We start from the raw sequence: 56,513 nt of genomic DNA on the forward strand, positions 1-56,513 counted from the left end.
CCCCCCCCTCCCCCCCCCCCCTTCACAGCCAACATCGACGGCCAACCGCCGGTGCACGATTCCGCTTACCCACCGAGGCAAGCGCGTCCCTGGTTCGGTGGTCCGGTGGTGCCACTGACCTTTCAGTTCATCACGCTGATGATCGCTGCGTGGTACGGCGCCAAACTGCTCAGCCGGCCGATCCAGCGCCTGAGCGACGCCGCCGAGCGCCTGAGCGAAGACCTCGACAGCGACCCCCTCGACGAGTCCGGCCCGCGCGAAGCCCGGCAAGCCGCGCACACTTTCAACCTCATGCAGCGGCGTATCCGCGAACAGGTCCAGCAACGCGCCCGCATGCTCGGCGCCGTCTCCCACGACCTGCGCACGCCACTGTCACGGCTGAAACTGCGCCTGGAAAACATCAGCGACGACAAACTGCAAAACCAGATGCGCCAGGATCTGGACGACATGATCGGCATGCTCGACGCCACCCTCACCTATCTGCACGAACAACGCACCAGCGAAGCCTTGCAACTGCTGGACGTGCAGGCGCTGGTCGAATCGCTGTGCGAGAACGCCCAGGACCAGGGCGCCGATGTTCAGGTCAGCGGCCACTGCGCGCCCATGCCGGTGCAACCGATGGCGCTGCGCTCATGCATCAACAACCTGCTGGATAACGCCCTGCGTTACGCCGGACAGGCACGGATTGAACTGCTGGAACAGCGTGAAGCATTGCTGATTCGGGTAATCGATCACGGACCGGGCATTGCTGAAGACCAGCGGGAAGCGGTGTTTGAACCATTCTACCGACTGGAAGGCTCGCGCAACCGCAACTCCGGCGGCGTAGGGCTGGGCATGACCATCGCCCGCGAAGCCGCGCAGCGGTTGGGTGGGCAATTGACGCTGGAAGACACACCGGGCGGCGGGTTGACCGCAATTGTTCGGTTGCCGCGTTGCTGACTCCCTGTGGGAGCGAGCCTGCTCGCGAAGGCGTCTGTTCATTCAATGTCTGTGTTGAATGTACGCCCCCTTCGCGAGCAGGCTCGCTCCCACATTGGAGTGGTGTTCATCCGGGATAATGGGTTGGCTGTGAGGGCGCTGTTGCTGGCAAGCCAGCTTCCACAGGGGATCGAGTGATCTCAGAGGACGATGGGTTGGCAGTGAGGACGTCATCGCGAGCAGGCTCACTCCTACAATTGGATCGAGTACAACCTCAAGAAACAGGTCGGCTGTCAGGCCGCCTTCGCGAGCAGGCTCGCTCCCACAGAAAAGCAAAGCAGCGCAGCTGCCCGCGGCGAAGCTGCCCCACTCAACAATGAGCGTTAGCTCGAGTGCTTTTGATCTTGCTTTTGATCCACTGGCGACGTCGGAAGGCTGAGCGGAGGGATTGATCCGGGCGTGGGAGCGCAGCGACCGTACGACGCAGTCGTACACAGCGAGTGTAGGTGCAGCGAAGCAAACCGGAGCCGCTGCGCCAGGATCGATCCCGCAGCGAAGGAACCCGAGCCTGCGAGGGCCGAACGCAGGAGCAAAGCGTTTTGGTTACTTTTGGGCGTCTGCAAAAGTGACCCGCTGTAAGAGCGGAACCGCCAGCCGCAGCACCGCAAAAACGGATATTCACCCAAAACCCCAAGCAGCATGGTCGGCCCAAAGGCCGCCAAGCCCCCCTAGACCCGAGCCTGACTCTTACTCCAATCCGTCAACAGACTATAAGCCACCGCCAACAACGTAGGCCCAATAAACAACCCGATAAACCCAAACGCAATCAACCCGCCAAACACCCCGAGCAACACAATCACCAACGGCAGATTGCCGCCACGGCTGATCAGATACGGCTTGAGCACATTGTCCACGCCACTGATGATGAACGTCCCCCAGATCCCGAGAAACACCGCCATCCCGTAATCGCCCTTCCACGCCAGCCACGCCGTGGCCGGCACCCACACCAGCGGCGGCCCCATCGGAATCAGGCTGAGCAGGAACGTGACGATCCCCAGCACCAGCGCCCCCGGAACGCCAGCAATCAAAAAGCCGATCAACGCCAGCACCGCCTGCGCAGCCGCCGTACCGATCACGCCGTTGACCACCCGCTGAACAGTTCCGGCCACGAGCTCGATGTAATACCCGGCACGATCGCCGATCAAGCGCTGCAGCAGACTGTGCACGAACGCCGCCAGTCGCGGCCCGTCACGGTAGAAAAAGAATACGAACACCAGACTCAGCGTCAGCTCAAGAATCCCGCCGCCGATCTGCGCGCTGCGTGCCAGCAGCCAGTTGCCGACCTGCCCCAGATACGGTTTGATCGAGACCATCAACGCCGCGCCCTGCTGGTCGATGCTGTCCCACATCGCCACCAGCCGCTCACCGACCAGAGGCACGCTGCCCAGCCAGGTCGGTGCTTCGGGCAGACCGTCGACCTGCACATCCTTGATGAATGCTGTGGCATCGCGCACATGATCGGCGAGATTGAACCCCAGCCAAACCAACGGTGCGGCCACCAGCAACATCCAGCCCAATGTCAGGATCAACGCGGCCAGCGATTCGCGGCCATTGAGCGCCCGGGTCAGCAGACGCATCAGCGGCCAACTGGCGAACGCCAGCACCGCGCCCCAGAACAGCGCCGACCAGAACGGCGCCATCACCCACAGGCTGGCGCCAAACAAAACCAGCAGCAGAATCTGCACCAGCAGGCGATCGTTATTGAGCATGGAAAGTCCCGGCAAAGTCAGTCAGCGAAAGAGTAGGCGAACACGCATCGCATGCTCGCCGGGCACAGCTTATCGCAACAGGTCGATGCGCAGGCCAGAGCCTTCGAGATTGCCGGTTTCCAACCTCGCCGCCCGCACGCCCTGAGTGATCAACGCCTGGCGCCAGGCTTCGGCCCTGGGCCCGGAAACCGTGACCCGCAAGGTCGTATCGAGATTCAGCCCCCGGGAAATCAGGCGCAGCCAGGTGGCATCCGGCTCATCGGCAAGTTTCGGGAAATCCAGCTCGCCAGTGCTTTTCAACTGCCGCAACAGGGTCGCTGAGGTTGGCAGCAACTCGCCCAACGGTGCAGTCGCCTCGAACTGCTCGACATGCAGATAGGCTTTGCGATTGCCCCGCGTGATGCTGTAGAGCGCCACCAACGTGTTGTCCTTTGGCGCCGCCAGCCTGAGCAACAGATAGGCCTGCTGCTCATCGGAACCGTACAACTTGGCGTTGCCGAACACCTCGTTGGCCCACAGGCTGCTTTCGCCGCAATCACGGGCCTGACACCAGAACAGCAGCTCGGCGTCCTGCTTTTGCAGGGCTTCGCGGGCGGCGGTGAAGGCTTCGGTAGCGGAATGTTCCGGCGGCAATTCATAGGTCACCGAGGTGGTCTGGCCGCGGGCGGTGATCTGCCCGTCGAAACGCAACTGGCCGCTGATCTTGCGGATCGAGCCCAGCGGATAGATGCGCTCCAGCTCGGCGGCCGGGCGATAGTCGACGATCTGCGCGTCGGCCAGACGCGGCACGATTTGCAGATCATGGCTGCCCGGCACATCGGCGGCGAACGATAAGGAGCTGAAGCAGCCCAGCGCGAAAAGACTGAGTGACCGCATAGTCAGGCTCACCGGACGGTCAAGGCTGGGCGGGTCGGGGTCGCAGCGGTATAGAAATCCATCGAGTTTGTCTCCCATTTCAACCCGCCCAGCCTCGGCAGTTGCCCGCAGCAAGTCAAGGCATGGCGAAGAAGCGATTGAAACAGTCTGCTACAAGACCTGCGCCAGCCTGGTCATTCAGGTGCAGATGATGCCCGCCCGGCAACTGTTCGTGACTGAACGGTAGCCGCTGCAGCAGCTCGGAATGCCTGGCCAGCATGCCATCCGCCGCGACCACCAGATGGGCCGGACAGCTGACGCGCAGAGCGAATGCCATCGCCTGTTCCTCGGTCAGGCGCAGCGGCGATGGCAGCGTCAGGCGATTGTCGGTGCGCCAGGTGTAACCGCCGGGCACCGGCATCAAGCCGCGTTGGGCCAACAGTTCAGCGGCTTCGCGACTGACCGCCACCAGGCCTTTCATCCGCGCCTCGATGGCACGCTCGAGGGTGGTGTAGACCGGTTTGCGCTTTTCCCGCAGATCGAGTTGCGCCTGCAGGGCCATGCCCATGCGCTCGGCGGCGTTTTCTCCTTTGTCTGTAGGAGGAATCACCCCATCGATGAGCGCCAGATGACTGATGCGCTCCGGCAGCGAACCGGCGAGGACCATCGAGACGATAGCGCCCATCGAATGCCCGAGCAGGCCGAAACGCTTCCAGCCCAGTTGTTCGGCGACTTGCAGCACATCGTGGGCGTAGTCCCACAGGGCATAACCGGCGCCGTTCGGCCGATGCCCGGAATGGCCATGCCCGGCCATGTCCAGCGCGACGATGCGCAGGCCTTTGAGCATCGGCGCCAGCCGGGCAAAGCTGTTGGCGTTGTCGAGCCAGCCGTGCAGCGCGATCACCGGCAAGCCGTCGTCAGGGCCGAACAGGTGCGCGGCCAGCTCGATGTGCGGCAGGTTCAGGCGTACTTCTTCGCAGGTCGGGCTCATGCGCAATCCTTGTTCTGTCGCTGTTCCCAGCGCATGAACAGGCTCTTGAGCAACCGTGCCGTGTCCTGCGGGCGCTCCAGCGGAAACATGTGCCCGCCGGGCATGCTCAGCGCCTCGCCTTGCGGCAGACGCGAAACGAAGCGTGTGTGATGACGCATGACCACGCGGCTCTTGTGCCCGCGCACCATGGCCAGTGGCACCTGCAATTGCCGGGTACGCCCGGGGCTGGTGTGCGGCACGCCGCGATAAATGCTGATCTCCGTGGCGGGATCAAAACGCAGGCGCAGTTTATCGTCGACCTGATGCAAACCGTGTTGCAGGTAGGCGTCGAAGCATTCCGGGTCGAAGCCACGAAACAGGGTTTTGCCGGCAAAGTAACTGCGCGCGCTGTCCAGATCGGCGAATTCTTCACGGCGCCCGAGCGTGCGCCCGGCCGGGGTCAGCTTATCGATGAAACCAAAGCGCTTGGCCGCGCGAATCACCCACTGATCGGTGCGGGTCAGCACCGGCGAATCGAGCATCACCACGCCCCGGTACAGCTCGGGACAGCGCAACGCTGCGTGCAGGTGCAGCAGACCGCCAAAGGAATGCCCGACGCCCCACACCGGCTGCTCCTGCTGCTCCAGGTGATGGATCAGCTCATCGACGAGGTTGTACCAATTGTCGTCCGCCGGAAAACGCGGGTCATGGGCATGCTGCTCCAGATGCGCGACCCGGTACTCCGGCGCCAGCGCCGCGAACAACTTGCCATAGGTCCCCGAAGGGAAACCGTTGGCGTGGGCGAAAAAGATCGGTTGCGACATGCGGGCAAATCCACTGGGCGAGAAACGTGGCGTTGATTGTCCGCAAGACCCGGCGCCGCAGCAATGACTGTAAGTGCCAGGAATGATGACAGTCTGGTCAGGGTGATGTGTGTGAGCGAGACTGCTTCCCCCTCTCCCCCAAAGGGGGCGAGGGGGGAAAGGGAGCGATCGGGGATAATTAAATTCTGAAGGTCGGCGCGAAACCGCCGATCAGAACTCACCTGGAACACGCAGGTCTCTCAGGTCTACGACGATCGCCGAAACCACACGGTCGGCCCCCTCTCCCCCTGGAAGAGGGCTGGCCCTGACGGAACTCGATAATTGTCAGCGCAATGGTGGCTGTTCCCCCAGCGGCACCACCGCCATGGTCAGGCGCGACACGCAACTGGCCTTGCCTTCATCGCTGGTCAGGCGGATGTCCCAGACGTGTGTGGTGCGGCCAATGTGGATCGGCGTGGCCACCGCGGTCACTCGCCCGCTCCGCAAGCCACGCAAGTGGTTGGCGTTGATCTCCAGGCCGACGCAATAGAACTTGCTGGCATCGATGCACAGATAACTGGCCATCGAGCCGACGGTTTCCGCCAGCACCACCGATGCGCCGCCATGCAGCAGACCGTAGGGCTGATGGGTGCGATGGTCGATGACCATGCTCGCGGTCAGCGATTGTTCGTCGAAGGTTTCGAAGCGAATGTCCAGCACTTCGCCAATCGTGTTCTTCTGGATTGCGTTCAACTGTTCGATGTCGGGTGCAGTACGCCACAAGCTCATCGCAGACTTCCTTTGTTGTTGTAGTCGACGCTCAATCCTGCCACAGCACCGCCTCACTGCGCGCGCTCCATTCTTCGAAGCGCGCGCCGTAGCGGTCTTCAATGACATTGCGTTTGATTTTCAGGGTCGGCGTGAGGAAGCCGTTGTCCACCGCCCAGTTGTCCTTGACCACCACCAGCCGGCGCAGGCGTTCGTGTTTGTCGAGGGCGGCGTTGACCTCTTCCAGGAGCTTTTCCAGGCTCGCGTGCAGGTTCGCTCGGGGCTCTTGCTGATTGACCGTCGACAGCACGCACAACCCCAGTGGCGCACTCAGGCCATCGCCGACCACGCACACTTGTTCAATGCGCGAATGCACGGCCAGACGGTTTTCGATCGGCGCCGGCGCGACGTATTTGCCTTTGCTGGTCTTGAAGATTTCCTTGAGACGCCCGGTCAGGCGCAGGCGCCCTTCACTGTCCTGCTCGCCCTTGTCGCCGGTGCGCAGAAAACCGTCGGCGGTCAGCGTCTCGGCGGTCTTCTGCGGCTCCTTGAAATAGCCGAGCATGTTGGCCTGGCTGCGCACCTGCACTTCGCCCGATTCATCGATGCGCACTTCCACTTCCGGGCACGGCTGACCAATCCAGCCCTGCTTGTATTGCCCGGGGAGGCAGATATGCGAATAACCGCAGCCCTCGGTCATGCCGTAGACCTCCAGCACATCGAGGCCGAGTTTCTGATACCAGGCAAGCAAGGTCTGCGGCACTGGCGCGGCACCGGACAACGCCACGCGCAAGGCATCCAGGCCAAGCCCGGCCAGCACTTTATGCCCGACCCGCTTGCCGATAAAGGGCAGCCCGAGGAGAAAGTCCAGACGCTGCGCCGGGATCTTGCTGTACACCCCCATCTGGAATTTGGTCCAGATACGCGGCACGCCAAACATGGCCGTCGGCCGCGCGCGCTGCAGATCGGTAATGAAGGTGTCGAGGCTTTCGGCGAAAAAAACCGTCTGCCCGGTGTAGATCGACGCCAGTTCGACAAACATGCGCTCGGCGACGTGACACAGCGGCAAGTACGACAGCAGCCGATCGTTCTCGTTGAGTCCGAACAGCTGCGTGCCCCGACTGGTGGCGAAACCGAGATTGGCGAAACTGTGCATCACGCCTTTGGGCAGGCCAGTGGTGCCGGAGGTGTAGATGATCGTCGCCAGTTGCTCGGCGGCCGGACGCGGATCGTCCTGGATCGGCGAACAGCTTTGCAGGTCCGCCCAACTGAAATCGAATTCGCCCGGCGGATGCAGCGGCAGGCTGATGGTCGGCAAACCCGCCGGCACGCCTTGGGACATGCCTGCCCAGTCATCGAGCTTGCCGATGAACGCCAGCGCACTTTCCGAGTGGATCAGCACCTGCGTCACGGATTCCGCGGTGAGGTTGGGATACAGCGGCACCGAGACATGCCCGGCCATCCAGATCGCCAGGTCGGCGATGATCCAGTGCGCGCAGTTTTTCGAGATCAGGGCGATGTGGCTGCCGGGCGGCAATTCCCGCGCTCGTAGCCAGTGGGCAGCGCAGCGTGCCTGATGGCCGACGTCCGCCCAGCTCAGCGTCTCGACCTGGCCTCCACCAATGGGCTGCACCAGAAAGCGCTGGCGCGGGTGCCGGGCTTCCCGTTCGTAGAACACGTCCAGCGGCAAACGGAAGGCGGCAGACATGCGACTCGCTCCTGTTTTTGGGTCTGGAGCAAGCGTAGTCAACCAAGCAAGTGCTTGGTTGAATTTTTTACCAAAAGAGACAAGATCAAGAGATCGCAGCCTTCGGCAGCTCCTACAGGGGTATGCATTCCAATGTAGGAGCTGCCGAAGGCTGCGATCTTTGCTTTTAAGGGTGCTTAAGGCTATTGAGCTTCATCGAGCCAATCAGCAGTTCACTGTGCTCGAGCTCCGCCAGTCCCGCTGTACTGACCCGCTCCGGTGGATGCCCGGCGCCATGTTGCAGATAGCTGAGCAGATTGCCCACCAACGGGTTGTGGCTGACCAGCAGTACATTGCTCACCGCAACCAATTGCTCGGCCACCTTGTCGGGATCAGTATCCGGCGTCAGCCAGTCGACCGTGCGGATCTCCGGCTCGAAGCCGAGTACCTCACGAACGATCTGCGCAGTCTGCTGCGCGCGCAAATAAGGGCTGGCGTAAATCGCGGTCAGCGGCTGGCCCATCAGATGCGCCGCGCTCGTCAGGGCTTCGTTGCGGCCGTGCTCGGTCAGCTCACGTTCGGAATCGATTTTCGAACCGTGAGGCACCGCCTCACCGTGACGTAATACCCAGAGTTTCATAGTTTGGGCTCCTCATCGCGCACCGGATGCGCGGCCGGGGCGACGGTGTGCGCCGTTTCCCCTTCCGGGGTGCGCGGCGCTGGCCAGTCGGCGAACGGCCAGGGCTTCTGGTCACTGTGGAACGTGCCGAAGCGGCCGATCTGCGCGAGGAACTGGCTGAGGCTGTCGCCAAAATTCATCAGGCTGGCGCTCGGTGCGCCGTAGATCAAACGGTAGATCAGTTGCACCAGTACCACCGCGCCGAGGATGAATTGCGCGACTTGCCAGACCAGCAGATAAACGATCATCCACAACACCCGCAGGAGAATGGATTCGTACTGGGTTTCGGTTTTCGGATCGTTCATGGCTTGCTTCCTGTCCGTGTAACAGCTGAATCAGTTGAAACCGCTGGTGGAAATAAAGTCGACGTCAGTTTTCGGCTCGGCACGCATCAGTAGACCGATCACCTGCTCCAGCGTGCGTCCTTCGAACAGGATTGCGTGCAGCCCGGCGACCAGCGGCATGTACACACCGACTTCCTGGGACTTGGCCTTGAGCACTTTGAGGGTATTGACCCCTTCGGCGACTTCGCCGAGACGCGACACCGCTTCGTCGAGGCTCAAGCCCTGACCAAGGGCGAAACCGACCTGATAGTTGCGGCTCTTGGGCGACGAACACGTCACGATCAGATCGCCGACCCCGGCCAGGCCGAGAAAGGTCATCGGGTTGGCGCCTTGATTCACAGCGAAGCGGGTCATCTCGGCCAAGGCGCGAGTGATCAGCATGCTCTTGGTGTTCTCGCCCATCTCCAGCGCCACCGCCATGCCGGCGATGATCGCGTAAACGTTTTTCAACGCCCCGCCCAGCTCGACACCGAACCGGTCGGCGCTGGCGTAAACGCGGAAGGTGCGCCCGTGCAGCGCGGCTTGCACTTGTTTGCACAGCTCTTCGTCTTCGCTGGCGACCACGGTGGCGGTCAATGCATGTTCGGCGATTTCCCGCGCCAGGTTCGGCCCCGACAACACGCCGATCCGCGCCTGCGGGGCGATCTCTTCGAGGATCTGGCTCATCAGTTTGAAGGTCTGCGCTTCGATGCCTTTGGTCAGGCTGACCAGCATCTTGCCGCTCAAGCGCTGGGCGTGGGCCGCAAGCACCGTGCGCAAGGCGCTGGAGGGCAGCGCGACAAAGCACAGATCGCAGGCGTCGAGGGTGGCCTGCAGGTCGGTGACGGCGCTCACCCCCGGCAGAATCTTGATGCCTTTGAGGTAGCGGGGGTTTTCGCGATTGACCCGGATGGCCTCGGCCTGCTCGGGGTCACGCATCCACTGAAGGACTTGATGGCCGTTCTCGGCCAGCAGATTGGCCACGGCGGTACCAAAACTTCCGCCTCCCAGGACCGCAATCGGGCGCTGTTCAGTCATATGCAATCCGTTAATCCATACCAGTGGCGATGCCGGGCATTATACGGGGCGCCCCGGTGGCGGCCAGCCCCAGCAACAATTACCGACATTTGTAGGAAGAAGACCAATAAAGCCTAGGAAAATGCCTGTAACGTCACTGGAAAAGTCGCCGCCCTCGGTTAACATGCGCGCCAATTCTTCTCTCTACAGGCTGTGTCGTGTTTTCTGGCCCTCCTCCCCCGCGCTCGCCCCTGCTACTGGCACTGCTGTTCAGCCCGCTGGTGGTGGCGGACGACCTGTTCGTCGACAGCCAGACGCTGCCGCCGGTGCTCACGGCCACGCGGCTGAAGCAGACGCCGGCAGAAGTGCCCGGGAGCATGACCGTCCTCGACAACGAATTGATCACTGCCAGCGGTGCCCGCGATATCAGCGAACTGCTGCGGCTGGTGCCGGGAATGATGGTCGGCAACATCAACGGCAATCAGCCGGCGGTGAATTACCACGGCACCAACGCCAGCGAAGCACGACGCATGCAGGTGCTGATCGATGGCCGTTCGGTGTATCGCGCCGGTCTGGCGACGGTGGACTGGAGCGATATTCCAGTGGCCATGGAAGACATCGAGCGGATCGAGGTGTTTCGCGGCCCGAACACCGTCAGCTACGGCGCCAACGCATTGATGGCGGTGATCAACATCATCACTCGCCACCCGGCGGACAGTCACGGCACGCGCCTGAAAATCACTCGCGGCCAGCGCGGCATCAACGACTTTTATGCCAGCCAGGGCACCGGTTGGGATGGCGGCGATTTGCGCCTGTCGCTGTCCGGCCAGGAAGATGACGGTTTCGACAGCGACCGCAACGGCGCCGATTACCGTGACAGTCGGCGCTTGAATCGTCTGAGTCTGGCGGTCAGCCACGACCTCAATGAAGGACAAAGTCTCGACTGGCAGCTCAACGCCAAGGACGGCAGCAATCAGCGGCCTTATACCTACCGACCGGTGTTCTCCGGGATTACCGACGCCGGGAACAATTCCGACGTGGTCGCCAAGGATTACGCCGGCTCGGTGCGCTGGAACCTCGATATCAACCCGGAACACAGCCTGTACGTGCAAGGCTCGGCGCAGCATTGGGACCGCCAGCAAGTCTGGCGCGCCTGCGATGCCGAGGTGTCGTTCAGTCCTGAACTGACGCAATTGTGGCAGCTCAACCCGAATTACACCGAACGCCTGGCGCGTAATATCAGCCAGTTCACCGGCCCCGGCGCGGCACCCGGCACGCCAGAGGAAATGGCCCTGGCCAATCAGGTGCTCGAACAATGGCGTAACGGCGCGAGCAGAACCCTGTGCGGCGACATCGATCAGAGCGCCCGCGAGTCGCGTTACGACCTCGAACTGCAGGACACCCTCAGCCTGTCCGACAGCCTGCGTCTGGTCAGCGGGCTCAACTACCGCTACGACCGCGCCGATTCCGAGACGTACTTCAACGGTACCCTCGACGACACCACCTGGCGCGCCTTCGGCCAACTGGAATGGCGCGCTACCGAGCACTGGCTGGTGCAGGGCGGTGCGATGTTCGAGGACACGCAACTGATCGGCAGTTCGCTGACCCCGCGCTTCGCGGTCAACTACCTGATCAACCCGCGTCACGGCCTGCGCGCGGTGTACTCGGAGGCGATCCGTTCGCCGGACATGTTCGAGAACAACGTCAACTGGAGCTATCAGGTCAGCAACCTGCGACCTTCGGCGTATGGCCAGTCGTCGGCGCGCTATTTCGTCAAGACCCGCGGCCCCGGCGATCTCGATCAGGAGCACATGCGCTCGCGGGAATTGGGCTACAACGGCTATTTCGCCGAACTCGGACTGGCCGTAGACGTGAAGCTGTTCTACGACGAAATCACCGGGATGATCAGCGAGCCGCTGCGCAACAATCAGTACATCGCCAGCAACGCCAACAGTTCGCGCTTTCGCGGCACGGAAACGCAACTCGACTGGCGCCTCAGCAGCGCCGACCGTTTGCGCTTCACCTACGCCTTCGTCGACGCCGAGGCGAGCAATCCGCTGGATCAGCAGTTCACCTCGCGCAACAGCGGTTCCGCCGGTTGGCTGCGTAACTGGGGGCATGGCTGGAACAGCGCCCTCTTCTATTACGGAGACAACGCGCTCAACGGCTATCGCTTCGAACGCGTCGACACGCGCATCGCCAAACGCATCGCCATTGGCAAAGCGCAGCTGCAACTGGCGGGCGTGCTGCAACAGCGTCTCGACCATCAGCCGAACACCTTCGTCGATAACAATTATGACGAACGCCGGGTGATGTATTTCAGCGCCGAGCTGGAGTTCTAGGATGCGCAACGGCTCGTCACGGAAGACGCCAACCCTTGGCCACTGGCTGGCGGGGCTCTGCCTGTTCTTGACCGCGTGGCTGCACGGGGTCGCGGTGCAAGCCGCCGACATTCTCCTGACCGGCGCCGAGGAAAGCCCCGGCGTGCAGGCGTTCGTCCAAGCATTGAGTGAACTGCGCCCGACCGACAACGTGCGGTTTCAGCCGCTGGCGAGCCTGCCGGCGCCCGGCAAACTGCCGGCCAGCCTGCGCCTGATCCTGCTCGATCTGCCGAGCCTCGACTGGCGCCTGCAGGACGCGCAAGGCCCGTCGACCCTGGTGCTGCGCATCCGCCGCTTGCCGGCGCGCCAGCGTTTCGCCGATGCCCATCCGGCGCGCCTGAGTCTGCTGTGGGCCGCCCCGCCGCTGAGCCGACAACTGCAACTGATCCGGCGGATTCTGCCCCAGGCCCGGCGCGTCGGCGTGCTGTTCGATGAGCACGGCGAATTCCTTCTCGACGAACTGCGCGTGGCTGCCCGATCCTTGAATCTGGACATCGTCAGCCAGCGCTGGGACAACACCCACGACAGCCGTCCGTTGCAAGCCGTGCTGAAAAACAGCGACGTATTGCTCGGTCTCGACGACCCCGATCTGTACAACTCGCAAACTGCAAAGAATCTGTTGCTCAGCAGCTACTCGCGGCAGGTTGCGCTGATCGGCCCCAACATTGCATTCGTTCGCGCTGGCAGTCTCGCCAGTACCTACAGCGATCAAAGCGACTGGCTGGCGATCCTCGACCATTTGCTCGATCAGCCGACCAGCGCATGGCCGCGGGCGCTCTATCCCGATCATTTCAAAGTCTCAAGTAATGCGCAGGTGGCTCGTTCCCTAGGCATCGAACCGTTGAATGAAGCATCTGTCGCCAGTGCCTTGGCCGAAGGAGAGCGTCGCCCATGAATTTCCGTCGCCGTTGGGACATCAACACCCGCACGCAGCTGATCAGCCTCGGCCCGGCGCTGTTGCTGACGTTGCTGCTGATCAGCTTCTTTACCTTCGTGCGCATCCAGGATTTGCGTCAGGAGCTGAACCACACCGGCCAGTTGATCGCCAACCAACTGGCCCCGGCCACGGAATACGGGGTGATCTCGGGCAACAACGAAGTGCTGGAAAGCCTGCTCAAAGCGACGCTGGCCACGCCCAATGTGCGTTTTCTCGAAGTGCAGGACAGCGCCAACCGGATTCTGGTGTATGTCGAACAACCGGCCGACAGCCACAGCCGCCCCCATCAGGTCGAAGTGTTCCAGGCCCCGGTGCGCCTGCAGCGGATCGCTTTGCACAATGATTTTTTCCAGGACGGCAAAGTCAGCAACAGCGCCGCGGGCGAGGATTATCTGGGACGGGTGATCGTCGGCCTGTCCAACGACGCTTTCAGTCAGCGCCAGCAGGAGATCCTGTTCAAGGCCGGGATTCTCGCGCTGTTTGCCCTGCTCTTCACATTTGTCGTCGCCCGGCGTCTGGCCGGCAGTCTGTCGCAACCGATCCGCGACATCGGCGATGCAGTCAAGGCGATTCAGGAAGGCGACTACAAAACCCCGCTGCCGATTGTCGACGACACCGAACTGGGCGCGCTGTCGCAGCACATCAACAACCTCGCCCAGGCGCTGGAACAGGCCAGTCGCGAACAGCAGCAGGCGATGGCGCAACTGATCCAGACCCGCGAAGAAGCGGAAAAGGCCAACAACGCCAAATCGGATTTCCTGGCGATGATGAGCCACGAACTGCGCACCCCCATGAACGGCGTGCTGGGCATGCTGCAGTTGCTCGAAACTACCGAGATGACCGACGAGCAGGTGGAATACGCCGCTCTCGCTTCGGAGTCGACCGAGCATTTGCTCAAGGTCATCAACGACATTCTCGACTTCTCGCGAATCGAACGTTCGGAGCTGGAGCTTGAGCACATTCCGTTCAACCTCGCCGAGCTGATCGGCGCCTGCGCGCAATCGTTCCAGCACAGTGCGGTGCAGCGAGGCCTGGCGCTGAATCTGCGCATTCCCGACGACATGCGCGGTTTGCAGGTGCAGGGCGATCCGACGCGGATCCGGCAGATTCTGGTCAATCTGGTCGGCAATGCCTTGAAGTTCACCGAGCAGGGCCGGGTCAGCATCGAGGCGCAATGGCAATCGCTGGATCATGAACTGCTGTGGTTCACCTGCTCGGTGCGCGACAGCGGCATCGGCATTTCATCGCAGAGTCTGGAGCTGATGTTCAATGCCTTCCAGCAGGCCGACAGCTCGATCTCTCGCCGTTACGGCGGCACCGGCCTGGGTCTGCCGATCGCGCGCACGCTCGCCGAACGCATGGGCGGCACCTTGCGCGCGCAGAGTGAGGAAGGACGCGGTTCGGTGTTCACGCTGGAAATTCCATTGGCGCTCTATAAGCAGGCAATGCCGGCGCTGGCCGCGCCGCGTGCGCTGAACGGCAGCGGTCAGGGCGACGGGCGTCATGTGTTGCTGGTCGAAGACAACCCGGTCAACCAGACCGTGATCGAAGCGATGCTGCGCAGTCTGGGTTTTGCCGTCAGCGTGGCGACCGATGGCGCGCAAGCGGTGCGCAGCGCCGGGGACGGCGAATTCGAAGTGATTCTGATGGACTGCCGCCTGCCGGTCATCGACGGCTACGAGGCCACGCGGCAGATTCGCGACCTGCCCGGACGCCGCGATGTGCCGATCATCGCGCTGACTGCCAATGCCTTGCAGGGCGACCGCGAAACCTGTCTGGCGGCGGGTATGAACGATTACCTGGCCAAGCCGTTCAAACGCAATGACCTGCAGCAGATTTTGCAGCGCTGGGTGTCGTAGTGTGGGCCTTTCGACCATCTGCGACTGGCGTGAAAAGCGAAAGTGCGGCAGTCTTAGGCACCCGAACGAGCCCCAAAAGGGGCTTGATTAAAAATTTCAGTGCACAAGTGTACATTCATGTCCTTGGTGCTGTGACTTTCACCACAACGCAATAGTCTATGAGTAGGCTGCCGGTTCGAGGCATGAACGCTTCGAACGGTCGGGAAGATCTGCCCCACCTGCCGCATGGGATTATTGAGGAGCTCGCATGACCAAACAAAACGCCTTTACTCGGGAAGACCTGCTGCGCTGCAGTCGCGGTGAGCTGTTCGGCCCAGGTAACGCGCAACTGCCCGCCCCGAACATGCTGATGGTGGATCGCATCACCCATATCAGCGAAGAAGGCGGCAAGTACGGCAAAGGTGAATTGGTCGCCGAACTGGATATCAACCCTGACCTGTGGTTCTTCGCCTGCCATTTCGAAGGCGATCCGGTGATGCCGGGCTGCCTGGGTCTGGATGCCATGTGGCAACTGGTCGGCTTCTTCCTGGGCTGGCAAGGCCTGCCGGGCCGCGGCCGTGCGCTGGGTTCGGGCGAGGTGAAATTCTTCGGTCAGGTGCTGCCGACCGCCAAGAAAGTCACTTATAACATTCATATCAAACGCGTCCTCAAGGGCAAGCTGAACATGGCCATCGCCGATGGTTCGGTGAGTGTCGACGGACGCGAAATCTACACCGCCGAAGGCCTGCGCGTCGGCGTGTTCACCTCCACTGACAACTTCTAAGGGTTATTCGCATGCGCCGCGTCGTTATCACTGGTCTGGGCATCGTTTCGTGCCTGGGCAATGACAAAGAGACCGTCTCCGCTAACCTGCGTGCAAGCCGCCCTGGCATCCGGTTCAACCCGGAATATGCTGAAATGGGTCTGCGTAGCCAGGTTTCCGGCTCCATCGACCTCAACCTTGAAGAGCTGATCGATCGCAAGATCTATCGCTTCGTCGGCCATGCAGCGGCTTATGCCTACCTGGCCATGAAAGACGCCATCACTGACTCCGGCCTGACCGAAGAGCAGGTGTCCAACCCGCGCACCGGCCTGATCGCCGGCTCCGGCGGTGCCTCCACGCTGAACCAGATGGAAGCGCTGGACATCCTCCGTGAGAAAGGCGTGAAACGCGTCGGCCCGTATCGCGTCACGCGGACCATGAGCAGCACCGTTTCCGCCTGCCTGGCCACGCCATTCAAGATCAAGGGCCTGAACTACTCCATCGCGTCTGCCTGCGCCACCAGTGCTCACTGCATCGGTACCGCCATGGAACAGATCCAGATGGGCAAGCAGGACATCGTCTTCGCCGGTGGTGGTGAAGAAGAGCACTGGAGCCAGTCTTTCCTGTTCGACGCCATGGGCGCCCTGTCCAGCAAGCGCAATGACACCCCGGAACAAGCTTCCCGCGCCTACGACAAGGACCGTGACGGTTTCGTCATCGCTGGCGGCGGCGGCATGGTTGTCGTCGAAGAGCTGGAACACGCTCTGGCCCGCGGCGCGAAAATCTACGCAGAGATCGTTGGCTACGGCGCAACGTCCGACGGCTACGACATGGTTGCCCCGAGCGGTGAAGGCGCAATCCGCTGCATGCAGCAGGCGCTGTCCACCGTCGACACCCCGATCGACTACCTGAACACCCACGGCACTTCGACTCCGGTCGGCGACGTCGCGGAAATGAAAGGTGTGCGTGAAGTGTTCGGCGACAAGGCTCCAGCGATCAGCTCGACCAAGAGCCTGTCCGGTCACTCCCTGGGCGCTGCCGGCGTGCACGAAGCGATCTACTGCATGCTGATGATGGAAGGCAACTTCATTGCCGGCTCCGCCAACATCGACGAGCTGGACCCGGAAGTGGCCGATCTGCCGGTGCTGACCAAGACCCGCGAGAACGCCACCATCAACACTGTGATGAGCAACAGCTTCGGCTTCGGCGGCACCAACGCCACGCTGGTGCTGAAGCGCTGGGAAGGCAAGTAAGTCCCCGCTGCCGAGCCACACATGAAAACGCCCCGACTGGTTCGGGGCGTTTTTTTTGGTCTATGGAATCTCCGAGCCGACAAAAATCCTTTGTAGGAGTGAGCCTGCTCGCGATAGCGCTGGATCAGCCAACATCTTCTGTGACTGACACTCCGCTATCGCGAGCAGGTTCACTCCTACAGGGTTTCGCGGTGCGCTGGAGATGAAAGATTCGTCATGAAACCAATCACCCTGCGACCGAATGTCGCGGTTTACGCGGGCTGCAGCACTGTTGCGAAATCCGCAACAACACCTTGCGCCAATCGGCGGTTTACTTAGCTGGCTAACAAATCCTATAACAGAGTCCTGCACATGCCTTGGTGCAGCAACTTGAGATCTGGAGCTAGCAGATGACTGTAAAAGTAACTGAACGCGACGATTCACACATGTCCCACGAAGGCCTGGCCGCCGGTATCCGTATCTGGGACGTGCATCAACAGGACTTGCTGGTCGGCATGTTCCACAACGAGATCGATGCCCACAACTACAAGGCCGAACTGGAAATGCAGGAACAGCAAAGAGAACTGAAGTCCGCCTGATCAGGCAAACATTGCACATTGTGGCGAGGGAGCTTGCTCCCGCTGGACTGCGCAGCAGGCCCTGCTCTCAGGATAAAGAGCGGGGCCGCTTCGCGCCCCAGCGGGAGCACGCTCCCTCGCCACAATCGCTTACCACATCAGATCGTCAGGGATCTGATAAGCCGCGTACGGATCGTCCTCGGCGTTGACCTCTTCGGTCTGCACGTTGAGCTGGACGATGCGCTGCGGGTCGCGCTCCTGAATCTTGAGTGCCGCTTCACGGGGAATCACTTCATAGCCGCCGTTGTGGTGCACGATCGCCAGCGAGCCGCTGCTGAGCTTGTTGCGCATCAGCGTGTTGACCGAGATGCGCTTGACCTTCTTGTCGTCGACGAAGTTGTAGTAGTCCTCGGTGGTCAGCTTGGGCAGACGCGAGACCTCGATCAACTGCTTGACCTGTGCGGCGCGGGCCTTGGCCTCGGCCTTCTCCTGCTGCTGACGGTTCAGCTCCTGGTCGCGCTTGACCTTCTCGGCCATGGCTTCCTGGGCGGCGCGCTGCTGCGAATCATCCAGCTCGGCCTGGCCTTTGTGGGCCAGACGCTGTTGCTTCTGCTTGTCTTTGCTGACCTGCTTGGCCTGCTTTTGATTGACCAGGCCTGCTTTGAGCAACTGGTCGCGAAGGGAAAGGCTCATCAATGCTTACTCACTTGGGCAACGGCTCAGCCGCAGCTGGGCTCATTCTTTTCCTGGCGTTTGGCTTCGCCCCACAGGGCGTCCAACTCTTCGAGGGTGCAATCTTCCATGGGACGGTGGGTGTCGCGCAATGCCTGTTCGATAAAACGGAAACGTCTTTCAAACTTGCCGTTGGCGCCGCGCAAGGCGGTTTCCGGATCGACCTTCAGATGCCGGGCCAGATTGACCACGGAAAACAGCAGGTCGCCGATCTCGTCGGCCACCGCCACCGGATCGTTTTCGGACATGGCTTCGAGCACTTCATCGAGCTCTTCGCGGACCTTGTCGAGCACCGGCAAGGCGTCCGGCCAGTCGAAACCGACCTGCCCGGCGCGCTTCTGCAACTTGGCTGAGCGCGACAGTGCCGGCAACGTGGCCGGCACATCGTCGAGCAGCGACAACTGCTCGGGCGCCGCGGATTTTTCCGCGCGCTCTTCGGCCTTGATCTCTTCCCAGCGCTGCTTGACCTGCGCTTCGCTCAAGCGCGGCACGTCAAGCGGCGCGTACAGGTCGCCGATGGGGAATACGTGGGGATGACGACGAATCAGTTTGCGCGTGATGCTGTCGATCACTCCGGCGAATTCGAACCGCCCTTCTTCCTTGGCCAACTGGCTGTAATACACCACCTGAAACAACAGATCACCCAACTCGCCCTGCAAATGATCGAGATCGCCGCGTTCGATGGCATCGGCCACTTCATAGGCTTCTTCGAGGGTGTGCGGGACGATGGTCGCGTAGGTTTGCTTGATGTCCCACGGACAACCGAACTGCGGATCGCGCAGACGGGACATCAGATGGAGCAGGTCTTCGAGGGTGTACTTCATTTATCTGGCTCACCACAAATCCCATGTGGGAGCGAGCCTGCTCGCGAAAGCGGCGTGTCTGCAACAAAGATGTCGACTGACACGCCCTCTTCGCGAGCAGGCTCGCTCCCACAGGGAACAATCAATTGCATCACGGGGTGCGGTTACGTCGCGTCTCGATGATGTTCGGCAATTGCGAAATCCGCCCCAGCAGCCGCCCGAGTGCATCCAGACCGGGGATCTCGATGGTCAGCGACATCAGCGCGGTGTTGTCTTCCTTGTTCGAGCGGGTGTTGACCGCCAGCACGTTGATGCGCTCGTTGAGCAGCACCTGCGAGACGTCACGCAGCAGCCCGGAACGGTCGTAGGCGCGAATGATGATGTCCACCGGATAGGTGAGCACCGGCACCGGGCCCCAGCTGACCTGAATGATCCGCTCCGGCTCGCGCCCGCCCAGTTGCAACACCGAGGCGCAGTCCTGACGGTGAATGCTCACGCCACGGCCCTGGGTGATGTAACCGACGATCGCGTCGCCCGGCAGCGGCTGGCAGCAGCCGGCCATCTGCGTCATCAGGTTGCCGACGCCCTGGATCTGGATATCGCCGCGCTTGCCAGGCTTGTAACCGGTAGCCTTGCGCGGGATCAGCTCCAACTGTTCGTTGCCGCGCTCCGGCTCGACCAGTTGCTGCGCGAGGTTGACCAGATGCGCCTGACGCAGGTCGCCGGCCCCAAGGGCGGCGAACATGTCTTCGGCGGTTTTCATGTTGGCCTTTTCGGCCAGCTTGTCGAAATCCACCGCCGGCAGGCCGAGGCGATTGAGTTCGCGCTCGATCAGGGTTTTACCAGCGGCAACGTTCTGATCGCGAGCCTGCAACTTGAACCAGTGAACGATCTTCGCCCGCGCACGCGAGGTGGTCACGTAACCGAGGTTCGGGTTCAGCCAGTCGCGGCTCGGCGTGCCGTGCTTGCTGGTGATGATCTCGACCTGCTCGCCGGTCTGCAGGCTGTAGTTCAGCGGCACGATACGGCCGTTGATCTTCGCACCGCGACAGTTGTGGCCGATTTCGGTGTGCACCCGGTAGGCGAAATCCAGCGGCGTCGCGCCTTTCGGCAAGTCGATGGCGTGACCGTCGGGCGTGAAGATGTAGACCCGATCAGGCTCGATGTCGACGCGCAGCTGTTCAGCCAGACCGCCGATGTCACCGAGTTCTTCGTGCCATTCAAGGACCTGGCGCAGCCAGGAGATTTTCTCTTCGTAATGGTTCGAGCCGGATTTGACGTCGGTGCCCTTGTAGCGCCAGTGCGCGCAGACGCCAAGTTCGGCTTCTTCGTGCATCGAATGAGTGCGGATCTGCACCTCGAGGACCTTGCCCTCCGGGCCGATCACCGCCGTGTGCAGCGAGCGGTAGCCATTCTCTTTCGGGTTGGCGATGTAGTCGTCGAATTCTTTCGGGATATGCCGCCACAGAGTGTGGACGATGCCGAGCGCGGTGTAGCAGTCGCGCATTTCCGGCACCAGCACGCGCACGGCGCGAACGTCGTAGATCTGGCTGAATTCCAGGCCCTTGCGCTGCATTTTGCGCCATATCGAGTAGATGTGTTTGGCCCGGCCGCTGATGTCGGCGTCGACGCCGGTGGCCTGCAGTTCGTCCTTGAGCTGGGTCATCACGTCGCTGATGAAGCGCTCGCGATCCAGCCGCCGCTCGTGGAGCAACTTGGCGATCTGCTTGTATTGATCAGGTTCGAGATAGCGGAAGGACAAGTCCTCCAGCTCCCATTTGATGTGACCGATGCCGAGACGATGCGCGAGCGGCGCATAGATGTCGAAGACTTCCCGGGCAACGCGGTTGCGCTTTTCATCGTCGGCGGTTTTCACCGCACGAATGGCGCAGGTGCGTTCGGCCAGTTTGATCAGCGCAACGCGCACGTCATCGACCATCGCCACGAGCATCTTGCGCAGGTTTTCGACCTGCCCCTGAGTGCCCATGACCATCGACTGCCGTGGGCTGAGACTGGCGCTGATGGCCGCCATGCGCTGCACGCCGTCGATCAGTTTGGCCACCACCGGGCCGAAGCGCTGGCCGACTGCCGCCAGTTCGATCTGCCCTTCGCGCACGCCGCGATACAACACGGCGGCGACCAGTGAATCCTGATCGAGCTTGAGGTCGGCAAGGATTTCGGCGATCTCAAGGCCAGTGCTGAAACTGCCGGAGCCTTCGGCCCACAGGTTCTTCCTGGCGTTGGACTGTTGTTCGGCCTCGCGAGCGAACTCGCAGGCTTCTTTCAAGGCCTCGCGATCCAGTGCCAGATCGACACTGACCGCGTGATCGAGCCAGGCCTCGAGATTGATACTGCCGTCGGTGTTGATCGGCTGGTGTGCTCTCACCTGTACCATGCTGCTTTACCTTCCCTACGACGCAGATTCAATGCGTCAAATCGCTGATCCTCAGTGTCCGTTCGCGCTCGCGGGGCTCAGGCGAGCGCTGCGCGGACAGATCAGACGGATTCAGACGAGCCATCCTGGCTCGCTTCAAATAACGCCATGGCCTCGACATGTGCCGTCTGAGGAAACATATCGAGAATCCCGGCACGTTTTAACCGGTAGCCCTGCTTGATCAATTCCTGCGTATCGCGCGCCAGCGTGGCCGGGTTGCACGACACGTATACCAACCGTCTGGCGCCCAGGGTCGCGAGCTTGCGCACCACCTCGAAAGCACCGTCACGCGGTGGGTCCAAGAGTACCGCAGAAAAGCCGTTTCCGATCCACTGAGCATCGGTCAAAGGCTGGGATAAATCGGCTTGAAAAAACTTTGTGTTATGCAAATTGTTACTGACGGCATTCGCAGCGGCACGCTCGACCATGGTCTGCACGCCCTCTACCGCCACCACTTCACGTACGCGCTTGGCCAGCGGCAGGGCAAAATTGCCCAGCCCGCAGAACAGATCGAGCACGCGCTCGTCAGCCGTCGGCTGCAGCCACTCCAGCGCCTGAGCGATCATCGCTTCGTTGACCCCGGCGTTGACCTGAACAAAATCTCCCGGCCGGTACGCCAGTTCGAGATCCCACTGCTCCAGGCGATAACCGAGGCTCTGACCGGCCTCGACCGGGTGCGGTTCACCTTCGCCATGCAACCACAACTGCGCCTGATGGAACTGGCAGAAATCCTTGAGAATCGTCAGATCCGCTTCGGACAACGGCGCCATGTGCCGCAGCAACACCGCCAGAGATGAGCCGCTGAACAACTCGACATGGCCCAGCGCCTGGGGCTTGCTCAGACGCCGCAGCATCTCCGGCAAACGGGTCATGATCGGTTGCAAGGGCTGTACCAGCACCGGGCATTCGCTGATCGCAACGATGTCCTGACTGCCGGCGGCGCGGAAACCCACTTCGAGGTTCTTCGCTTTCATGTCCCAGCGCACGGCGATGCGTGCGCGCCGACGGTAGCCGAATTCCGGGCCGGTCAGCGGCGCTGCCCATTCTTCGGGTTCGACTCCGGCAACTCGCGACAATTGCTCGGCGAGCATGCGCTGTTTCAGGGCGAGCTGTTCGGCGTGGGGCAAGTGCTGGACGCTGCAACCGCCACAGCGGCCGAAGTGCGCGCACGCTGCCGGACGACGCAAGTCGCTTGCGGTAAACACACGCTCGGTGCGCGCTTCGACCACTTTGCCGTGGGCGCCAAGCACCCGCGCTTCGACCTCCTCACCGGCAAGGGCGCCGAGGACGAACCAGGTTTTGCCTTCGAAAAACGCGATACCGCGACCGTCATTGGCCAGGCGCTCGATGCTCAAGCGCTGCTTTTTACCGGTCGGAATTTGCGGCGCCTTGCTGCCACCCGTGGGCTGGAAGCGCAGGCCTCTTTCGTGTTTGGCCATCAGTTGGGCGCGTCGAAAATGCCGGTCGACAGGTAACGGTCGCCACGGTCGCAGATGATCGCAACGATCACCGCGTTTTCAACTTCTTTGGACAGGCGCAGCATCGCTGCCACCGCACCGCCCGAGGACACGCCGCAGAAAATGCCTTCTTCGCGGGCCAGACGACGAGTGACGTCTTCGGCTTCGCTTTGCGCCATGTCGACGATGCGATCGACGCGGTCAGCCTGATAGATCTTCGGCAGGTATTCCTGCGGCCAGCGGCGGATGCCGGGAATGGCCGAGCCTTCCATCGGTTGCAGGCCGACGATCTGCACGCTGTCGCTCTGCTCTTTGAGGTAGCGCGACACGCCCATGATGGTCCCGGTGGTGCCCATCGAACTGACGAAATGGGTGATGCTGCCCTGGGTCTGACGCCAGATTTCCGGACCGGTGGTGGTGTAGTGCGCTTCGGGGTTGTCGCCGTTGGCGAACTGGTCGAGCACCTTGCCACGGCCTTCGGCTTCCATACGCTGGGCCAGATCGCGGGCGCCTTCCATGCCCTCTTCCTGAGTGACCAGAATCAACTCGGCGCCGTAAGCGGTCATCGCCGCTTTGCGCTCGGCGCTGGAGTTGTCCGGCATGATCAGGATCATCTTGTAACCCTTGATCGCAGCGGCCATCGCCAGAGCGATACCGGTGTTGCCGGAGGTCGCCTCGATCAACGTATCGCCGGGATTGATCTGCCCGCGCAGCTCGGCACGGGTGATCATCGACAGCGCCGGCCGGTCCTTGACCGAACCCGCCGGGTTGTTCCCTTCGAGCTTGAGCAAAAGGGTGTTGCTGGTGGCGCCGGGCAGGCGCTGCAAACGCACCAGCGGCGTGTTGCCGACGCAATCGGCGATGGTTGGGTACTGCAGGGTCATGGCGTATTCGCAATCCAGACGTGCGGGGGCGCCTATCATACCGGCAAACCCGCGCAGGCCATATCACGCAAAGTGCGGTGCTTATGATTTATGGGAATAAGGGATCACTGGTCGGGTTTTCCATATGGGCTGTATCCAAGGCGTAAAACTCATGGAGCTTGGCTTGCAGCAACTGTTTATCCGGCAAGCATGTTTGATATTGCGCAATCAATGCGGGCGAAAGACTGCGGTTGAGGGCGTACTCGACAACCTCGTCCTCTTTGCTGGCACAGAGCAACACACCGATCGCCGGATTTTCGTGGGGCTTGCGGACATTGCGATCCAGCGCCTCCAGATAGAAATCCAGCTTGCCCAAATACTCTGGCTCGAAACGCCCGACCTTGAGTTCAATCGCGACCAGGCAATTGAGCCCCCGGTGGAAGAACAGAAGATCCAGAGCGAAATCCCGGCCGCCGACTTGCAGCGGATATTCGGAGCCGACAAAGCAGAAGTCCCGACCCAACTCGATTAGGAAGTCTTTCAGCCTCGTCAGGAGCCCTTGGTGCAGATCGCTTTCAGAATGAGCAGAAGGCAGGTCGAGAAATTCGACCATGTAGGAATCGCGGAATATCTCAAGCGCTGCCGGGTGCGTTTGTTTGAGCGCGGCGGAGGCTTTCGCTGGATCGGCGAGGGTTCGCTCGAACAGAGCGGCTTTAAGTTGCCGCTCCAGTTCGCGCTTTGACCATTTTTCCTGGACGGCCATTCGCAGGTAGAAAGCCCGCTCCTCAGGGCATTTGCTCTGACTCAAAATGATCATGTTATGAGTCCACGGCAATTGTCTCACCAGTGGTGAGACAATTGCTTCGTTTCGATAAGTCTCATAAAACTGGCGCATGCGGAACAGATTGGGTCGAGTGAATCCACGCAGGCCTGGCTGGGTCTGAGCGAGATGCGCAGCCAGTTGAGCGATGACCGAATCCCCCCATTCCGCCCGCTCAATCTTGCGACTGATATGCGCGCCCACCTGCCAGTAAAGCTCGATCAGGTGAGTATTGACCGCTTGCATGGCCTTGTGTCTGGAACTGTGAATCAGCGCGAGCACTTCATTGAAACGATCGCCATCTGAGCTGCCGGTAAGGCTGGATGCATTCATGCGCAATTCCTTGAAGGTTTGGTGAAGCACGAGCCTAAACCGTTCAGGAAGCTTGAAATGACCGCTGGTGCAGCTTGGGAAATGTCATACAGAAAAAGACGAGCGCTCCGGCAAGTCAGTGGGATTGGGAGCGCGAATGGACTACATCGCGAGCAGGCTCACTCCTACAAGGGGATTTATGTTGTTCAAATAATCTGCGGCGTACGCAATTCCACTGTAGGAGTGAGCCTGCTCGCGATAGCGTCATTCGGCGCAACACCATCATCCGCCAACAAGCGCAAATTCAACCGCAACCCAGCCCCTGCATTTTCCGCCCAGAGCAACCCGCCCTGGCGCTGCACCGCGTTACGCGCAATGCTCAACCCCAGCCCAAACCCACCATCCCCGGGCCGCGATCCGTCCAGTCGAATGAACGGCGAAAAGATCCGCTGCAGATCCTCTTCAGCCACGCCGCCGCCCTGATCCTCCAGCCACAAGTGCCAATACTCACCATCGCGCCGGCCATCCAGCCGCACAATCCCGCCCTCAGGCGAGTGACGAATGGCATTGCGCAAAATGTTTTCCAGCGCTTGTGCCAGGGTATTGAGGTTGCCGCGCACCCAGCACGATGCTTCGACCGAGCATTGCAGTTGCAGACTCGGCCAGCCGCTTTCATAACAGGCGTTGTCGGTGAGCATTTCCCACAGTGCCTGAATCTGGATCGCCTCATCCGGCAATGGCGAGCGGTCGGTGTCGAGCCAGGCCAGTTGCAGGGTGTCTTCGACCAGGCGTTGCATGCCGTCCACCTCGCGGCCGATGCGTTCGCGCAGTTGCGGCAGGCCCTGTTCGCTTTCGCTGGCCACGCGCAAGCGGCTCAGTGGCGTGCGCAACTCATGCGACAGGTCGCGCAACAATTGCTGCTGCAGGGCGACGGTGGTTTGCAGGCGTTCGGACATGGAATCGAAGGCCCGCGCCAGCTCACCGAGTTCATCCGGGCGCTGGGTGATGCCGCTCGACAGGCGCACATTCAGTTGGTCGGCGCGCCAGGCGTTGGCCTGTTCGCGCAGGTTGTTCAGCGGCACCACCAGCAGGCGATACAGGCCGACACAGAGCAACAGGGTGAACAGTCCGGGAATCACGCCGTTGGTGATCACGCGCCAGAACACCCGGTACTTGCCCGGGACAAAGCGCTCGGGCAATTCGATGACCAGAATGCCGGCCGCCGGATCCTGGGCAAACGGTACCCGCAGCCACGGCCGGCCCTTCTTGTGGATCGGCCAGTCGAGGCCACGCAGAAAGGTCAGGTGCTGCACTTCTGCCGCGTTCAGCGGGCGGCTGCTCAGCGATTGCAGGTCCGCGCCGATCACCCCGACCCAACTGGCCTCGCGCAATTCCATGCTTCGCAACCAGTCATCGACACCATCGCGCCCGCCGCGCTGCCACGCCTGTTCGGCTTGTGCGGCATACCGGCTGAGAGTGTTGCGCGCTTCACTGGAAAGGAACTGATTGCGTTCCTCCATGTAGCGCCCCCACGACCAGCTCAGCCAGATCATCAACAGACAGAACGCCACCAACAGGCACGCCAGTTTCCAGAACAGCGAATGCCGCCCTGGCAGCTCAGACAGTTTCATCGGCACCGCTCAATACATAGCCCTTGCCCCACACCGTGCGCACTTCGCGTTCGGTGTAACCGATGGCTTTGAGTTTGCGGCGGATCTGGCTGATGTGCATATCAAGGCTGCGGTCGTGGGCAGCAAAACCGCGTTGCAGGACGTGCTGATAAAGGAAGGCTTTGCTCAGCACTTCCTCGTGGTTGCGGTGCAGGGTTTCCAGCAAACGGAATTCGCTGCGGGTCAGCCCGGCCGCTTGCTCGCCGAAGAACACGTCGCACTGTTGGTCATCGAAACGCAGGGTGCCACCGACCTGAGCAGCGGCCACCGCAGGTGGGCGCCGATCCAGTGCGACTCGCCGCAGGATCGCTTCGATGCGTACATGCAACTCGGCCATGCTGAATGGCTTGGGCAGGTAATCATCGGCACCGAGACGGAAGCCGCTGATGCGATCGGCCTCGGCGCCCAGCGCGGACATCAGCAACACCGGCGTCGAGTGGCTCTGGCGCAGTTGCGTCAACAGTTTCAGGCCATCGAGCCCGGGCAGCAGAATGTCCATCAGCACCACGTCGAAAGGCTGGCGCTGCGCAATATTGAGACCTTCCTGGCCGTTCTGGCACCAGGTCACCTGAAAACCGCTGCGGCCCAGATGCTCGTGCACATAGGCGCCGAGAACCGGATCGTCTTCAATGGAAAGGATGCGTGGCTGGCCAGCGGAAACAGGAGTCATGAGTATCTGCAAGTAATTCTCAGTTGGCGGATTATTCAAGATTGTCCGACAGCGGGCAACACAAGCTTGGCCTGTCGGACGAACGCGTGCTTGAGCGCGCTGCATTTTCCGCAAGATTGCCCGCCAGCAAATCGCTACACTGCGCCCATGTCGCGTGCTGGATGCACGCATGTGTCAACAGATCAGCGGGATGCGGGAGATAGGCGTGCTCAAGAAACTGGGAATCAAAGGTCGCGTGCTGTTGCTGACCTTGTTGCCGACCAGCCTGATGGCGCTGGTGCTGGGTGGCTATTTCACCTGGACGCAGCAGACCGACCTGCAGAGCCAATTGATGCAGCGCGGCGAAATGATCGCCGAGCAACTGGCGCCGCTGGTCGCGCCGGCGATGGGCCACGGCGATGCCGATCTGCTCGAGCGCATCGCCACCCAGTCCCTTGAACAACCCGACGTGCGCGCGGTGACCTTCCTCGCGGCGGACCGCTCGCCACTGGCCCACGCCGGCCCGACCATGCTCAATCAGGCGCCCAGCGGCGACAGCGCATTGTTGCAACGGCGCAGCGGCAATGACGCGACGCGCTACCTGATGCCGGTGTTCGGCAAGCACCGCAACCTCGCCGGTGAAATCATTCCCGAGGAGTCCGAGCGGTTGCTCGGTTGGGTCGAACTTGAGCTGTCGCACAACGGCATGCTGTTGCGCGGTTATCGCAGCCTGTTCGCCAGCCTGCTATTGATCGCCGCCGGACTCGCCGGCGCCGCCCTCCTCGCGCTGCGCATGGGCCGCACCATCAACCGTCCGCTGAGCCAGATCAAACAGGCTGTCGCGCAGCTCAAGGACGGGCATCTGGAAACCCGTTTGCCGCCCCTCGGCAGTCAGGAACTGGACGAACTGGCCTCCGGCATCAACCGCATGGCCGGCACCCTGCAGAACGCTCGCGAAGAGTTGCAGCACAGCGTCGATCAGGCCACCGAAGACGTCCGGCAGAACCTGGAAACCATCGAAATCCAGAACATCGAACTGGACCTGGCACGCAAAGAAGCGCTGGAGGCCAGCCGGATCAAATCCGAATTCCTTGCCAACATGAGCCACGAAATCCGCACCCCGCTCAACGGCATTCTCGGCTTCACTCACCTGTTGCAGAAAAGCGAACTGACCCCGCGCCAGCTCGACTATCTCGGCACCATCGAAAAGTCTGCCGACAGTCTGCTGGGGATCATCAACGAGATTCTCGATTTCTCGAAGATCGAGGCCGGCAAACTGGTGCTCGATCACATTCCGTTCAATCTGCGTGATCTGTTGCAGGACACCCTGACCATTCTCGCCCCGGCAGCGCATGCCAAGCAGCTCGAGCTGGTGAGTCTGGTCTATCGCGACACGCCGCTGTCGCTGGTCGGCGATCCGCTGCGCCTCAAGCAGATCCTCACCAACCTGGTGAGCAATGCGATCAAGTTCACCCGCGAAGGCACCATCGTCGCCCGGGCGATGCTCGAAGACGAGCACGAAGACAGCGTGCAATTGCGCATCAGCATTCAGGACACCGGCATCGGTTTGTCGAGCCAGGATGTGCGCGCGCTGTTTCAGGCCTTCAGCCAGGCCGACAACTCGCTGTCCCGCCAGCCCGGCGGCACCGGTCTGGGGCTGGTGATTTCCAAGCGCCTGATCGAGCAGATGGGCGGCGAGATCGGCGTCGACAGCACCCCGGGCGAAGGTTCGGAATTCTGGATCAGCCTGAGCCTGCCGAAGACTCGCGACGACGCCGAAGACCTGCCCGCCGCGCCATTGCTCGGGCGCCGCGTGGCGGTACTGGAAAATCACGAACTGGCGCGTCAGGCCTTGCAGCATCAACTGGAAGACTGCGGCCTCGACGTCACGCCGTTCAATACTCTGGAAAGCCTGAGCAATGGCGTCACCGGCGCACATCAGACCGATCAGGCGATCGATCTGGCGGTCATCGGCATCACCAGCAACGACATGCTCCCGGAGCGTTTGAACCAGCACATCTGGGACCTCGAACACTTGGGCTGCAAGGTGCTGGTGCTGTGCCCGACCACCGAGCAGACGCTGTTCCATCTGTCGGTGCCCAACCCGCACAGCCAGCTTCAAGCCAAACCGGCGTGCACGCGCAAGTTGCGCCGGGCGCTGGCCGATCTGGTCAATCCGCGCCAGATCCGCAGCGAACCGGGCGAGCCGCTGTCGAGTCGTGCGCCGCGCGTGCTGTGCGTAGACGACAATCCGGCCAATCTGTTGCTGGTGCAAACCCTGCTCGAAGACATGGGCGCCCGCGTGCTCGCCGTGGAAAGCGGCTACGCGGCTGTCAAAGCCGTACAGAGCGAATCCTTCGATCTGGTGCTGATGGACGTGCAGATGCCGGGCATGGACGGTCGCCAGACCACCGAAACCATTCGCCAGTGGGAAAGCGAACGGCATTGCACACCGCTGCCGATCGTCGCCCTCACCGCCCACGCCATGGCCAACGAAAAACGCGCGCTGCTGCAAAGCGGCATGGACGACTACCTGACCAAACCGATCAGTGAGCGGCAACTGGCGCAGGTGGTGTTGAAGTGGACCGGACTGGCCCTGCGCAATCAGGCGCCGGATCGTAGCGGCGACAGCGCGGCGAGTCAGCAGGAACTGCCGGTACTCGATCACGAAGAAGGCTTGCGTCTGGCGGCCGGCAAGGCGGATCTGGCGGCGGACATGCTCGCCATGCTGCTGGCCTCGCTGGAAGCCGACCGCGAAGCGATTCGCGCGGCGCGGGACAGCCACGACCAGAATGCCTTGCTCGAACGCGTGCACCGCCTGCACGGCGCCACCCGTTATTGCGGGGTGCCGCAACTGCGCGCCGCCTGCCAGCGCAGCGAAACCCTGCTCAAGCAGGACGATCCGAAAGCCGCTGCCGCGCTGGACGAACTGGAACGCTCGATCAACCGACTCGCGGCGCAGGCGCGCATCAGCGCCTGATCCACGGCAAGGCACGGTGCGCGCAAAGCGCTACAGTTGTCGCGGGCGATTGCCGCCCGCGTCGATGTTCCAGGAGGATTCATGCGCACGATCTTTTTCAGCAGCCAGACCTACGACCGCGACAGCTTCCTCGGCGCCGACTGCCCGGCCGGGCTCGAACTGCACTTTCAAGCGGCGCGACTGAGCGTAGATACGGCGGCGCTGGCCGAGCAGCACGAAGTGGTCTGCGCGTTCATCAATGACGACCTCAGCGCCCCGGTGCTGGAACGCCTTGCGGCTGGCGGCACGCGGCTGATTGCCCTGCGTTCGGCCGGTTACAACCATGTCGACCTGCCCGCAGCGAAGCGCCTCGGCCTGGCCGTCGTGCGTGTGCCGGCCTACTCGCCGCACGCCGTGGCCGAACATGCGGTGGCGCTGATCCTCGCCCTCAATCGTCGCCTGCACCGTGCCTACAACCGCACCCGCGAAGGTGATTTCAGCCTGCATGGCCTGAGCGGTTTCGATCTGGTCGGCAAAACTGTCGGCATCGTCGGCACCGGGCAGATTGGCGCAACCTTCGCGAAAATCATGCACGGCTTCGGCTGTGAATTGCTGGCCTGCGACCCGTATCCCAATCCCGAGGTACTGGCCTTGGGCGCGCGCTATCTGAGCCTGCCGGAGTTGCTCGCGCAGTCGCGGATCATCAGCCTGCATTGCCCGCTCAACGAGCAGAGCAAACACCTGATCAATCGCCAGTCACTGGCACATATGCAGGCGGGGGCGATGTTGATCAACACCGGGCGCGGTGGTCTGGTGGACACCCCGGCGCTGATCGACGCGCTGAAGGACGGTCAACTCGGGTATCTGGGGCTGGATGTTTACGAGGAAGAGGCGCAGCTGTTTTTCGAGGATCGCTCCGACCTGCCGTTGCAGGACGATGTGCTGGCACGCCTGCTGACGTTTCCCAACGTGATCATCACGGCGCATCAGGCATTTCTGACCCGCGAGGCGCTGGGCGCGATTGCCGCCACCACCCTGGATAACATCGCGACCTGGGCGGCAGGTGCGCCGCAGAACCAGGTCGAGGGTTGAACCGTTTTACTTGGGCAGCGAAGACGCCAGGATCAGCAAGCCCAGCCAACCGAAACCGAGCAGGCGCTGCTTGCTCGAATGGCCGCTGCGCAGCAGGAACCAGACGAAAAACGCCGGCAACAGGAACACCATGATTTTCAGCCAGCCTTCCACCGGGCGGCTGCCATCGGCGTTGAGCGGTTGTTGTGCCTGGCGAGCCTGTTCTGCCGCCTGCTGACGACGACGCCGCCCTGCTGCTGCGGGCATCACTTTCGGTAACGGCTCGGCCACTGGCGGTACAACCGCTTCGGGCACAGCCTTGTTGCGTGGCAGGCTGCCGAAGGAAATCGTCGAGGTCTGCGCCGATGCCGCAATGGACTGCGCCTGCATGGCGGCGTGCTCGGCCATCGGGGCGCCGCAGTGAATGCACACCAGCGCTTCGGAACTGATGCTCCGCTTGCATTCATAACATTCGATCAGCGCCATGTTCCGTTCCTTCAGATTCGGGGGCCGGCAGTTTGCCATGACTGTCGGCCTATTTGAACCGGATCGAAGGTCGCACGCGTGCATCATTCTGCAATCGAGCCCGTGCTAGCATGTCGCGCATATTTGGAGGACCCATGGTCGAACACGATTTCCGCTACACCCTGATGAACCCGCAACACACCCTCACCGAATGCCGTGCCCTCGTTCCGGGCCGCTATCAAGTGACTGGCAACGGTGGCTCGATCCGCATCGGCGATGCCCTGTTGGTCACCCTCAAAGGCAGCAAGGACTTGTCCATGCGCCTGACCGTCGACACGGTCCGCCACCTGATCAACCCGCCGGGCCAGTGGACCGCAATGACCACAGGCCCGGTGTTCGGCGAACTGGCCATTCACACCTGGCAGGTCAATTGCGACAGCTGCGCGAAAGAGCTGAGCTTTGAATTCGCCGTGGACGCCAAACTCGGCAAAACCGCAGAAAAACCGGCTGCCACTGCGCGCATCGCCGAGCTGGGCTGGAAAGCCGTTGGCGACAAGCACCTGTGCCCGAAATGCCAGGAGCCTGCGTGATGAAACGCCTCGTCCTGACCGCGCTGATCGGTGTCGGCCTGGCCGGTTGCGCCGCAGAGCCGGTGCAACTGCAACACAACCGCAGCTACATTCTGGAATGGATCGGCGAGCGGCCGCTGATGGATTACAGCCATCTGACGGTAACCCTCGGCGATGACGGCCGCGCCTATGGCAATGGCGGCTGCAACCATTGGTTCGCGCCCTATACGCAGGACGGCGACAAGCTGACCTTCGGCAAGATCGGCAAGACCCGCAAGCTCTGCGCCCCGGCGCTGATGGAGCAGGAACAGCGATTCCTGCAGGCGCTGGAAAAGGTCGAGCGCTGGGACATTTCGCCGATCGAGCAGATACGCTTCTGGCCGGCTGAAGGCAAGCCATTGCGCTGGTGGCTGGAAGAGGGTTGATCGCTTGGACCGCCAAGCCCCTCACCCTAGCCCTCTCCCAGAGGTAGAGGGGACTGATTGGGGGATATTCGAGAGATACGCCGACTTGAAAGCTCTTCGCTGAACCCCTGATTTACTGGCCCCTCTCTAGCGGATGCATAATCGACTCGGTGTCTCAGACACCTCGGTTGGCCCCCTCTCCCTCGGGGAGAGGGCTGGGGTGAGGGGCTTCTGGCGGTTTACTTCGTAGCCTGCAACGCCTCCAGCTTCGCCATCACCCCCGCCGCTGTCTGCTCACCGAGCAACTGTTCACGCACCTTGCCCTTGTCATCGATGATGAAGGTCACCGGCAGCGCCTCACTGCGCGGCAGGTCGAACAGCTCTGCCGGATCCTGCGCCAGCACGGTGAACTTGATTCCCAGTTTCTCGCTGGCTTCTTTCAGCTCCGCGCCCTGCACATTGTCGAAATTGACTCCGAACACACCGACGTTCCTGCCTTTGAGTTCGTCAGCCAAATGATTCAGTTCAGGAATCTCCGTACGGCACGGGCCACACCATTCGGCCCAGTAGTTAAGCACCACCCATTGTTTGTCCAGACGTTCGGACGCAACCTTCTGGCCGTTCTGGTCGATCCCGTAATCATTGCCGCAGCCCCCCAGCATCAACGCCCCGAGAATCGTCAATGCCGCTGCCAATCGCCGTGTCATGTCGTGTTCCTTGTGAAAATTCGAAAGCGCCTGCGACCCATCGCCTCTGACGGTTCTGGATTGCGCGCCGCACAGTTAGAATAGCCGCCACTTTACGCCAGAAGCGACCCGCCATGACCGATCTGACGCTTTATCACAATCCGCGCTGCTCGAAATCCCGCGCCGCGCTGGAACTGCTCGAAGCCCGCGGCTTGCAGCCGACTATCGTGCGCTACCTGGAAACGCCGCTGAACGCCGCGCAAGTCAAGGCCCTGCTCGGCAAGCTCGGGATCAGCGCGCGGCAACTGCTGCGCAGCGGCGAAGAGGAATACAAAACCCTGAACCTGGCGGACGCCAGTCTCAGCGAGCAGCATTTGATCGACGCCATCGCTGCGCACCCGAAACTGATGGAGCGGCCGATTCTCGAAGCCGGCAACAAAGCCATCATCGGTCGCCCACCGGAGAACGTGTTGGAGTTGTTGCCATGAGCGCGCCGTACATTCTGGTGCTCTATTACAGCCGCAGCGGTTCGACCAACGAGATGGCCCGGCAGATCGCCCGGGGTGTCGAGCAGGCCGGAATGGAAGCGCGTCTGCGCACGGTCCCGGCGATCTCCACCGAATGCGAAGCGGTGGCCGCGGACATTCCCGATGAAGGCGCGCTCTACGCCAGCCTCGACGATCTGAAGAACTGCGCCGGTCTCGCACTGGGCAGTCCGACACGTTTCGGCAATATGGCCGCGCCGCTCAAATATTTTCTGGACGGCACCAGCAACCTCTGGCTGACCGGCGCGCTGGTCGGCAAACCGGCCGGCGTGTTCACCTCCACCGCCAGCCTGCACGGCGGGCAGGAAACCACGCTGCTGTCGATGATGCTGCCGCTGTTGCACCACGGCATGTTGATCACCGGCCTGCCCTACAGCGAATCGGCCCTGCTCGAAACCGAAGGTGGCGGCACGCCCTACGGGGCCAGCCATCACGCCGGTGCCGACGGCAAGAACGGTCTCGATCAGCACGAAGTGGCGCTGTGCCGCGCACTCGGTCTGCGTCTGGCGAAAACCGCGCAGAAACTGGTGGGCTGATGGCGAAGAAGCCGAAAGTCCTGCCCTCGGTGGCGTGGCTTGAGCCACGGGTCAAGGCAATGCGCGTGCTCAGCCTGCTGAGCTTTTTCGCCCTCGCCGGATTGCTCGCCGCTTATTACCTGCTGTTCGCCGACCTGCACGGCGCACGGCCGTGGGTGATTCTGCTGGTCGAGCTGATCCCGTGGCTGGTGCTCGCCCCGGCGATGATCATGGGCAGCGCCCGTGGACATTCGTGGATGTGTTTTGTAGTGAACCTGTATTTCATCAAAGGCGCACTGGCCGCATACGATCCCAACCGGCACGTGTTCGGTCTGCTGGAAATGGCCGCGAGCCTGGCAGTGTTCTGTTCGGCGCTGCTGTATGTGCGCTGGCGCTATCAGTTGAACCGCAAATTGGCTGGCGAAGGCGAAGTCTCCGTCGCCTGACAAATAGCTATCGCGAGCAGGCTCACTCCTACAGGGGATTTGTGTACGCCACAGATCCCCTGTAGGAGCGAGCCTGCTCGCGAATGCAGCGACGCGGTCTTAATGGTTCACGGTGTAGGCCAGCATCATCGATATCTGGCTCATCGGCCGTCCGCCACTCTGTTCGTGCCACTGGTTGAACGCGTTCTGCACCGTTGCCAGATCACGCTGGCTGGTCGGCACTTTGTCGACGATCTTCTGCGCATTCAGCGCCGCGACCACGTCGTAGCTCGGCACGAATGTGTCCTTGCCGACCATGCGCAAAAACCGCGGCGCCGACAGCCCGCCGAGTTGGTGGCCGTGCTTTTTCAGGTACGTCCACAGACCAACGATGTCGGTCACCGGCCAGTCGGCGATCAGCGCGCCGAAGCTGCCCTTGTCCTTTTCCACATCGAGGATGAACTGCGCATTGCGCGGCACGCTTTTCAGCTTGCCCAGATGGCGGATGATCCGCGCGTCCTGCATCAGGCGCTCGAGGTGTTCGGCGCTCATCAGCACGACTTTTTCCGGATCGAACTTGAAGAACACTTCTTCGAAGGCCGGCCACTTGGCGTCGACCAGGCTGTGCTTGAGCCCGGCGCGAAACACCCGCAGGGCCATGGTCGAGAGGTAGCGGTCGTCGCGGATCTTGCGCAATTGTGCGGGGGTCTTGGGAACGGGCAGATGGGCTTCCAGTTCAGCCGCCGAACCAAAACGGTTCAGACAGTATTCGTGCAGCCACTTGTAATCGCGCATGCCCTCTCCTATTGAATGAAACGAACAGATCCCTGTGGGAGCGAGCCTGCTCGCGAAGGGGTTGGATCAGTCAACACTTGGGCTGAATGACACACCGCTTTCGCGAGCAGGCTCGCTCCCACACCTGGATCGGGTTTACAGATTGACGACATTGACGAAACGCGAAGCCGCGGTCTCGTCGATCTTCAGGCTGGTGAAGTCGAACAGGTTACGGTCGGCCAGTTGCGACGGCACCACGTTCTGCAGGCTGCGGAAAATCGATTCGGTGCGGCCCGGGGTCTTGCGGTCCCAGTCCTGAAGCATTTCCTTGACCACCTGGCGCTGCAGGTTCTCCTGCGAGCCGCAAAGGTTGCACGGAATGATCGGGAATTGCTTGAAGTCCGAGTAGGCCTGGATGTCTTTCTCGTTGCAGTACGCCAGCGGCCGAATCACCACGTTGCGGCCATCGTCGGCGCGCAGTTTCGGCGGCATCGCTTTCAGGGTGCCGTTGAAGAACATGTTGAGGAAAAACGTCTCGACGATGTCGTCGCGGTGATGACCGAGGGCCATCTTCGTCGCGCCGATTTCGTCAGCAAAGGTGTACAGCGTGCCGCGACGCAGGCGCGAGCACAGCGAGCAGGTGGTCTTGCCTTCCGGCACCAGTTCCTTGACCACCGAGTAGGTGTCTTTCTCGACGATGTGATACTCGATGCCCAGCTCTTTCAGGTAGGCCGGCAGCACGTGCTCGGGAAAGCCCGGCTGTTTCTGGTCCATGTTCACCGCGACGATGTCGAATTTGATCGGTGCAACCTTCTGCAGGTGCATCAGCACGTCGAGCATGGTGTAGCTGTCCTTGCCCCCGGACAGGCAGACCATGACCTTGTCGCCGTCTTCGATCATGTTGAAATCGGCGACCGCCTCGCCGGCCAGGCGGCGCAGGCGCTTTTGCAGTTTGTTCTGGTTGACCGTAAGAGTGCCCATGACGCGAAATCCGTGAGGTGTGACGAAAGGCCGGCATTTTACGCAAAAAACCCGGCGCGGGCGAAGGGCCGCAGTCGAATTGACTCACCTCTACTGTGGCGAGGGAGCTTGCTCCCGCTGGGGTGCGAAGCGGCGCCAAACCTGCAACGGAATTTTTCCTGACACGGCGAGCCGGGAGGGTTTGCGACTGCTGCGCAGCCGGGCGGGAGCAAGCTCCCTCACCACCGAACCATTCGGTTCCTGAGCACCAAGATTCTGGCGCGATTAAGCCCTAGGTTTACAGCGCGATTTGCTCTAAGCCCGGCATACCTGTGCGCTGGAGTCCTTTCTATACTGCGACATAAGGTCGCACACGTCTTTAGACCTGTATTTGCTCGGCCACCTTGGCCCGTAGGCGCTCCGTTGGGGGGCGATGGCAATGACAAGAGGAGTGAATGGCATGATCCATCACGTAGTGGGACTGTTTACCCACCCCGATCAGGAATGGAAGGAGATTCGTGGCGACCAAGAGGAAAGCATCAGCCACATGTACTTGACCCACACGCTGATTCTGGCGGCGATCCCCGCTGTCTCGGCGTTCATCGGCACGACCCAGGTCGGCTGGGTGATCGGCAACCGCGCGCCGGTGATGCTGACGTTCGAAAGTGCCTTGTGGATGACCATCATGTCGTACCTGGCGATGCTCGGCGGGGTCGCGGTGATGGGCGCCTTCGTGCACTGGATGGCGCGCACCTATGACGCCAATCCAAGCCTGGCCCGTTGCGTGGCGTTTGCCACTTACACGGCGACACCGTTGTTCGTCGGCGGCCTGGCGGCGCTGTACCCGCACATGTGGCTGGGGATGATCGTCGGCACGGCGGCCATCTGCTACACGGTGTACCTGCTGTACGTCGGCCTGCCGACCTTCATGAACATTCCTTCGGATGAAGGTTTTCTGTTTTCCAGTTCGGTGCTCGCGGTCGGGCTGGTGGTGCTGGTCGCGATCATGGCGTTTACCGTGATCATCTGGGGGCTGGGTGTCGGGCCCGTCTATACCAACTGACTCGTTTCCTCCCTGAGAAAAACAACCTCTGCCAATACAGGCTGCCGCAAGGCGGCCTTCTCGTTGGGCGACGACCATTCGGCAGGTCGGCGATTCGCAAGTCGCCGGGGTTGCGGCATACTCGGCTTCTCTGGAGATCCATCAAGCATGCCCGAGCAACTCAATACCCGCGTCGAAGATTGTTACCAACTCGCTGAATCCTTTTTCAAACGTTCCTTCAAACGCCCCGTCGTCAGTCTCAAGCTGCGCGGGCAGAAAGCCGGTGTCGCGCATCTGCACGAGAACCTGCTGCGCTTCAACCCGCAGTTGTACCGGGAAAACACCGAACACTTCCTCAAGCAGACCGTGGCCCACGAAGTCGCGCACCTGATCGCTCACCAACTGTTCGGCGACCGCATCCAGCCCCATGGCGAGGAGTGGCAATTGATCATGCGCGGCGTATACGAACTGCCGCCCGACCGCTGCCATACCTATGAGATCAAGCGGCGCAGCGTGACCCGCTATATCTACAAATGTCCGTGCCCCGAGAGTGACTTCCCGTTTACCGCCCAGCGCCATGGCCTGGTACGGCAAGGGCGGCGGTACTTGTGCCGGCGCTGCCGCAGTACCCTGGTATTCAGTGGTGAGATGCGGGTGGAATAGTTGGTTTCTGTGTTGCTTTGACCGGCCCCATCGCGAGCAGGCTCACTCCTACATTTGGAACGCGTTTCACCTGTAGGAGTGAGCCTGCTCGCGATAGGGCCATCACAGGCACTAAAGGATTACTTTGGCGGAACGCAGCTCAGCGATCTTCGAAGCACTCAACCCCAACGCCTCCAACACCTCATCCGTATGCTGCCCCAATCCCGCGCCGACATGCCTTGGCGCCGGCAACGCTTCAGAGAATTTCAACGGACAGGCGATCTGCGCCTGCGTCGTGCCATCGCCGCGCGGCACCTGGGTCACCAGCTCCCGCGCCTGCAACTGCGGATGGCGCAGCGCCTCGCCCAGATTCAACACCGGTTCGACACAGGCATCGACTCCGGCGAACAGCTCACACAGTTCAGCAAAATCATGTCGCTCGAATTCGATCCGCAATGCCTCTTTCAGCGCCTGTTGCTGCTCTGCCCTGGGGGACAATCCCTGCGCCGCCAGTTCCGGTCGGCCCAGCGCCGTGCACAGTTGCTGCATGAACGCCGGCTCAAGACTGCCCACTGACATCCAGCGCCCATCCCGCGTGCGGTAATAATCGTAGAAACTGCCGCCGTTGAGCATCTGATCTTCCCAGCCCGGCTCCGCGCCGCAGGCCAGATAGCCAGCGCCGGCCATGGCGTTCAGGCTGAACGCGCAGTCGGTCATGCTCACATCCAGATGCGTGCCTTGCCCGCTCTGCTGGCGAGCGATCACCGCCGCCAGCAAGCCGATCACCCCGTGCAACGAACCGCCGGCCACGTCCGCCACCTGCATGCCCAGCGGCAAGGGCCCGCTGTCGGCGCGGCCGGTGTAACTGGCCAGCCCGGCCAGCGCCAGATAGTTGATGTCATGCCCCGCACGCTCTTTGTACGGCCCGGTCTGGCCGTAACCGCTGATCGACACGTAAATCAGCCGCGGGTTGATCGCCTTCAACGCCTCATAACCCAGGCCCAGGCGCTCCATCACCCCGGGGCGGAATTGCTCGAGAACGATGTCGTACTCACCCAGCAGTTGCTTGATGATCTCCAGCGCCGCGGGCTGTTTCAGATCCAGCGCCAGACTGCGCTTGTTGCGGTTCAGGTAGGCGTGGCTGGCCGATACCCCGCCATCATGCGGCGGCAGCACCCGCAGCAGATCCATACGGGTCGGCGATTCGATGCGCAGCACCTCGGCGCCCATGTCCGCCAGCAGCAGCGAGGCGAACGGCCCCGGCAGCAAGGTCGAGAAATCAAGAATCTTCAGTGAGGCCAGCGGTGCGGACATGGGCGAACTCCTTGGGCGATGCACTTAGCCTAGGCAGCCATCGTCGATGCGGCAATCACCGCAAATGTCAGCAGGTGTGACCGTTGTGCTCAAATCCCGGGCAAGAAAAAACCCGCCGAAGCGGGTTTTTCCGTGCAAGCGATGCTTACTTCACATTGCTCGGGGTTGGGCCTTCAGCCACACCCAGGTCGTCTTCTTCACGCTCGTCGGAGATACCGCGACCGCCGGAAGCCAGCTCGGCCTGCAGTTGATCGGTATCCAGCTCCTTGACCCACTTGGCCACGACGATGGTCGCTACCGCGTTACCGACCAGGTTGGTCAGCGCGCGGGCTTCGGACATGAAGCGGTCGATACCGAGGATCAGCGCCAGGCCGGCCACCGGCAGGTGACCTACCGCCGACAGGGTTGCGGCCAGCACGATGAAGCCAGAACCGGTTACACCCGCCGCACCTTTGGAGGACAGCAGCAGTACCAGCAGCAGGGTGATCTGGTGGGTGATGTCCATGTGCGTGTCAGTCGCCTGGGCGATGAACACGGCGGCCATGGTCAGGTAGATCGAAGTACCGTCAAGGTTGAACGAATAACCGGTCGGGATCACCAGACCCACCACCGATTTCTTCGCGCCCAGACGCTCCATCTTGATCAGCATGCGTGGCAGTGCCGATTCCGACGAGGACGTACCCAGTACGATCAGCAGCTCTTCACGGATGTAGCGCACCAGTTTGAACACGCTGAAACCGTGAGCCCGGCAGATCGCACCCAGCACCAGCACGACGAACAGTACGCAGGTGATGTAGAAGCAGATCATCAGTTGACCCAGCTGCACCAGCGAGCCGACCCCGTAAGCACCGATGGTGAACGCCATGGCGCCCAGCGCACCGAGTGGCGCCAGTTTCATGATCATGTTGATGATGTTGAACATCACGTGGGCGAAGCGATCGATCATGTCCAGCAGCGGACGACCGTACGACCCCAGGCGATGCAGGGCGTAACCGAAGATCACCGAGAACATCAGCACTTGCAGGATGTCACCGGTGGCAAACGCGCCGACGATGGTGTTCGGGATCACATTGAGGAGGAAGCCGACAATGCTCTGGTCTTTACTGGCCGTCACGTAGGTGGCGATTTTCGAGGCGTCGAGGGTGGTGACGTCGATGTGCATGCCGGCGCCCGGTTGCACAACGTTGACCACGACCAGACCGATCAGCAGGGCAATGGTGGAAACGATTTCGAAGTACAGCAGCGCGTAGCCGCCGGTCTTGCCTACCGACTTCATGTTCTGCATGCCGGCGATGCCGCTGACGACAGTACAGAAGATGATCGGGGCGATGACCATTTTGATCAGCTTGATGAAGCCGTCACCCAGTGGCTTGAGGGCCACGCCGGTCTGCGGGTAGAAGTGACCGAGCAGGATGCCGATGGCGATGGCAACGATCACCTGGAAATACAGGGATTTGTACAGTGGCTGACGAGTCGTCATTGCAGGTTTCCTCAAGCGTCCAGCGGCAACATCCATCTGTCGAGCGCCGAACCTTAATTGCGAACCCTCCTGCACTGGAGGGATTTGTTGTTGGAACGGCATCCTCCCGAGCGGGAGAAATGCACGCTTCTGTCGCTTGTATCGCAAACGTCGTGCCAGATTGGTGCGAATGGCAGCAAGCCTTTTGATATCAGGCATTGCAGGATTTGTCCGGACCGCGTTGACTACTTCAGCGTGGCGGATTTCCGCCAACTCACCGCCCCTCGTCCTACAATTTGGCGGAAATCCGCCTTGTTGCGTTGCAGGCCCGCCGTTACGATCGGTGCCAGAACGAGGATTGCCGCTTATGCGCGAACGCACCATCGCCAGCCATTTCGCCCGCGCCGCCCTTGGCGGCGCACGCCGTCGCGGTTTCGATTACTCAAACCTGTTGCAGCAACTGGGAATCAGCCCGGAGTTGCTCGACGAGCCCCGCGCACGCATCGCGCCGGAGCAGTTCACCCGCCTGATTCAGGGGTTGTGGCTGGCGCTGGATGATGAATACCTGGGTTTCGGCAACTCACCGAGCAAGCCCGGCAGCTTTGCCATGATGTGCCACGCCTCGATTCACTGCCGCAATCTGGAGAAGGCCCTGCAACGCGGTTTATTGTTTTATAGCCTATTCCCTGATGCCCCGCGCCTGAGCTTGAGCCGCGAAGACGAATGGGTGCGGTTGAGCCTGGATGACGCGCAGTTGTGGGACCCGGACCACTTTCTCAGCGAAAGCCTGCTGGTGATCTGGCACCGCTTCGGCAGTTGGCTGATCGGCCAGCGGATTCGCCTTGAGCAGGCCACCTTCAGTTATCCGCGCCCCGCTCACGGCAGCGAATACGACCTGCTGTTCCCCTGCCCCCTGACCTTCGACGGCGCCCGGAGCAGCCTGCTGTTTCACAGTCGCTACCTGGCCATGCCGCTGTTGCAGGACGAACGCACCCTCAAACATTTCCTCGAACGCTCCCCTGCCGACCTGCTCTCACGCCCGGACGACGGCGACAGCCTGAGCAGCCGCCTGCGCCGCTTGCTCAGCCGTGACGCTGCGCGCTGGCCGGACCTGGAAGCCGTCGCGGCGCATCTGCACATCAGCCCGCAAACCTTGCGCCGGCACTTGCGCGAGGAAGGCACGAGTTTTCAGGAGCTCAAGGATCAACTGCGGCGGGATATCGCCATCTATCATCTGGGCCGGGCGGATTTGTCGTTGCAGCAGATTGCCGAGCAGCTCGGATTTTCCGAACCGTCGGCGTTTCATCGGGCGTTCAAGAAATGGACGGGGCTGACACCGGGGGCTTATCGGGCGCAGGAGTTGTGAAAGATCAAAAGCCCCTCACCCTTACCCTCTCCCAGAGGGAGAGGGGATTGATTGGGGGATGCTGAAGATCTGGACCGGCCTGACAGTTATTCAGTGAATCCATATCCAATGCAAGTTGCTCAGGTCGATAAACTTCTCAAGACACTTAGGTCAGTTCCCTCTCCCACTGGGAGAGGGTTAGGGTGAGGGCCGCTTCATTCACACCGCAGGAAAATGAATCCTGAACGCCGCCCCACCCATCGGCGAATCGCCCAGGGCCAAGCGGGCGTTGTAACTCTCGATGATGTCCTTGACCACCGCCAGGCCGATCCCCTGCCCCGGATGCTGGGCGTCCAGGCGTTCGCCGCGCTCGAGAATCCGCGCCCGCTGATCGAGCGGCACGCCTGGCCCATCGTCCTCGACACACAATTCGATCCCGGCCAGTGACTCGCGTACGCTGACACGCACTTCGCCCAGGCACAGGCGATAGGCGTTTTCCAGCAGGTTGCCGAGCATTTCCAGCAAGGCGCCCTGTTCGATCGGCACGTAGCAATGTTGAGGCAGATCAAAAGTCACGCGCACATGTTTGTCGCGGTAGACCTTGTCCAGCGTATCGCACAGGCTTTTGAGCACCGGTTGCAGGCGCACCTGATGGCGAACCAGGCCGCTTTTGCGCAGGCTGGCCCGTTGCAGCTGGTAGCTGATCTGCTGGCTCATGCGCTCGATCTGGCTTTGCAGGACCCAGGCCTGATCGCGGTCTTCGGGACGCTTGGCCATGTCTTCGCTGACGCCTTGCAGCACCGCCAATGGGGTTTTCAGGCTGTGGGCGAGGTCGTCGAGGGAGTCGCGATAGCGGCTGCGCTGCTGGCGTTCGCTGAGCAGCAGGCGGTTGAGCGAGCCGGTCAGGCGCAGCAGTTCGCGCGGGTGTTTTTCCGTCAGGCTTTCGCGGGTGCCGCCCTCGATTTCGTCGAGTTCCTGGCTCAATCGCCGCAGAGCCTTGAGGCCCCAGGTCAGGCCGATCCACAGCAATGCCAGCAGTACCAGCAATGCCGCGCCGAAGCCCAGATAGAGATTTTCGCGCAGGCCTTCCAGGGTGGTTTCGTACTCACGGACCGGTTGCAGAGCGACGATGCTGAATGCCGCGCTCTTGCCGCCGAGCAGTTTGACTTCGACGTCGTAGACGAAGAATTCCTGACCGCTGGCTTCACGGATCCGCGCGAACTCGTTGCCGAGGCCGTCGTAACGCGGTTTGTAGTTGATCTGCTCTTCCTGGGTGGCTTTCGAACGCCACACCAGATTGCCGTCGCGGTCGTAGATATACCCGAGCAAGCGGAAATCGGTGAGGTTGAAGCGCTCGTCCGGCAATTGCGAGGGCATCACCAAATGACCGTTTTCCACCCGCGCCGCGGAGATCAGTGTGGTGACGTCGGAGGCCAGGCGTTGCTCGATCGAATCCTGCAACGCGAGGCTGAACGCGCCCTGCATCGCCGGCAGCAAGGCGAGCATGAACAACACCGCCAACGTGGTGGCGGCAAGCATCAAACGAACGCGGAGGGAACGGATCAAGTGCAGCGCTCATTGAACAGGTAGCCGAGGCCGCGCACGGTGTCGATCGGCTTGAACCCGGCCGGGCCTTCGAGCTTGCGCCGCAGACGGCCGACCAGCACTTCGATGACATTTGGATCGCGCTCGTCGTCATCCGGATAGAGCTGCTCCATCAAGCGATCCTTGGGCACCACTTGCTGATGGTGGCGCATGAGGTATTCGAGGATGCGGTATTCGTAGGCGGTCAGCGCCAGCGGTTGTTCATCGAGGCTGGCCTGTTTGCGATTGAGGTCGAGCAGCAACGGCCCGGCAACGATGGTCGACTGGGTGAAACCGCTGGAGCGGCGCAACAGTGCGTTGAGGCGTGCTTCGAGTTCTTCGAACTGGAAGGGCTTGACCACGTAATCGTCGGCACCGGCGGCAAGGCCCTCGACTTTGTCCTGCCAGTTGCCGCGCGCGGTGAGGATCAGGATCGGGAAGGTCTTGCCGCCCGAGCGCAACTGGCGGATCAGGTCGAGGCCGCCCATGCCCGGCAGGCCGAGATCGATCACCGCCAGATCGAAGTTGTACTGGCCGGTCTGGTACAGCGCCTCCTCGGCATTGGCCACGGACTCGACCACGTGGCCGCTCTCCGTCAGGCGGGTTTGCAGGTGATGACGCAACAGCGCCTCATCTTCGACGACCAACAGTTTCATGCCCTTCTCCCCATCACTTGAACACTCCAGACACAACCTGTGGGAGCGAGCCTGCTCGCGAATGCGGTTATTCAGTCAACGATGATGTTGAATGAAACATCGCTTTCGCGAGCAGGCTCGCTCCCACTATTCAATCGGCGGCAACTGCTTAGAAATAGTAGTTGGCCGACAGGTAGGTCTGCGCGCTGCTGGTCAAGTCCAGCGAGCCCTGTTTGCTGCCGCCGCTCTCTTTCATTTCGGTGCTGGCGTTGCTGCGCAGGTAACGGTAACCGAGTTCCACCGAGGTGTTCTGTGAAACTTGCTGCAAGACACCGACCTGGCCACCGATGGCGTAACCGATGTCGCTGTCACGGCTGAAGCCTGGCGAATCCTGAGTCAGTTTGGTCAGACCGGCCGTGGCGCCGCCGAACAACTTGGTGCTGCCGCCCACCGGGTAGAACAGGTCATAGCTGCCGAGCAGGTTTTCCTGGCGCAGTTTAACGCCATTGTGCGAGCCGGAAACGTTGTCGTAGGTGGCGTAGTAGCGGCCCTGGCTGTTTTGCTGACCGAGGCGCATGCCGTAGGTGTTGTTGCCGTCGATGGCTCCGGTGGCGTTGGGGTGGCCGAGGTTATTGTTCAGTGCGTGGGACTTGTCGATCTTGTCGCTGGTCTGGCCGAACGTCAGGCCGGCGAAGTTGCTGGTGTCGTCGGCGTTGGCCGCGATGCTGGAGCCTAACAGGGTAAAAGCCAGCAGCAGTTTGTTGATACGAGTCATGGGTATTTCCTCTTTCACAGTGCTGTTTGGGTATGGCGCAAGGTTACTGAGCCGCCCCTGTACGGCCCCTGAACCGTCTCTGAACCTGACCTGAACCAGATCGACTAGGCTGTTCTGACCACTTTCCATAAGGAGACCCGACCATGCGCCTGTTCCTCGCCCTTGCTTTGCTGGCGGTCAGCAGCTTCACCCAGGCTGCGATCAAGACTGAAGAAATTCCTTATCAAAGCGCCGACGGCAGCAAACTGATCGGTTACTACGCCTATGACGACGCGATCAAAGGCCCACGCCCCGGCGTTGTCGTGGTCCACGAATGGTGGGGGCTGAACGATTACGCCAAACGCCGCGCACGGGATCTCGCCGAACTCGGCTACAGCGCACTGGCCATCGACATGTACGGCGATGGCAAAAACACCGAGCACCCGAAAGATGCCATGGCCTTCATGCAGGCAGCGACCAAGGATGCCGATGCCGCCAGTAAACGCTTCGCCGCCGGTCTCGATCTGCTGAAGCAGCAAAAGCAGACCGACCCGAACAGGATTGCCGCCATCGGCTACTGCTTCGGCGGCGGCGTGGTGCTGAATGCAGCGCGTCAGGGTGTGCCGCTGGCCGGTGTGGTGAGTTTCCATGGCGCGCTGGCGACCAAGACCCCGGCGACCCCGGGCAGCGTGAAGGCGAAAATCCTGGTCGAGCATGGTGCGCTGGACAGCATGGTCACGCAGGACAACGTCACTGCGTTCAAGGCGGAGATGGACAAGGCCGGGGCGGACTACCAGTTCGTCAGCCTGGATGGCGCCAAGCACGGCTTCAGCAATCCGGATGCGGACCGCTTGAGTCATGGCGAGCATGGTGGGCCGGACATCGGGTACAACAAGGCGGCGGATGAAAAATCCTGGGCGGACATGCAGGCGTTCTTCAAGAAGATTTTCGGCTAACGCGCCTGTGTGGCGAGGGAGCTTGCTCCCGCTCGGCGACGCAGTCGTCGCCAAACCTGCTGGCGACCTTCTCGCTGACAGATATCAGCAGGTTTTTGGGGGGGCGCTTCGCGCCCCAGCGGGAGCAAGCTCCCTCGCCACAAAAACAGGGCCTACTGTTCAGCCTCGAAGCTAACCGGCAAAATGCCCGCCATGCATACCATCCCCGCCCTGCCCGCCTGCTGCACCGCGCTCGACAACCACTGGCCGTTGCCGACGGTGTTGGCCGACACCGTGCTGCTCAGTACCCACTTCAACCCGGCGCAGTTGCTTGGCGATGACTTTCAGCGCAGCGCTGTCATCGCGCCGCCGAGCATTCAGCGTTCAGTGGCCAAGCGTCAGGCCGAGTTTCTCGCCGGGCGAATCTGCGCCCGTGCCGCGCTGCAACAACTCGAAGGTTTGAACGTCATCCCGCCGATCGGCGAGGACCGCGCGCCGGTGTGGCCAGCGCATATCTGCGGCTCGATCACCCACAGCACCGGCCGCGCCGCAGCGATTGTCGCCAACAAGCGGCACTGGCGCGGCTTGGGCATGGATCTGGAAAACCTGCTGAGCCATGAGCGCGCCGAACGTCTGGCCGGGGAAATCCTCACCCCGGCGGAAATGCAGCGCATGGCGGCTGGGCCGCAGGATCAACTGGCGCTGCTGGTGACCTTGACGTTTTCGGTCAAGGAGAGTCTGTTCAAGGCGCTGTACCCGATCGTCCAGCAGCGCTTCTATTTCGAGCACGCCGAAGTGCTGGAATGGACTGAGGCGGGTCAGGTCAGGCTGCGGTTATTGACGGATCTGTCGAGCGAATGGCGCAACGGTTCGGAGCTGGAGGCGCAGTTCGGGGTGCAGGATGGGCAATTGTTGAGTCTGGTCAGCATTCAGGCCTGAAGATTTGCATTGTCGGCACTGGCGCTATCGCGAGCAGGCTCACTCCTACAGGGTGAACGCATTCCAAATGTAGGAGTGAGCCTGCTCGCGATGAGGCCAGCCCTGCCACCACACAACCTACCGGCGCTCCTGATTCCTCGGCCAACTCAGACTGAAACACGCCCCGCCCAGACTCTTGCTCTTGCCAATGATCGCCCGGCCGTCGTGCCAGTGAATGATCCGCCGCACGATCGACAACCCTAGGCCATGCCCGCCCGACGCCCGCGTGCGGCTGTCGTCCAGGCGCAGGAACGGCGTGAAGATCCGCTCCCACGCCACTTCCGGCACGCCCGGTCCGTCGTCCTCGACGTCGATGCGACAGCGCAACTGGCCGACCTGATAACTCACCGTCACCTGTGAATGGGCATGGCGCATCGCGTTGCCCACCAGGTTCTGCAGCGCCCGATGCAGATAACGCGGCTCGGCCTCGACCCACGCGCCGTCGTTGTCGGCGGATGACAGGCACAAACCGCGCTGCACCGTGACCTCGGCGCGTAGCGGCGCCAGCTCCTCGATCACCTGATTGACCAGCGCATCCAGATCGATGCGCTGGAAAGTCAGCGCTGGCGAGCCCTGTTCCAGTCGCGCGTAGGTGAGCATTTCGTCGACCAGCTTATCGAGGTCCTCGATGTCGTGATCCATGCCTTCGCGGTATTTCTCCAGCGCTTGCGGGGTGGTCGCCGTGCCGATCATTTCCAGACCGAAACGCAGCCGCGCCACTGGCGTGCGCAGTTCATGGGAGACCGCGCGCACCAGTTCACGCTGGATCGCCAGCAGTTGTTGCAGGTGCTCAGCCATGCCATTGAACGCCGATGCCAGACGCCCGCCCGAGTCGGCGCCACGCGCCGGCACGCGGGTTTCCAGACTGCCCTTGGCAATGCGCGTGGCCGCCGCTTCGAGACCACGCAAACGCCGCTCGAGCTGACGCACCAGCAGATAAACGATGAGGCCGATCAGCGTCAGCCCCAGCGCGGCAATCAGCACCAGCCATTCCGGCGGGTACGGATTCATTTGATACAGCGGGCCGATTTCCAGCACCCACGGCGTACCGACCATGCCGGCAAACACGCGAATCGAATCACCGCCCTTGCCCAGCGCCATCACCGTGTCGCCCTCGGCCACCCGGCGACTCTGGTCTTCGTCCATGTCGGCGTCATTCACCGTGACCAGACGCAGATCGAAGCCGAAACCCTTTTCCTGCTTTATCTGCGCAAGACGTCTGGGCTGTTCGCCGACCGGCACCCGCACCAGTTCATCGGCGAGCAGGTAAATAGTCGCCCGAGCCAGTTGCTCGCTGATCTGCTGCACCTCTCCTACCAGTACAAGCTGCTCTTTTTCACTGATCAGCCGATAGACCTTGGCCGCGTGCGGCCCGGTCTGCTCGACCAGCGCCTGACCGCGCAGCACGCGGGTGCGCTGGGCCAGATCGAGGTCGGTTTCGGCGAATTTCTTCAGCGTCAGCGGAATACCGAGCAGCCGCTCCCACACCAGCAGCGCGCGATGGCGCTCGGTCTGGTTCATTGGTTGCAGATTATCGGCCATCAGCGAGAACGTGCCGTGGGCCAGGCGCTCGCGGTATTGCTCGCTGCGCACCTGATTGAGCAGGTTCAGCGCCAGCACGCCAAGCACCGCCACCAGAATCAGCGCGGCGCACATGCCGCCATAGATGCGCAGGAAAATCGAATTCACAGAGCCAGGTCTGCGCAGGCTTCAGGAACGAACAGGTAGCCTTTGCTGCGGATGGTCTTGATCAGGCGCGGATGGTCGGGGTCGTCGCCGATTTTCGGGCGGATGCGCGAGATGCGCACATCGATCGAGCGATCCTGGCCGTCGTAGCCGATGCCGCGCAGGGCAGTGAAGATTTCTTCGCGCGAAAGAATCCGCCCGGCGTTGGAGACCAGCAGCCAGAGCAGGTCGAACTCGGCGCTGGTCAACTCGATGCCGTTGTCGCTCAGCCAGGCTTCGCGCAACGCGTTGTCGACCACCAGTGGACCGAATTGCAGACGACGGGATTTTTCCGCGACCGGCTCGGGTGTGTCACTGCGTCGCAGCAACGCCTGGATGCGCGCCAGCAACAAGCGCGGGCGCACCGGTTTGCACACGTAATCGTCGGCACCGAGGTCGAGGCCGTGGATCTGATCGGCGTCGTCGGTGCGCGCGGTGAGCATCAGGATCGGCCCGTCGTACCGGTCGCGCACCTTGCGGCAAATGCTCAGGCCATCCTCGCCGGGCAGCATCAGGTCGAGGATCACCAGATCCGGTTGCTCCTTGATGATCCGCGCCGCCGCCAACGCACCGTTGCCTTCGATCTCCACGCGCAGGCCATTGGCTTGCAGGTAATCGCGGGTCAGCTCGGCCAGTCGCTGGTCATCCTCGACGATCAATACCTGCCAGGTTTGTTGCTCCACCGGTGACCTCTGCTTGCTGTTTTTATTGATATGAGAAGGCTGTGCTGAATGAACGCGGTCCCTGCTCCCGTTCATTTGTCATGTTTCGGGAGGATAAAAATGCCCGTGCACCCAGCGATTGTATAAACGCCGATCACCCGGAAAACAAGTCGGTAAATGCGTTCGGACAAGGCGGAATTCTGTGGTAGGGTTCGCGCCCTTAAAAAACCGCTGAAGCGTTTTTCCAGGCAAAAAAACAGTGACAAACGGTCTGGCTCAGCAGGTTCGCGGCCTACACGCGTTTTCCCTGTTTCTTACACAAATTACGCACAGGCTTATCCACAGGTAGTACGTTGCAATCCTCCCCTGAAACGCATTATCTTGTAGCACCGCGAAAACGCAGACCCTACATATGGGGTTTTCGTCCAAATCGCCCAACCACATTTCAGACCTGAAACTCAAGTGCTTTATGGCCAGTTTCCGGTAGAACGAACGAGTTTTTTCAAGTCCGAACCGCACTGGCGGATGGCACCGTTTTATTTGGTCCGAAACGGACAAAACGGTATGGGTGTTGCAGTCATGACTGTCACCCGCGAAGGAATCCGGTAGCGAGCTTCGGCTCACGACCAAAACTTCGGCAAGGATGCGGCGTTGCAGCCTTTTTCCTACTGTTCCGAAGTTTGTAATGCCGACGCCCGTCGGTTGCAGTGCTTCGGTACAGAACGGTGAGCACCATGACGGTGCCAAACAAACATAGAGAATGTGGAGACCACCCCCCATGCAAACCGACACAACTCGCGAGAACCCGCAGGGCACCTTGCCGCAGGCCGCCGATTCGACTTCGGATCTGGCAGCCACCGCGCCTGGCCAGCTGCGCGTGATCAAGCGTAATGGCACTGTCGTTCCTTACACCGATGACAAGATCACCGTCGCTATCACCAAAGCGTTTCTCGCAGTTGAGGGCGGCACCGCTGCCGCTTCGTCGCGAATCCACGATACCGTTGCACGCCTGACCGAGCAGGTCACCGCGACTTTCAAGCGTCGCATGCCATCGGGTGGCACCATCCACATCGAAGAAATCCAGGACCAGGTCGAACTGGCCCTGATGCGCGCCGGCGAGCAGAAAGTCGCGCGTGACTACGTGATCTACCGTGACGGCCGTTCGAAAGAGCGCGCTGCCCACGCCCCGGCCGAAGCAGCCGTCAATGCACACCCGTCGATCCGCATCACCCGCGCCGACGGCAGCCTCGCGCCGCTGGACATGGGCCGCCTGAACACCATCGTCACCGAGGCCTGCGAAGGTCTGGAAGAAGTCGACGGCGACCTGATCCAGCGCGAAACCCTGAAGAACCTGTACGACGGCGTGGCCCTGACCGACGTCAACACCGCCCTGGTAATGACCGCCCGTACCCTGGTCGAGCGCGAGCCGAACTACTCGTTCGTCACCGCCCGCCTGCTGATGGACACCCTGCGTGCCGAAGGCCTGAACTTCCTCGAAGTCGCCGAAAGCGCCACCCATCACGAAATGGCCGACCTGTACGCCAAGGCACTGCCGGCCTACATCGCCAAAGGTATCGAATTCGAACTGCTGAACCCTGTGCTGGCCACCTTCGACCTGGAAAAACTGGGCAAGGCGATCAACCACGAACGCGATCAGCAATTCACCTACTTGGGCCTGCAGACCCTGTACGACCGTTACTTCATCCACAAGGATGGCGTGCGTTTCGAACTGCCGCAGATCTTCTTCATGCGCGTGGCCATGGGTCTTGCGATCGAAGAGAAGCAGAAAGAAGACCGTGCGATCGAGTTCTACAACCTGCTGTCCTCGTTCGACTACATGGCTTCGACCCCGACCCTGTTCAACGCCGGCACCCTGCGTCCACAGCTGTCGAGCTGCTACCTGACCACCGTGCCGGATGACCTGTCGGGCATCTATCACGCGATCCACGACAATGCCATGCTGTCGAAGTTTGCCGGCGGCCTGGGCAACGACTGGACGCCAGTGCGTGCACTGGGTTCGTACATCAAGGGCACCAACGGCAAGTCGCAAGGCGTGGTGCCGTTCCTCAAAGTGGTGAACGACACCGCTGTGGCCGTGAACCAGGGTGGCAAGCGCAAAGGCGCTGTGTGTGCCTACCTGGAAACCTGGCACATGGACATCGAAGAGTTCATCGAGCTGCGCAAGAACACCGGTGATGATCGTCGTCGCACCCACGACATGAACACCGCCAACTGGATCCCTGACCTGTTCATGAAGCGTGTCTTCGATGACGGCAAGTGGACCCTGTTCTCGCCATCCGAAGTACCGGACCTGCACGACCTGACCGGTAAAGCCTTCGAAGAGCGCTACGAGTACTACGAAGCGCTGACCGAGTACCCGGGCAAGGTCAAGCTGTTCAAGACCATCCAGGCCAAAGACCTGTGGCGCAAGATGCTGTCCATGCTGTTCGAAACCGGCCACCCATGGCTGACGTTCAAGGACCCGTGCAACCTGCGCAGCCCGCAGCAACACGTCGGCGTGGTCCACAGCTCGAACCTGTGCACAGAGATCACCTTGAACACCAACAAGGACGAGATCGCCGTTTGCAACCTGGGCTCGATCAACCTGCCGAACCACATCGTCGACGGCAAGCTCGATACCGCCAAGCTGCAACGCACCGTGAACACCGCCGTGCGCATGCTCGATAACGTGATCGACATCAACTACTACTCGGTGCCGCAAGCGAAGAACTCCAACTTCCGCCACCGTCCGGTCGGTCTGGGCATCATGGGCTTCCAGGACGCTCTGTACCTGCAGCACATCGCCTACGGCTCCGACGCTGCCGTCGAGTTCGCCGACAAGTCGATGGAAGCGGTCAGCTACTATGCGATCCAGGCCTCCTGCGACCTGGCCGACGAGCGCGGCGCCTACGAGACGTTCAACGGTTCGCTGTGGTCCAAGGGCATCCTGCCGCTGGATTCGCAACAGATCCTGATCGAGCAGCGCGGCGAGAAGTACATCGACGTCGACCTGAAGGAAACCCTGGACTGGGCACCGGTTCGCGCCCGTGTACAGAAAGGTATCCGTAACTCGAACATCATGGCCATCGCCCCGACCGCGACCATCGCCAACATCACTGGCGTCTCGCAGTCGATCGAACCGACCTACCAGAACCTCTACGTGAAATCGAACCTGTCGGGCGAATTCACCGTGATCAACCCGTACCTGGTTCGCGACCTGAAAGCTCGCGGTCTGTGGGACTCGGTGATGATCAACGACCTGAAGTACTACGACGGTTCGGTGCAGCAGATCGAGCGCATCCCGCAAGAACTCAAAGAGCTCTACGCGACCGCGTTCGAAGTGGACACCAAGTGGATCGTTGACGCCGCCAGCCGTCGTCAGAAGTGGATCGACCAGGCCCAGTCGCTGAACCTGTACATCGCCGGCGCATCGGGCAAGAAGCTCGACGTGACCTACCGCATGGCCTGGTACCGTGGTCTGAAAACCACTTACTACCTCCGTGCCCTGGCCGCGACCAGCACCGAGAAGTCGACCATCAACACCGGCAAGCTGAACGCTGTTTCCAGCGGCGGCAACCATGGCGACGATTCGGTCCTGGCCGCTCCGGCAGGTCCGGCGCCAGTGCCAAAGGCTTGCGCGATTGACGAGCCGGATTGCGAAGCTTGCCAATAAGCTGAGCTGATCCCAGGCGTTGCGAGACGCTTGGGATCTTCAGGCAAAAGAAACCCCCGACAGACTTCTTGTTTGTCGGGGGTTTTGTTTTTTGGGGTTTGGGTTTGGGTTTGGGTGAATATCCGTTGCTGCGGTAACGGCTTCTTATGGTTTCGCTCTTACAGCGAGTCACCTTTTCCAAACGCCGAAAAGGTAACCCAAAAGGCTTTGCCCCGACGTACGGCCCGCTCGCTGGGGCTCGGGGTACCTTCGTTACGGGACCGATCCGGGCGCAGCGGCTCCGGTTGGCTTCGCTGCACCTACACTCGCTGTGTACGACTGCGTCGTACGGTCGCTGCGCTCCCACGCCAGGATCGATCCCGTAACGAAGCCTGCCGAAGGGGCAAAAGATCAAAAGCCAAAGCAAAAGCCAGATCAAAAGATCGCAGCCTTCGGCAGCTCCTACAGTTGGATTGGATACACCCTCAAAAACAGGCCGTCTGGCAGGCCGCCTTCGCGAGCAGGCTCACTCCTACAGAAAAGCAAAACAGCGCAGCTGCCCGCGGCGAAGCCGCACCACTCAACAATGAGCGCAAGCTCGAGTGCTTTTGATCTACGGGCGACGTCGGAAGGCTGAGTGGAGGGATTGATCCGGGTGTGGGAGCGCAGCGACCGTCTGGCGCAGCCAGACACAGCGGAAGGAGGTGCAGCGAAGCAAACCGGAGCCGCTGCGCCCGGATCGATCCCGCAGCGAAGGAACCCGAGCCTGCGAGGGCCGAACGCAGGAGCAAAGCGTTTTGGTTACTTTTGGGCGTCTGCAAAAGTGACCCGCTGTAAGAGCGGAACCGCCAGCCGCAGCACCGCAAAAATGGATATTCACCCAAAACCCCAAGCAGCTTGGTCGGCCCAAAGGCCGCCAAGGCCAAAAAAAAAGCCCCTCAAAACCGAGGGGCCCAAAAAAACCAGTCAGTAACCCAAATCAGGTCATCTGAATAATGGTCTGCATAATCGTGCTCTGCGTCGAAATGGTCTTGGCGTTCGCCTGATAGTTGCTCTGGCCCTTGATCAGATCAACCAGCTCGTTGGTCAGGTTAACGTTCGACTCTTCCAGCGAGTTGGACACCACCTCACCCAACGTACCGGTCTTCGGCGCGTCGTAGCCCGGAATACCCGAAGCGAAAGTCTCTTTCCAGCTAGTACCACCGACAGCCTGCAAGCCCTGCTCGTTGGTGAAGCTGGCCAGTGCAACCTGACCAATCGCCTTGCTCTGGTTGTTGCTGAAGTTGGCGAACAGCGTACCTGTACCGTCGATGGTCAGGTTGGTGATCTGTCCAGTGGCGTAGCCATCCTGAGTCGGGATCGTGCGCGAAGTATCAGCGTTGTACTGGGTGGTCTTGGCCATCGAAATGGTCACGCCAGCCGGATTTGCTGCCGCGCCGTTAGGCGTAAAAACACCGTTGGTCACGGTGCCTGGTTTCCAGTTACTCAACGTCAAGTCGCTGCTGATGAGCGGATTTGGCGCCGGCGGCGGCAAAGTACTCGGTGTACTCACCTGAAGCAATTTGCCGGAACTGTCGAACGTCAATGTCGAAGCAACCGGAGGCGTGGCGGCGTTGGTTGGATCGCTACCGGTGGCATCCGGGTTGCGTCCATCAACCAGGGTGTAAACCTTCCAGGTATTCTCGCCAGTCTTGACCATGTACTGATCCATGACGTGGGAGTTACCCTGAGTGTCATAGATCGGCGTGCTGAAGGACTTGGTGTAAGTCTCAGGCTTCGACGGGTCGAATTTGACGGCGCTGGCGCCGGTATCAACGATCACTGGCGAAGACGAATTGAGGTTGATGCTCGAGGTCACCGAAGAAGACGACTTCGGCGCCAGGTTCGAGGTGTCGATCTTCAGATCGGTCAACACGCCGTTGATGATCTTGCCGTTGGCATCCACACCGTAACCCTGCAGACGCGAGGTGTAGTCGGTGTTGGTGATGTAACCGGCGTTGTCGACCTTGAACGTACCGGCACGGGTATACGAGATCGAGCCATTGTTGCTCATGGTGAAGAAGCCGGAACCGTTGATGCCCATGTCCAGCACGTTGCCAGTGTTGTTGATGTCACCCTGGGTGAACTGCTGGGACACGTTGGCCAGGCGCACGCCGTTACCGATGACTTTGCTGCCGCTGCCCAGGCGGGTCGACGAATACACGTCCTCGAATTCCGCGCGGGAGGATTTGAAACCGGCGGTGGCGACGTTGGCGATGTTGTTGCCGGTCACGTCGAGTTGTTTGTTGGCGGCATAGAGACCGCTAAGGCCGATGTTAAAAGACATGTTCCACTCCTTCGTGCCGGGTTAGTCGGCTCTATATACCAATGGTTTGTACTTTGGACAGGGCAACGGTGCCCTTGCCGGCCAGGTTGAGCATCAGCTCGCCACCGGTCTGGCTGATCGTCACGCTGTTGACCGTCGCTGGCAGGTAGGTCGCCAGGTCGGTCGCGGTGCCGTTGATCGGTGCGTTGGCCTTGAACGTGTAAGTGCCGACCGGAACCACGGTGCCGGCAGTGTCCTTGCCGTCCCAAGTGAAGCTGGCATCGCCGGCGGCGCGGCTGCCGAGGTCGATGGTGCGCACGGCTTTGCCGTCCTTGTCGGTGATGGTCACGGTGCCGCCGGCAATCGACGACGGCACGGTGACCGAACCGGTCAGGCCTTTGCTCGGGTCATCGAGCTGGGCGGTGTTGGTCTGCACGATCACGTTGCGACCGACCAGCGACGACGCCTGCAGCGCCTGCGACGAGTTGTAGTTGCCGGCAAGGCCACTGACGGTGGAGTTCAGCGTGGTGATGCCTTCAAGGCTGCTGAACTGCGCCAGTTGCGCCACGAAAGCGCTGTTGTCCTGCGGGTCGAGCGGGTTCTGGTTTTTCAGCTGGGTGACCAGCAATTGCAGGAACGCATCCTTGCCCAGCGCCTGGCCGCCGGTGGCACTGTTGGTCGCCGAGGCGATGCCGCCCGGCGTCGTGCTGCTGGCCGTCTTCGACGAGTTGGCCAGGATGTCCTTCATGCTCAGGGTGCTGGTGGTGTCCGTAACGCTCATGGCATTCGTCCCTTATTACTGACCGAGGGTCAGTATCTTCTGCATCATGGTTTTGGCGGTGTTCATCAT

Annotated in this window: 51 protein-coding genes (1 of these 51 running past the window's edge); 20 read left to right on the forward strand and 31 right to left on the reverse strand. The window is 61.3% G+C overall.

Features of this window, described 5'->3' with window-relative positions; genetic code table 11:
• The coding region (locus tag AEQ63_RS22315) for a sensor histidine kinase (protein ID WP_064365098.1) at nucleotides 1–939 on the forward strand (939 nt) is incomplete at its 5' end.
• A gap of 707 nt (nucleotides 940–1,646) precedes the next feature.
• On the opposite strand, the gene AEQ63_RS22320 is transcribed toward AEQ63_RS22315, so the two are convergent.
• From AEQ63_RS22320 to AEQ63_RS22360, 9 genes are all read right to left on the reverse strand, one after another.
• Nucleotides 1,647–2,687, reverse strand: a complete 1,041-nt coding sequence (locus AEQ63_RS22320; protein WP_042607148.1) for an AI-2E family transporter — start codon at nucleotides 2,685–2,687, stop codon at nucleotides 1,647–1,649.
• Between the two features lie 69 nt (nucleotides 2,688–2,756).
• Nucleotides 2,757–3,563: a DUF4892 domain-containing protein gene (locus tag AEQ63_RS22325; protein WP_064364805.1), complete on the reverse strand. Its 807-nt coding sequence runs from the start codon at nucleotides 3,561–3,563 to the stop codon at nucleotides 2,757–2,759.
• A gap of 115 nt (nucleotides 3,564–3,678) precedes the next feature.
• Nucleotides 3,679–4,533, reverse strand: a complete 855-nt coding sequence (locus AEQ63_RS22330) for an alpha/beta hydrolase (RefSeq protein ID WP_064364808.1) — start codon at nucleotides 4,531–4,533, stop codon at nucleotides 3,679–3,681.
• The gene (locus AEQ63_RS22335; protein ID WP_042607151.1) at nucleotides 4,530–5,336 is read right to left on the reverse strand and encodes an alpha/beta fold hydrolase; all 807 of its coding nucleotides are present in this window, start codon (nucleotides 5,334–5,336) and stop codon (nucleotides 4,530–4,532) included. Before AEQ63_RS22335 ends, AEQ63_RS22330 begins: the two co-directional genes overlap by 4 nt.
• Before the next feature lie 324 nt (nucleotides 5,337–5,660).
• The gene (locus AEQ63_RS22340; RefSeq protein ID WP_064364810.1) at nucleotides 5,661–6,104 is read right to left on the reverse strand and encodes a hotdog fold thioesterase; all 444 of its coding nucleotides are present in this window, start codon (nucleotides 6,102–6,104) and stop codon (nucleotides 5,661–5,663) included.
• 31 nt (nucleotides 6,105–6,135) lie between these two features.
• On the reverse strand, nucleotides 6,136–7,791 hold the full coding sequence (locus AEQ63_RS22345) for an AMP-binding protein (RefSeq protein WP_064364812.1): 1,656 nt from the start codon (nucleotides 7,789–7,791) through the stop codon (nucleotides 6,136–6,138).
• 166 nt (nucleotides 7,792–7,957) lie between these two features.
• On the reverse strand, nucleotides 7,958–8,410 hold the full coding sequence (gene sixA / locus AEQ63_RS22350) for a phosphohistidine phosphatase SixA (RefSeq protein WP_064364813.1): 453 nt from the start codon (nucleotides 8,408–8,410) through the stop codon (nucleotides 7,958–7,960).
• The gene (locus AEQ63_RS22355; RefSeq protein WP_064364815.1) at nucleotides 8,407–8,754 is read right to left on the reverse strand and encodes a DUF4389 domain-containing protein; all 348 of its coding nucleotides are present in this window, start codon (nucleotides 8,752–8,754) and stop codon (nucleotides 8,407–8,409) included. Before AEQ63_RS22355 ends, sixA begins: the two co-directional genes overlap by 4 nt.
• Nucleotides 8,755–8,784: 30 nt before the next feature.
• A complete protein-coding gene (locus AEQ63_RS22360; RefSeq protein ID WP_042607156.1) occupies nucleotides 8,785–9,810 on the reverse strand; it encodes an NAD(P)H-dependent glycerol-3-phosphate dehydrogenase in 1,026 nt (341 codons plus the stop codon).
• A 197-nt stretch (nucleotides 9,811–10,007) separates the two neighbouring features.
• On the opposite strand from AEQ63_RS22360, the gene AEQ63_RS22365 reads away from it, so the two are divergent.
• From AEQ63_RS22365 to AEQ63_RS22390, 6 genes are all read left to right on the forward strand, one after another.
• On the forward strand, nucleotides 10,008–12,131 hold the full coding sequence (locus AEQ63_RS22365) for a TonB-dependent receptor plug domain-containing protein (RefSeq protein WP_064364817.1): 2,124 nt from the start codon (nucleotides 10,008–10,010) through the stop codon (nucleotides 12,129–12,131).
• Between the two features lies 1 nt (nucleotide 12,132).
• Nucleotides 12,133–13,065 carry an ABC transporter substrate-binding protein gene (locus tag AEQ63_RS22370; RefSeq protein WP_064364818.1) on the forward strand — a complete coding sequence of 311 codons (933 nt, stop codon included), beginning with the start codon at nucleotides 12,133–12,135 and terminating at the stop codon, nucleotides 13,063–13,065.
• Nucleotides 13,062–14,966 carry an ATP-binding protein gene (locus tag AEQ63_RS22375; RefSeq protein ID WP_064364820.1) on the forward strand — a complete coding sequence of 635 codons (1,905 nt, stop codon included), beginning with the start codon at nucleotides 13,062–13,064 and terminating at the stop codon, nucleotides 14,964–14,966. The genes AEQ63_RS22370 and AEQ63_RS22375 overlap by 4 nt, the downstream gene beginning before the upstream one ends.
• 247 nt (nucleotides 14,967–15,213) lie before the next feature.
• The gene (gene fabA, locus AEQ63_RS22380) at nucleotides 15,214–15,729 is read left to right on the forward strand and encodes a 3-hydroxyacyl-[acyl-carrier-protein] dehydratase FabA (RefSeq protein WP_024013962.1); all 516 of its coding nucleotides are present in this window, start codon (nucleotides 15,214–15,216) and stop codon (nucleotides 15,727–15,729) included.
• 11 nt (nucleotides 15,730–15,740) lie between these two features.
• Nucleotides 15,741–16,961, forward strand: a complete 1,221-nt coding sequence (fabB, locus tag AEQ63_RS22385; RefSeq protein ID WP_016773647.1) for a beta-ketoacyl-ACP synthase I — start codon at nucleotides 15,741–15,743, stop codon at nucleotides 16,959–16,961.
• 389 nt (nucleotides 16,962–17,350) lie between these two features.
• Nucleotides 17,351–17,539 (forward strand): hypothetical protein, encoded by a 189-nt coding sequence (locus AEQ63_RS22390; RefSeq protein WP_042607160.1) that lies wholly within the window; start codon nucleotides 17,351–17,353, stop codon nucleotides 17,537–17,539.
• Between the two features lie 129 nt (nucleotides 17,540–17,668).
• Here AEQ63_RS22390 and AEQ63_RS22395 read toward each other — a convergent pair whose 3' ends face one another.
• The 8 genes from AEQ63_RS22395 to AEQ63_RS22430 all read right to left on the reverse strand — a co-directional run bounded on the left by AEQ63_RS22395 (nucleotide 17,669) and on the right by AEQ63_RS22430 (nucleotide 27,279).
• Nucleotides 17,669–18,211, reverse strand: coding sequence for a DUF2058 domain-containing protein (locus AEQ63_RS22395; RefSeq protein ID WP_016773645.1), 543 nt, complete (start codon nucleotides 18,209–18,211; stop codon nucleotides 17,669–17,671).
• A gap of 26 nt (nucleotides 18,212–18,237) precedes the next feature.
• The gene (mazG, locus tag AEQ63_RS22400; protein ID WP_064364822.1) at nucleotides 18,238–19,074 is read right to left on the reverse strand and encodes a nucleoside triphosphate pyrophosphohydrolase; all 837 of its coding nucleotides are present in this window, start codon (nucleotides 19,072–19,074) and stop codon (nucleotides 18,238–18,240) included.
• Between the two features lie 130 nt (nucleotides 19,075–19,204).
• Nucleotides 19,205–21,448, reverse strand: coding sequence for a GTP diphosphokinase (relA, locus tag AEQ63_RS22405; RefSeq protein ID WP_064364824.1), 2,244 nt, complete (start codon nucleotides 21,446–21,448; stop codon nucleotides 19,205–19,207).
• Nucleotides 21,449–21,549: 101 nt separating this feature from the next.
• On the reverse strand, nucleotides 21,550–22,926 hold the full coding sequence (gene rlmD, locus AEQ63_RS22410; RefSeq protein ID WP_064364826.1) for a 23S rRNA (uracil(1939)-C(5))-methyltransferase RlmD: 1,377 nt from the start codon (nucleotides 22,924–22,926) through the stop codon (nucleotides 21,550–21,552).
• Nucleotides 22,926–23,828 carry a cysteine synthase CysM gene (gene cysM, locus AEQ63_RS22415; RefSeq protein ID WP_039757833.1) on the reverse strand — a complete coding sequence of 301 codons (903 nt, stop codon included), beginning with the start codon at nucleotides 23,826–23,828 and terminating at the stop codon, nucleotides 22,926–22,928. Before cysM ends, rlmD begins: the two co-directional genes overlap by 1 nt.
• A gap of 88 nt (nucleotides 23,829–23,916) precedes the next feature.
• A complete protein-coding gene (locus AEQ63_RS22420) occupies nucleotides 23,917–24,960 on the reverse strand; it encodes a PDDEXK nuclease domain-containing protein (RefSeq protein ID WP_064364828.1) in 1,044 nt (347 codons plus the stop codon).
• Nucleotides 24,961–25,145: 185 nt separating this feature from the next.
• The gene (locus AEQ63_RS22425; protein ID WP_064364829.1) at nucleotides 25,146–26,570 is read right to left on the reverse strand and encodes a sensor histidine kinase; all 1,425 of its coding nucleotides are present in this window, start codon (nucleotides 26,568–26,570) and stop codon (nucleotides 25,146–25,148) included.
• Complete coding sequence (locus AEQ63_RS22430) at nucleotides 26,557–27,279, reverse strand: response regulator transcription factor (protein ID WP_064364831.1); 723 nt, start codon at nucleotides 27,277–27,279, stop codon at nucleotides 26,557–26,559. Before AEQ63_RS22430 ends, AEQ63_RS22425 begins: the two co-directional genes overlap by 14 nt.
• A 205-nt stretch (nucleotides 27,280–27,484) precedes the next feature.
• Here AEQ63_RS22430 and AEQ63_RS22435 point away from each other — a divergent pair, with 205 nt between their 5' ends.
• Together AEQ63_RS22435 and AEQ63_RS22440 are read left to right on the forward strand one after the other, a co-directional pair.
• Nucleotides 27,485–30,238 carry a response regulator gene (locus tag AEQ63_RS22435; protein WP_064365099.1) on the forward strand — a complete coding sequence of 918 codons (2,754 nt, stop codon included), beginning with the start codon at nucleotides 27,485–27,487 and terminating at the stop codon, nucleotides 30,236–30,238.
• A gap of 81 nt (nucleotides 30,239–30,319) precedes the next feature.
• Nucleotides 30,320–31,309 (forward strand): 2-hydroxyacid dehydrogenase, encoded by a 990-nt coding sequence (locus AEQ63_RS22440; RefSeq protein ID WP_042607167.1) that lies wholly within the window; start codon nucleotides 30,320–30,322, stop codon nucleotides 31,307–31,309.
• A 6-nt stretch (nucleotides 31,310–31,315) separates the two neighbouring features.
• Here AEQ63_RS22440 and AEQ63_RS22445 read toward each other — a convergent pair whose 3' ends face one another.
• Entirely contained in the window at nucleotides 31,316–31,774 is a 459-nt protein-coding gene (locus tag AEQ63_RS22445) for a hypothetical protein (protein WP_042607168.1), read from the reverse strand.
• 134 nt (nucleotides 31,775–31,908) lie between these two features.
• On the opposite strand from AEQ63_RS22445, the gene AEQ63_RS22450 reads away from it, so the two are divergent.
• Both AEQ63_RS22450 and AEQ63_RS22455 read left to right on the forward strand, forming a co-directional pair.
• Complete coding sequence (locus AEQ63_RS22450; protein WP_039757838.1) at nucleotides 31,909–32,343, forward strand: hypothetical protein; 435 nt, start codon at nucleotides 31,909–31,911, stop codon at nucleotides 32,341–32,343.
• The gene (locus AEQ63_RS22455; RefSeq protein ID WP_042607169.1) at nucleotides 32,343–32,747 is read left to right on the forward strand and encodes an META domain-containing protein; all 405 of its coding nucleotides are present in this window, start codon (nucleotides 32,343–32,345) and stop codon (nucleotides 32,745–32,747) included. The genes AEQ63_RS22450 and AEQ63_RS22455 overlap by 1 nt, the downstream gene beginning before the upstream one ends.
• Nucleotides 32,748–32,965: 218 nt before the next feature.
• Here the strand turns inward: AEQ63_RS22455 and AEQ63_RS22460 are convergent, their stop codons facing one another.
• Nucleotides 32,966–33,433 carry a TlpA disulfide reductase family protein gene (locus AEQ63_RS22460; RefSeq protein ID WP_064364833.1) on the reverse strand — a complete coding sequence of 156 codons (468 nt, stop codon included), beginning with the start codon at nucleotides 33,431–33,433 and terminating at the stop codon, nucleotides 32,966–32,968.
• Between the two features lie 113 nt (nucleotides 33,434–33,546).
• Between AEQ63_RS22460 and arsC the strand changes: the two genes are divergently transcribed.
• Genes arsC through AEQ63_RS22475 form a run of 3 tightly spaced genes read left to right on the forward strand, consistent with a single transcriptional unit; the run spans nucleotide 33,547 to nucleotide 34,918 of the window.
• Nucleotides 33,547–33,900, forward strand: a complete 354-nt coding sequence (gene arsC, locus AEQ63_RS22465; RefSeq protein WP_064364836.1) for an arsenate reductase (glutaredoxin) — start codon at nucleotides 33,547–33,549, stop codon at nucleotides 33,898–33,900.
• A complete protein-coding gene (gene wrbA, locus AEQ63_RS22470) occupies nucleotides 33,897–34,493 on the forward strand; it encodes an NAD(P)H:quinone oxidoreductase (protein WP_042607172.1) in 597 nt (198 codons plus the stop codon). The genes arsC and wrbA overlap by 4 nt, the downstream gene beginning before the upstream one ends.
• Nucleotides 34,493–34,918, forward strand: coding sequence for a DUF2069 domain-containing protein (locus AEQ63_RS22475; RefSeq protein WP_042607173.1), 426 nt, complete (start codon nucleotides 34,493–34,495; stop codon nucleotides 34,916–34,918). The genes wrbA and AEQ63_RS22475 overlap by 1 nt, the downstream gene beginning before the upstream one ends.
• A gap of 99 nt (nucleotides 34,919–35,017) precedes the next feature.
• On the opposite strand, the gene AEQ63_RS22480 is transcribed toward AEQ63_RS22475, so the two are convergent.
• Both AEQ63_RS22480 and ttcA read right to left on the reverse strand, forming a co-directional pair.
• Complete coding sequence (locus AEQ63_RS22480; RefSeq protein WP_016773632.1) at nucleotides 35,018–35,692, reverse strand: DNA-3-methyladenine glycosylase I; 675 nt, start codon at nucleotides 35,690–35,692, stop codon at nucleotides 35,018–35,020.
• A 135-nt stretch (nucleotides 35,693–35,827) separates the two neighbouring features.
• Nucleotides 35,828–36,652, reverse strand: a complete 825-nt coding sequence (gene ttcA / locus AEQ63_RS22485; RefSeq protein ID WP_039757843.1) for a tRNA 2-thiocytidine(32) synthetase TtcA — start codon at nucleotides 36,650–36,652, stop codon at nucleotides 35,828–35,830.
• A gap of 439 nt (nucleotides 36,653–37,091) precedes the next feature.
• Here ttcA and AEQ63_RS22490 point away from each other — a divergent pair, with 439 nt between their 5' ends.
• Nucleotides 37,092–37,694: a Yip1 family protein gene (locus AEQ63_RS22490; protein WP_042607174.1), complete on the forward strand. Its 603-nt coding sequence runs from the start codon at nucleotides 37,092–37,094 to the stop codon at nucleotides 37,692–37,694.
• Between the two features lie 147 nt (nucleotides 37,695–37,841).
• Complete coding sequence (locus AEQ63_RS22495; RefSeq protein ID WP_064364837.1) at nucleotides 37,842–38,336, forward strand: SprT family zinc-dependent metalloprotease; 495 nt, start codon at nucleotides 37,842–37,844, stop codon at nucleotides 38,334–38,336.
• A gap of 111 nt (nucleotides 38,337–38,447) precedes the next feature.
• On the opposite strand, the gene AEQ63_RS22500 is transcribed toward AEQ63_RS22495, so the two are convergent.
• Both AEQ63_RS22500 and AEQ63_RS22505 read right to left on the reverse strand, forming a co-directional pair.
• The gene (locus tag AEQ63_RS22500; protein ID WP_064364838.1) at nucleotides 38,448–39,629 is read right to left on the reverse strand and encodes a CaiB/BaiF CoA transferase family protein; all 1,182 of its coding nucleotides are present in this window, start codon (nucleotides 39,627–39,629) and stop codon (nucleotides 38,448–38,450) included.
• A 145-nt stretch (nucleotides 39,630–39,774) separates the two neighbouring features.
• Nucleotides 39,775–41,109, reverse strand: coding sequence for a dicarboxylate/amino acid:cation symporter (locus AEQ63_RS22505; protein WP_042607176.1), 1,335 nt, complete (start codon nucleotides 41,107–41,109; stop codon nucleotides 39,775–39,777).
• A gap of 346 nt (nucleotides 41,110–41,455) precedes the next feature.
• On the opposite strand from AEQ63_RS22505, the gene AEQ63_RS22510 reads away from it, so the two are divergent.
• Nucleotides 41,456–42,454 (forward strand): AraC family transcriptional regulator, encoded by a 999-nt coding sequence (locus AEQ63_RS22510; RefSeq protein WP_064364840.1) that lies wholly within the window; start codon nucleotides 41,456–41,458, stop codon nucleotides 42,452–42,454.
• Between the two features lie 198 nt (nucleotides 42,455–42,652).
• On the opposite strand, the gene AEQ63_RS22515 is transcribed toward AEQ63_RS22510, so the two are convergent.
• The 3 genes from AEQ63_RS22515 to AEQ63_RS22525 form a co-directional block, all read right to left on the reverse strand.
• Nucleotides 42,653–43,999: an ATP-binding protein gene (locus AEQ63_RS22515; protein ID WP_064364843.1), complete on the reverse strand. Its 1,347-nt coding sequence runs from the start codon at nucleotides 43,997–43,999 to the stop codon at nucleotides 42,653–42,655.
• The gene (locus AEQ63_RS22520; RefSeq protein WP_064364845.1) at nucleotides 43,996–44,673 is read right to left on the reverse strand and encodes a response regulator transcription factor; all 678 of its coding nucleotides are present in this window, start codon (nucleotides 44,671–44,673) and stop codon (nucleotides 43,996–43,998) included. Before AEQ63_RS22520 ends, AEQ63_RS22515 begins: the two co-directional genes overlap by 4 nt.
• Nucleotides 44,674–44,821: 148 nt before the next feature.
• The gene (locus AEQ63_RS22525) at nucleotides 44,822–45,427 is read right to left on the reverse strand and encodes a membrane protein (RefSeq protein ID WP_039757849.1); all 606 of its coding nucleotides are present in this window, start codon (nucleotides 45,425–45,427) and stop codon (nucleotides 44,822–44,824) included.
• 143 nt (nucleotides 45,428–45,570) lie between these two features.
• Between AEQ63_RS22525 and AEQ63_RS22530 the strand changes: the two genes are divergently transcribed.
• Entirely contained in the window at nucleotides 45,571–46,362 is a 792-nt protein-coding gene (locus AEQ63_RS22530; protein WP_064364848.1) for a dienelactone hydrolase family protein, read from the forward strand.
• Between the two features lie 192 nt (nucleotides 46,363–46,554).
• Nucleotides 46,555–47,280: a 4'-phosphopantetheinyl transferase family protein gene (locus AEQ63_RS22535; protein WP_064364849.1), complete on the forward strand. Its 726-nt coding sequence runs from the start codon at nucleotides 46,555–46,557 to the stop codon at nucleotides 47,278–47,280.
• A 117-nt stretch (nucleotides 47,281–47,397) separates the two neighbouring features.
• On the opposite strand, the gene AEQ63_RS22540 is transcribed toward AEQ63_RS22535, so the two are convergent.
• Nucleotides 47,398–49,008, reverse strand: a complete 1,611-nt coding sequence (locus AEQ63_RS22540) for an ATP-binding protein (protein WP_064364851.1) — start codon at nucleotides 49,006–49,008, stop codon at nucleotides 47,398–47,400.
• Nucleotides 49,005–49,727, reverse strand: coding sequence for a response regulator (locus tag AEQ63_RS22545; protein ID WP_042607182.1), 723 nt, complete (start codon nucleotides 49,725–49,727; stop codon nucleotides 49,005–49,007). The genes AEQ63_RS22540 and AEQ63_RS22545 overlap by 4 nt, the downstream gene beginning before the upstream one ends.
• 757 nt (nucleotides 49,728–50,484) lie before the next feature.
• On the opposite strand from AEQ63_RS22545, the gene AEQ63_RS22550 reads away from it, so the two are divergent.
• Nucleotides 50,485–53,379 carry a ribonucleoside-diphosphate reductase subunit alpha gene (locus tag AEQ63_RS22550; RefSeq protein WP_024013986.1) on the forward strand — a complete coding sequence of 965 codons (2,895 nt, stop codon included), beginning with the start codon at nucleotides 50,485–50,487 and terminating at the stop codon, nucleotides 53,377–53,379.
• Nucleotides 53,380–54,337: 958 nt separating this feature from the next.
• On the opposite strand, the gene flgE is transcribed toward AEQ63_RS22550, so the two are convergent.
• The 3 genes in view from flgE to flgC are tightly spaced (at most 31 nt apart) and all read right to left on the reverse strand, a layout consistent with a single transcriptional unit that may run on beyond the window.
• On the reverse strand, nucleotides 54,338–55,684 hold the full coding sequence (gene flgE / locus AEQ63_RS22555; RefSeq protein ID WP_042607184.1) for a flagellar hook protein FlgE: 1,347 nt from the start codon (nucleotides 55,682–55,684) through the stop codon (nucleotides 54,338–54,340).
• A 31-nt stretch (nucleotides 55,685–55,715) separates the two neighbouring features.
• The gene (flgD, locus tag AEQ63_RS22560) at nucleotides 55,716–56,444 is read right to left on the reverse strand and encodes a flagellar hook assembly protein FlgD (RefSeq protein WP_042607185.1); all 729 of its coding nucleotides are present in this window, start codon (nucleotides 56,442–56,444) and stop codon (nucleotides 55,716–55,718) included.
• A 15-nt stretch (nucleotides 56,445–56,459) separates the two neighbouring features.
• Nucleotides 56,460–56,513 carry the end of a flagellar basal body rod protein FlgC gene (gene flgC, locus AEQ63_RS22565; protein WP_064364853.1) on the reverse strand. The gene runs 390 nt beyond the window's last position, so 54 of the gene's 444 nt are visible here — the last part of the coding sequence; its start codon lies off the right edge, out of view; it ends in the stop codon at nucleotides 56,460–56,462.

Source organism: Pseudomonas sp. RIT-PI-o, from assembly GCF_001297215.1.
In the GTDB taxonomy this organism is placed as follows: domain Bacteria; phylum Pseudomonadota; class Gammaproteobacteria; order Pseudomonadales; family Pseudomonadaceae; genus Aquipseudomonas; species Aquipseudomonas moraviensis_A.

Excerpts from the sequence above, each read along its gene's own strand:
- AEQ63_RS22320 (WP_042607148.1), bottom strand. The coding sequence starts at position 2,687 with ATGCTCAATAACGATCGCCTGCTGGTGCAGATTCTGCTGCTGGTTTTG.
- AEQ63_RS22325 (WP_064364805.1), bottom strand. The coding sequence starts at position 3,563 with ATGCGGTCACTCAGTCTTTTCGCGCTGGGCTGCTTCAGCTCCTTATCG.
- AEQ63_RS22330 (WP_064364808.1), bottom strand. The coding sequence starts at position 4,533 with ATGAGCCCGACCTGCGAAGAAGTACGCCTGAACCTGCCGCACATCGAG.
- AEQ63_RS22335 (WP_042607151.1), bottom strand. The coding sequence starts at position 5,336 with ATGTCGCAACCGATCTTTTTCGCCCACGCCAACGGTTTCCCTTCGGGG.
- AEQ63_RS22340 (WP_064364810.1), bottom strand. The coding sequence starts at position 6,104 with ATGAGCTTGTGGCGTACTGCACCCGACATCGAACAGTTGAACGCAATC.
- AEQ63_RS22345 (WP_064364812.1), bottom strand. The coding sequence starts at position 7,791 with ATGTCTGCCGCCTTCCGTTTGCCGCTGGACGTGTTCTACGAACGGGAA.
- sixA (WP_064364813.1), bottom strand. The coding sequence starts at position 8,410 with ATGAAACTCTGGGTATTACGTCACGGTGAGGCGGTGCCTCACGGTTCG.
- AEQ63_RS22355 (WP_064364815.1), bottom strand. The coding sequence starts at position 8,754 with ATGAACGATCCGAAAACCGAAACCCAGTACGAATCCATTCTCCTGCGG.
- AEQ63_RS22360 (WP_042607156.1), bottom strand. The coding sequence starts at position 9,810 with ATGACTGAACAGCGCCCGATTGCGGTCCTGGGAGGCGGAAGTTTTGGT.
- AEQ63_RS22370 (WP_064364818.1), top strand. The coding sequence starts at position 12,133 with ATGCGCAACGGCTCGTCACGGAAGACGCCAACCCTTGGCCACTGGCTG.
- AEQ63_RS22375 (WP_064364820.1), top strand. The coding sequence starts at position 13,062 with ATGAATTTCCGTCGCCGTTGGGACATCAACACCCGCACGCAGCTGATC.
- fabA (WP_024013962.1), top strand. The coding sequence starts at position 15,214 with ATGACCAAACAAAACGCCTTTACTCGGGAAGACCTGCTGCGCTGCAGT.
- fabB (WP_016773647.1), top strand. The coding sequence starts at position 15,741 with ATGCGCCGCGTCGTTATCACTGGTCTGGGCATCGTTTCGTGCCTGGGC.
- AEQ63_RS22390 (WP_042607160.1), top strand. The coding sequence starts at position 17,351 with ATGACTGTAAAAGTAACTGAACGCGACGATTCACACATGTCCCACGAA.
- AEQ63_RS22395 (WP_016773645.1), bottom strand. The coding sequence starts at position 18,211 with ATGAGCCTTTCCCTTCGCGACCAGTTGCTCAAAGCAGGCCTGGTCAAT.
- mazG (WP_064364822.1), bottom strand. The coding sequence starts at position 19,074 with ATGAAGTACACCCTCGAAGACCTGCTCCATCTGATGTCCCGTCTGCGC.
- relA (WP_064364824.1), bottom strand. The coding sequence starts at position 21,448 with ATGGTACAGGTGAGAGCACACCAGCCGATCAACACCGACGGCAGTATC.
- rlmD (WP_064364826.1), bottom strand. The coding sequence starts at position 22,926 with ATGGCCAAACACGAAAGAGGCCTGCGCTTCCAGCCCACGGGTGGCAGC.
- cysM (WP_039757833.1), bottom strand. The coding sequence starts at position 23,828 with ATGACCCTGCAGTACCCAACCATCGCCGATTGCGTCGGCAACACGCCG.
- AEQ63_RS22420 (WP_064364828.1), bottom strand. The coding sequence starts at position 24,960 with ATGAATGCATCCAGCCTTACCGGCAGCTCAGATGGCGATCGTTTCAAT.
- AEQ63_RS22425 (WP_064364829.1), bottom strand. The coding sequence starts at position 26,570 with ATGAAACTGTCTGAGCTGCCAGGGCGGCATTCGCTGTTCTGGAAACTG.
- AEQ63_RS22430 (WP_064364831.1), bottom strand. The coding sequence starts at position 27,279 with ATGACTCCTGTTTCCGCTGGCCAGCCACGCATCCTTTCCATTGAAGAC.
- AEQ63_RS22440 (WP_042607167.1), top strand. The coding sequence starts at position 30,320 with ATGCGCACGATCTTTTTCAGCAGCCAGACCTACGACCGCGACAGCTTC.
- AEQ63_RS22445 (WP_042607168.1), bottom strand. The coding sequence starts at position 31,774 with ATGGCGCTGATCGAATGTTATGAATGCAAGCGGAGCATCAGTTCCGAA.
- AEQ63_RS22450 (WP_039757838.1), top strand. The coding sequence starts at position 31,909 with ATGGTCGAACACGATTTCCGCTACACCCTGATGAACCCGCAACACACC.
- AEQ63_RS22455 (WP_042607169.1), top strand. The coding sequence starts at position 32,343 with ATGAAACGCCTCGTCCTGACCGCGCTGATCGGTGTCGGCCTGGCCGGT.
- AEQ63_RS22460 (WP_064364833.1), bottom strand. The coding sequence starts at position 33,433 with ATGACACGGCGATTGGCAGCGGCATTGACGATTCTCGGGGCGTTGATG.
- arsC (WP_064364836.1), top strand. The coding sequence starts at position 33,547 with ATGACCGATCTGACGCTTTATCACAATCCGCGCTGCTCGAAATCCCGC.
- wrbA (WP_042607172.1), top strand. The coding sequence starts at position 33,897 with ATGAGCGCGCCGTACATTCTGGTGCTCTATTACAGCCGCAGCGGTTCG.
- AEQ63_RS22475 (WP_042607173.1), top strand. The coding sequence starts at position 34,493 with ATGGCGAAGAAGCCGAAAGTCCTGCCCTCGGTGGCGTGGCTTGAGCCA.
- AEQ63_RS22480 (WP_016773632.1), bottom strand. The coding sequence starts at position 35,692 with ATGCGCGATTACAAGTGGCTGCACGAATACTGTCTGAACCGTTTTGGT.
- ttcA (WP_039757843.1), bottom strand. The coding sequence starts at position 36,652 with ATGGGCACTCTTACGGTCAACCAGAACAAACTGCAAAAGCGCCTGCGC.
- AEQ63_RS22490 (WP_042607174.1), top strand. The coding sequence starts at position 37,092 with ATGATCCATCACGTAGTGGGACTGTTTACCCACCCCGATCAGGAATGG.
- AEQ63_RS22495 (WP_064364837.1), top strand. The coding sequence starts at position 37,842 with ATGCCCGAGCAACTCAATACCCGCGTCGAAGATTGTTACCAACTCGCT.
- AEQ63_RS22500 (WP_064364838.1), bottom strand. The coding sequence starts at position 39,629 with ATGTCCGCACCGCTGGCCTCACTGAAGATTCTTGATTTCTCGACCTTG.
- AEQ63_RS22505 (WP_042607176.1), bottom strand. The coding sequence starts at position 41,109 with ATGACGACTCGTCAGCCACTGTACAAATCCCTGTATTTCCAGGTGATC.
- AEQ63_RS22510 (WP_064364840.1), top strand. The coding sequence starts at position 41,456 with ATGCGCGAACGCACCATCGCCAGCCATTTCGCCCGCGCCGCCCTTGGC.
- AEQ63_RS22520 (WP_064364845.1), bottom strand. The coding sequence starts at position 44,673 with ATGAAACTGTTGGTCGTCGAAGATGAGGCGCTGTTGCGTCATCACCTG.
- AEQ63_RS22525 (WP_039757849.1), bottom strand. The coding sequence starts at position 45,427 with ATGACTCGTATCAACAAACTGCTGCTGGCTTTTACCCTGTTAGGCTCC.
- AEQ63_RS22530 (WP_064364848.1), top strand. The coding sequence starts at position 45,571 with ATGCGCCTGTTCCTCGCCCTTGCTTTGCTGGCGGTCAGCAGCTTCACC.
- AEQ63_RS22535 (WP_064364849.1), top strand. The coding sequence starts at position 46,555 with ATGCATACCATCCCCGCCCTGCCCGCCTGCTGCACCGCGCTCGACAAC.
- AEQ63_RS22550 (WP_024013986.1), top strand. The coding sequence starts at position 50,485 with ATGCAAACCGACACAACTCGCGAGAACCCGCAGGGCACCTTGCCGCAG.
- flgE (WP_042607184.1), bottom strand. The coding sequence starts at position 55,684 with ATGTCTTTTAACATCGGCCTTAGCGGTCTCTATGCCGCCAACAAACAA.
- flgD (WP_042607185.1), bottom strand. The coding sequence starts at position 56,444 with ATGAGCGTTACGGACACCACCAGCACCCTGAGCATGAAGGACATCCTG.